The organism is Noviherbaspirillum pedocola, from assembly GCF_016632335.1.
Lineage (GTDB): Bacteria > Pseudomonadota > Gammaproteobacteria > Burkholderiales > Burkholderiaceae_D > Noviherbaspirillum_A > Noviherbaspirillum_A pedocola.
On record NZ_JAEPBG010000016.1, the window covers coordinates 1 to 57,671 of the forward strand.

Genomic DNA, 57,671 nt, shown 5'->3' on the forward strand with positions numbered 1-57,671 from the left:
AAAGCCCGCACGCGCACCGCCCTCGACGAGGCGCTCAAACAAGCTATTGACCACATTACCGAGTCCGATGCCAAAAGCTGGTTCCAGCTCTGCGGTTATACCCTACATTAATTCGACAACCGCGCTAATGTTCCACAGGCAGCTTCTGGCCGAACCTAGCCTGCTTACTAGCCCGTCTGTCTGGCAAACTGTGCAATTTGAGTTGACTCTTTCTGGAGGCTGTACCTCATTTTTTCCTGGCCTGTCTGGTGTAGCATTCACGCTTTCCTCGCACCCAACACTGAATCACCCAAGGACATGCCGACATCGCGCTTAGGTATTCCCTACTTTTCCTTTCTCGACATTACCAGTTCAGTGCTGGAGACGTCTGCCCTGCCTGCTCTCGATCCACTTGAGCAGCGAATGCTTCGCATCGTGGCCCGCGCTGGTTATGAGAAAAAGCGCTTGTCGGTAAGCGCAACCCACACGGTTCATCCCTAATCCCACCTCGCATTGAGAAGACGAGGCTATCGTTGATTCACAATCGTGGTTGACGCTTGTGCTTTTGCAACGACACATGGCAACGTCTGAGTTACATGTTTAGGACAGCGCAAGAACACACTAGTATCAAACTCTAAGATTTTTTTTAGGTTCGGCTATGCAAGTCCTTGATTTTTCTAGAACGGATTTTCAAACTTAATTTTTTGTTTTCAGACTTAATTTTTCGCCACAACCACCGTCGCTTTGACACCGTTGCCGCACCGGCGTATTATCGTTGACATGTCAACGATTGAGAAGTCAAACAAATTGTCGACCTTTCGCAAGCCTGCGGCTGCCGCCGCCTCCCGCCCCGCTGGTTCGGTCACCTCCCCCGGTGCGCCAGGTTCGGGCACTACAAGCCCTTCCCCGCTTTCCGACGCGCCGCCCGCGCGCAGTTTTCGCGAATCGCTGCTGGCGATGATGGGGCTGTTCTTCGTAGTGATGATGGTGGCGCTCGACCAGACCGTGGTGGGCACTGCACTGCCCACCATCGTCGCCGACCTGAAGGGCTTCGATCTGTATGCCTGGGTCGGCACTTCGTATCTGCTGGCCTCGGTGATCACCGTGCCCATCTTCGGCCGGCTCGGCGACCACTTCGGCCGCAAGTACTTCGTTGTCGCGTCCATCGTGATCTTCACCTTGGCTTCGGCGTTGTGCGGCATGGCCAACAGCATGCTTTTCCTGGTGCTGGCGCGCGGCCTGCAGGGCATAGGTGGCGGCATGCTGGTGGGCACCGCGTTTGCCTCGGTGCCGGACCTGTTCCCGGAAGCGCATGTGCGCCTGCGCTGGCAGGTGCTGATCAGTTCCTCCTTCGGCATTGCCAACGCGGTCGGACCGTCGCTGGGCGGCTTCATGACCGAGTACACCGGCTGGCGCTCGGTGTTCTACATCAACCTGCCGATCGGCCTGGCCGGCGTGTATTTCGTCTGGCGCCACATGCCGCTGATCCGCAATCGCAGGCATGAAGGACCGGTGCGGCTGGACTGGGCTGGCGCGGCACTGATCGCGGCCGCGCTCGGCAGCCTGCAGCTGCTGGTCGAGCTCTTGCCCGGCCATGGCTTCACGCCCGCCATGGCGGCGCTGGCCGTCTTCAGCATCGGCGCATTCGTCGCGCTGGTGCTTTGCGAAAAGCGCGCGTCGAATCCGATCCTGCCGTTCGAGATGTTCGCCAACTCGGCGCTGGCAACGATGTTCATGCTGTCGGTGCTGATGGGCTTCATGATGTTTGCGCTGCTGTTCTACATGCCGCTGCTGCTGCAGGGCGGCTTCGGGCTGTCGCCGAATGCCGCCGGCATGCTGATCACGCCGCTGGTGGTATGCATCACCATCGGCTCGATTTCCAACAGCCGGCTGCTCACGCGCGTGTCGAATCCGGCGCACATCCTGTATGCCGGCTTTGCGCTGCTCGGGTTTTCAGCCGCCGCGATCACGACCCTCACGCATGACACGCCGCATGCGCTGATGGCGGTCTACATGCTGTGCGCCGGCCTCGGCCTTGGCCTGGTGCTGCCGAACCTGACCATCTTCGCGCAGGAAACCGCGGGCCGCGCGCATCTGGGCATTGCCACGGCGATGATCCAGTCGCTGCGCATGGTCGGCGGCATGCTCGGCACGGCGCTGGTCGGTACCCTGGTCAATCATCTGTATGTGAACCGGGTACACGAAGCGCTCGATGCGGCACAGGCCAGCGGCTGGCTGTCGCGCCTGAACGATCCGCAGATCCTGATCAACAAGGCCGAGCAGGCGCGCCTGCTCACGGAAATCGGCGGCGCCGGCGGCAATGGCGCGGCCCTGATCGAGGCGGCGCGGCTGTCGCTGGTGTCGTCCATCCATGCAGGCCAGATGCTGTCCGTCGCGGTGGCGGTGCTGGCCGTGCTGCAGATGCGGCGCCTGCCGCGTTTGAAGCTCAAGCGCTCGGGCGCATGAATCACGGGAAAAGGAACATGCCTCAAACTCTGGAAAAGATACGGGTGCTGCAGCAGCTGGGCCGCACCTATCGCGCATTCATGAGCGGCTTCGAGAAGGAAGTCGGCCATTTCATGCCGCGCTGGCGCATCCTTCTGCATCTGTACAACGAAGCCCGCGCCTGCCCGCAGAAGGAATTGTGCGACGCGGCCCATATTGATCCGGGCGCGTTGTCGCGCCAGCTGGCCACGCTCGAAGAACTCGGCTGGATCGCGCGCGCCACCGATGCGCAGGACAAGCGCATCACCAATGTGTCGCTGACCGAGGAAGGCCGGCGCCAGGTCGAGGCCAGCATGCCGCGCCGCGCCGCCTTCATCGAGCGCACGCTGGGCGACATTGACGATACGCGGCTGCATCAGCTGATGGACGATCTGGTGCTGCTGGAAACCCGCTTCTCGGCGCGGGCGGCCGAGGAAACCGTGTAGCGAGCGCATCGCCACGCATCACAACATGAAGAACAGATGAAACACGAAAAAGCACTCCACGACGCCGCGACCATGGACGGCCTGCCGCCGCGCGAACGCGCCTGGGCAATGCTGTCGATCGGCATCGGCGTGGGCATGTCCTCGCTCGACACCGCGATTGCCAACACCGCCTTGCCCGCGATCGCGCAGCAATTGCATGCCACGCCAGCCGCATCGGTATGGATCGTCAATGTCTATCAGCTGGCGATGGTGGCCACGCTGTTGCCCTTTGCCGCATTGAGCGAGCTCGTCGGATACCGCCGCATGTGCCTGATCGGCGTGGCGCTTTTCACCATCGCTTCGCTCGGCTGCGCGCTGTCCGTGTCGCTGCCGATGCTGGTGACGGCGCGGCTGTTGCAGGGCCTCGGCGCAAGCGCGCTGATGAGCGTGAACGGCGCGCTGTTGCGGCTGATCTATCCGGCTAAGATACGGGGCCGCGGCTTTGGCACCAATGCGCTGGTGGTCGCGGTCGGCTTTGCGCTCGGACCGTCGCTGGCGTCCACCATCCTGGCGTTCTGGTCCTGGCCGTGGCTGTTCGCGGTGAATGTGCCGTTTGGTATCGTCGCGGTTCTGCTTGGCCGGCGGGTGCTGCCGCAAACCGTTGCCCGCAGTGGCCGCTACGACTACCTTGCCGCGCTGTTCAACATGGGCGCCTTTGGCCTGCTGATCCTGGCGCTGGGCGATGCGACGCATCTCGCGCGCGCTTCCACCACGCTGCTTGAATTCGCCGCCGCTGCGCTGCTGTTCCTGCTGCTCTTGAAGCGCGAGGCCGGCCAGCAGGCGCCGATGCTCCCGACCGATCTGTTCCGCAATCCGCTGTTCGCGTTGTCTTCACTGACGGCGGTGTGCACCTTCGCCACGCAAAGCCTGGCCTTTGTGTCCCTGCCTTTCTATTTCGAAACCTCGCTTGGCCGCTCGCCGGTGGAAACCGGCTTTCTGATGACGCCGTGGCCGGTGCTGGTCGGCGTGATGGCGCCGATCGCGGGCCGGCTTTCCGACCGCTATTCACCGGGCCTGCTGGGCGGCATCGGCCTGCTTGCACTGGCCGGCGGCATGCTGTCGCTGTTCCTGATGCCGCTTGACCCGAGCATCTTTGCCATTGGCTGGCGCATGGCCTTGTGCGGCGTGGGGTTTGGCTTTTTCCAGGCGCCGAACTTGAAAGCCATCATGGGCAGCGCGCCTGCGCATCGCAGCGGCGGCGCTTCCGGCATCGTGGCCACCTCGCGTCTGACTGGCCAGGCGCTGGGCGCGGCGCTGGTTGCGCTGTGCCTGTCGATATCGACGCATGGCGCAAGCTGGGCGCTGGTGCTGGGCAGCGTGTTCGCGGCGCTGGCCAGCGCGGCAAGCTTTTCGCGGCTGCTGGTGAGCCGGCGCGCGGTCTAAACCATTCCTGCCCCACTGCAAAACGCGGGTTTGTATGTGGCAACGCATAAGGCCTTGGCTAGAAAAGAGGTGTAATGGAAAGGTGCCGCCGCCACATTAGGCAGCGCTCTTTCCATCATCAACGTAGTCAGGAGAACTCATGAGCAAGCACACTCTCGCGGCTGCCGCCGCGCTCGCCCTCGCCTCGATGCTCAGCATGCCGGCGTACAGCCAGGACCATGGCCACGATCACGATGATCGCGGCCCGATGCGCGGCGATCATATGCGCGGCGATCATATGCGCGACGAACACATGCGCGGCCCGGACCGTCACGAAGGACGCGACGAATGGCAGCACCATGAATGGCATCGTGGCGAGCGCGTGCCGCCGGAATACCGCAACCGTCAGTTCGTGGTCGAGGACTGGCGCGGCCACCGCCTGAACCGGCCGCCGCGCGGTTACCAATGGGTGCAGGTGCCCGGCGGCGACTATGCGCTGATCTCGATCCGTTCCGGCATCATCACCAATATCGTCATCGGTCATTGACGTTCCCCGCCGCGTTGTCCTGCGCCACCGGCAACGCGGCGTTTCCTCGTCCTCGCCGGAACTTACCAGGCAGAAGAAGGCACCAGAGCCCATGCACTATGCGCTGACGCCCCGCACCTTTTTTCACAGCCACTATTTCGCCACCGGCCTGCGCATCGCCACCGGCGTCGTCGGCCTGACTGTGCTGACGCTGCTGGCGTCCGACCTGAAGACCGCGATGGTGGTGTGCATCGGCGCGCTGTGCACCAGCCTGATGGACTTGCCCAGCCCGCTGCGGCACAAGTTCAATGAAATGCTGGCCAGCGTGCTGCTCGGCAGCGCAGTGACGCTGGTCATCTCGCTGTGCGCGCCCGTGCATCTGCTATTGGGCCTGATGGTTGCGCTGTTGAGCTTCTTTGCCAGCATGATGCTGGCCTTCGGGCGCAAGGGTTATCCGCTGCAATTCGCAGCGCTGTTCTCAATGACGCTGGCCATGCAGCAAAGCGTCACGCCGCTACAGGCCGTCGAACACGCGGCGCTGTTCTTCGTCGGCGGCTTCGCTTATCTCTGGTATGCGCTTGCCATAGCCTGGACGCTGCGTCAGCGCATCAAGGAACAGGTGCTGGCCGAAGCGCTGTACGAGTTGGCGCGCTATGTCGAGGTCAAGGCCGGGTTCTATGATTCGCACGCGGACATGAAGGAACAATGGGCCGCGCTGATACGCAGCCAGGCGGCGCTGGCCGAACGTCAACAGGCCGCGCGCGACATGATCCTGCGCGGCCGGCGCTCGCAGCATGACCAGGTGCTGGTGCAGGTGCATTACGCGATGCTGGATCTGTACGAGATGGTGCTTTCCACGCATACCGACTATGCGCGGCTGCGCGAGCACTTTGCCGACAGCGATGCGCTGGTGTGGATGCGTGACTTGATCGCCAAGACCGCGCGCGATATCGAAAGCATCGCCTTCGCTGTCACCAGCCGTCGGCCCTCGGTGCAGCGTGTGAGTTATGCGCCGGAATTGCGGGCGCTGACATCAGCGCTGAAGGACATGGCGACGCGACCCGACAAGGTCAACGCCGAGGCGAGATCCATGCTGCGCGGCGCCTACCATCGCATACATGCAATCAGCCGCATGCTCACGCAATTGCACCGGGCCACGCGGGCGCAGGCCGTTGATTTGCAGATTGCGCCGGCGGTGGATCTGACACCGTTTCGCACGCAGCAGAAATATGAATGGAGCGTGCTCCGCGCCAATCTGCGCTGGAATTCGCCGATCTTTCGTTATTCGCTGCGGGTGCTATTAGCCGTGTCCTGCGGCATGCTGCTGGCCGAACATCTGCCTTACGGCGGCCATGGCTACTGGATCGTGCTGACCATCGCGGTCATATTGAAACCGACCTACAGCATGACGCGCCAGCGCCGGCGCGACCGGGTGATTGGCACGCTGATCGGTTGCATGGCGACCGTGCTGGTGCTGCATTTCACGCGCGCGCCGGCGGTGCTGCTGGCCTTGCTGTTCATCGCTACGGCGGCCGCGCCCGCCTTCGTGCAGATCCGCTACCGCTACACCTCGATCGCAGCCAGCATGCAGGTGCTGCTGCAGATCAGCCTACTGGTTCCCGGCAGCAGCCATGTGGTTAGCGAAAGGCTAGTCGACACGCTCATCGGCGCCGGCATCGCTACCTTGTTTTCGCATGTGTTTCCGAGCTGGGAATACCGCGCGCTGCCGCAGCGGATCAGCGACGTGCTGAAGGCGGGCACCGGCTACGTCGGCGCGGCTCGCGAACTGCTGCAGGGACGCGCCGAGGATGATTTCGTCTATCGTCTGCGGCGCAAGCAGTTCACCGACAGTTTGTCGGCCTTGTCCTCGGCCTTGCTGCGCATGCAGGACGAGCCCGCAAGCAAGCGCCGCGCCGAGGACGCAATCATGCAGTTCATCCTGCAAAACTACCTGGTGGCGGCGCAGATGGCTGCCATACGCCTGCTGCTGCGCAATCATGCGGAGGATCTGCCGCGCGAAGCGGTGAATGCCTGGCTGCAGCGCGCCTGCGATGCCACGACGAACCAGCTGGAAGCGGCAATGCAGACCCGCGACGCGGCCACGCCATCAGCGCCGGAAACCACCGAGGCCATCGAGGCTGCCACGGCATGGTCCGGCTGGCGACCGCTGCAACGACGCACACGACTGCTGCTCGCCGATGCGCGCGCGGTGGCGCAGCAGGCTGCGGGGATTGCGCGGGAGATGGGACGGGCTGGGTGAGCGGCGCTCGCCAGATGCCATTCTCGTAGGTTGGGCTGCCAAGCCCAACATGCTTGCGAATCGCTGGCGTCCGACGTTGGGCTTGCAGCCCAACCTACGAAATGACGTTTGGATATTGAGGCGGAGGAGCAGGCGCAATGCAGACCAACAAAACTGAGTCCCGAGATCAATCCGGCATCCATCCTGCATCAACATCATCGTGTGCCGATGGATTGCTGCCCCAGTGAGTCGGCACCAGACCACGTTCGATATACCGATGCAGGGTGGAATACTGCCAATCCACCGCGCGTTGTACCCATCCATGCTTGACCGGGTTGTAATGGATGTAGTCGACATGCCGCCGCAGATCATTCTCATCTCGTATCCAGTGTTCCCAATACCGCCGTTGCCAGACACGACGCTCGTGCTTTTTCTTCCTGCTCGGATCGATCGATTCACCTTTCTCGACACGCCTTGAGAAGGCCGCCTTGATCAGCGACCACCGCATCGCATAATTCGCATCCCCTTCGGGAAGTCGCCATATCGCATGCAGATGGTCGGGTAGTACCACCATCGCCACTATCAGGAACGGATGGCGTGCTTTCACTTCGCGTATGGCAGTACGCAGATCATCGATATGCCGAACAAGCAATCCAGACCGGCGTTGCGCGAGGTTGACCGTGAAGAAATAGGTCCCTCCAGCGACATGGATCCTGCGATAGCGCATGTCATTTCCCCGGTTATTCCATGGAAGCCGAATCTCGCTTCGCATGAACGTGCAAGTTGGAACGCGGCGTATGCGCGAGCTTCGCTTGGTAACCTGGAAAAGGGTCGGGTTTCATCTGGTGGATGGCAGAAGTCCCATGATGGCTCGTAGGTTGGGCTGCCAAGCCCAACTTGCTCGAGGGTCGCGAAAGCCTGATGTTGGGCTTGTCAGCCCAACCTACGAAGGACACCCAACAGGTGCGCGGGATGCGAACGCTCGATGTTGGGCTTGTCAGCCCAACCTACGAAGGACACCCAACAGGTGCGCGGGATGCGAACGCTCGATGTTGGGCTTGCCAGCCCAACCTGCGACCTATCCCCGCCCGCCTGCAATCCTGCGTGCTTCCGGCAAGCCGCGCAGGCGCAGCATTGCCGCCGCGCCCAGCGCCGGGCCGGGCAATAACACGAGGAATACCCACTGCCATCCCCCCAGCCGCCCCGCCACCAGCGGCAGCACCCAGATCGTTACTACCGTCAGCAGGAATCCGAGGCCGAGTTGCAGCGTCAATGCAGTGCCGATGTACATCGGATCGCCAAGCTCGGTGACCATGGTCGAGAACTGCGCCGAATCGGCGACCACGGTAAAGCCCCATACCAGCGCAATCGCGATGAACAGCCATGGCGGCCCGTTGAACACGAAGCCGGCCAGCAGCGCGCAGCTGCCCGAGAGCGCCATCATCAGCGCGGTGGTGAAGGTGCGGCCCAAACGATCGCCCATTACGCCGCCGGCGGCGCAGCCAAGCGCGCCGATGCCAATCACCGCGAAGGTCAGGTACGAGGCCGCGGCAGCGCCGCCTGCGCCCTGCGTCTGCAAAGCCAGGCGCGCATAGGTCAGGAACCAGGCCCACATCGCATACAGCTCCCACATGTGGCCGAAGTAACCCAGGCTCACATACACGATGCCGCGATTCTTCAGCGCATCGGTGACACGGCGCGGATCGAAGGGCGCGCGCGGAAAGGGATAGGGACCTTCATGGACGAACAGCTGCACCATCGCGGCGCCAACGAGCGTGAGTATCGTGGTTGCCGAGATCACCACTTGCCAGCGCAGGCCGCCGACGGCATTGACCAGGTGCGGCATCGCGGAACCGAGCGTGAGCGCGCCGACCAGCACGCCGAGCGCAACGCCACGGCCGCGCGCGAACCAGGTGGCGATGAGCTTCAGTGACGGGGGATAGACCAGCGCCAGGAACATGCCGGTGGCGATACGCAGCCCGACGGTGGCAAGCGCATCGTTGAACATCAGTATCGCGGCATTGGCCAAGGCCGCGCCGACCGCGCCGGCGATGATCACGCGCTTCGGAGCAAATACGTCGGACAAGCCGAGAATGCTGGAGCCGACCGCGCCGATGACGAAGCCGACCTGCACGCCTATCGTCATCCAGGCCGCGATGCTGTCGGAGAGGCTCCAGGCTGCGCGCAGCTGTGGTATCACCGCGGTGGCGGAAAACCAGGTCGTCATCGACAGGATGACGCATGCGGCCAGCATGGCCAGCACGCGCCAGCGGCGCGCATCCGCCGGCATGGCGCCGGCGGGTTTTCCTTCCACGTTCAATGTGCGCTGGCTTCGGAGGCGCCGATGCCGGTTTCGGACCGGGTTTCCTGCGCCTCGTAGCCGGCACGATCGATCTTGGCCTGCTCGCTGTGATCCGTGATCGAGAACAGCCAGATGCCGACGAAGCCAGCGATCATCGAGAACAAAGCCGGCGAGGTGTACGGGAAGATCGCCTTCGGATAGTGGAAGACATCCACCCACACCGACTGCGACAGCACCGTCAGCAGCACCGCGGTGAAGAGGCCGAGAAAGCCGCCGATGGCCGCGCCGCGCGTGGTGCAGTTCTTCCACAGCACCGACATGAACAGCACCGGGAAGTTGGCCGATGCCGCGACCGCGAAGGCCAGCGACACCATGAACGCGATGTTCTGCTTCTCGAAGACGATGCCCAACACGACAGCGACGATGCCCAGCGCCACCGTGGTGATGCGCGAGACGCGCAGTTCTTCATGGCTGGTGGCCGTGCCCTTGCGGATCACGCTGGAATAGATGTCATGCGACACCGCCGAGGCGCCGGACAGGGTCAGGCCCGCGACCACCGCGAGGATGGTGGCGAAGGCCACGGCCGAGATGAAGCCGAGGAAGACGTTGCCGCCTACTGCCGCGGCCAGGTGCACCGCGGCCATGTTGGTGCCGCCCAGCAGCTTGCCAGGCGCTTCCATGAACCGCGGATTGGTGCCCACCAGCACGATCGCGCCGAAGCCGATGATGAAGGTCAGCAGATAGAAGTAGCCGATCCAGGTCGTGGCCCAGAACACCGACTTGCGCGCTTCCTTGGCGCTGGGCACGGTGAAGAAGCGCATCAGGATATGCGGCAGGCCGGCAGTGCCGAACATCAGCGCCATGCCGAAGGAGATGGCCGAGATCGGGTCCTTGATGAAGCCGCCCGGGCCCATGATCGCGTCCTTCTTGGAGTGCACTTCGACCGCCTTGGCGAACAGCGCTTCCGGGCTGAAATGGAATTGCGCCAGCACCGCGAAGGCCATGAAGCTCGCGCCCGCCAGCAAGAGACCGGCCTTGATGATCTGCACCCAGGTGGTGGCGGTCATGCCGCCGAACAGCACGTAGACCATCATCAGCGTGCCGACGATGATTACCGCCATCCAGTATTCCAGGCCGAACAGCAGCTTGATCAACTGGCCGGCGCCGACCATCTGCGCGATCAGGTAGAAAGCCACCACGACCAGCGTGCCGGAAGCAGCAAAGATGCGGATCGGCTTCTGCTTGAAGCGGTAGGCCGCGACGTCGGCGAAGGTGAAGCGGCCGAGGTTGCGCAGGCGCTCGGCCATCAGGAAGGTCAGCACCGGCCAGCCGACCAGAAAGCCGATCGAGTAGATCAGGCCGTCATAGCCGTTCAGATACACCGATGCGGAAATGCCGAGGAAAGATGCGGCCGACATGTAGTCGCCTGCGATCGCCAGGCCGTTCTGAAAGCCGGTGATGCCACCGCCGCCGGTGTAGAAGTCCGCGGCCGAGCGGGTGCGCTTGGCCGCCCACTTGGTGATGAACAGCGTGCCGATCACGAAGGCGGTGAACATGGTGATCGCGGTCCAGTTGGTCGCCTGCTTCTGGGTTTCGCCGATCACGTCGGCCGCATGCGCGCTGCCGGCAAGAAGTCCGAGCGCCAGCGCGCTCAGCAGGAAGGTACGGGCTCTCATTTCGACACCTTGCGTTTGATGGATTCGGTCAGGTCGTCGAATTCGCTGTTGGCGCGACGCACATAGATGCCGGTGATGATGACGGTGAACACGATGACGAAGATGCCGATGGGGATGCCCCATGTCATCACGCCCGCGCCGAGCTTCTTCGACATTAATTCCTTGTCGAAGGCGATCAGCAGGATGTAGCCGTAATAAACGATGAGCATGATGATCGCGAGCGTCCAGCCGTAGCGGCTGCGCGCGGATACCAGCCTGTGATAGTCGGGGTCGGACTTGATCCGACGAACGAGGTCGTCCTGCATGGCGTGTCTCCTTTATAGATATTCACGCGCATGGTAGGTGCGATCGCTTACAGCAGAATTACGGGGCGCTTGCGGCTGAGCCACATGCGCGCCCCGTGTTGACGGGCTTTATTTCAGAGCAGAACGTTTAGGCGACCGAGCGGATCGGATTGCGGATGATGCCCACGCCAACGATCTCGGTTTCCATCACATCGCCGTGCTTGAGGAACTCCTGCGGCTTGCGAGCGAAGCCTACGCCGGAAGGCGTGCCGGTGGCGATGATGTCGCCAGGCTCGAGCGTCAGGCCGCGCGAAAGCTCGGCAATGATGCGCGGGATCTTGAAGTACATCTGCTTGTAGCTGGCGTTCTGCTTTTCCACGCCATTCACGCGCGAGATCACGCGCACATCGTCCAGCTTCACGCCGGCGGCGGTGACGATCCATGGGCCCATGGGTCCATGTCCGTCCAGGCTCTTGCCGCGGAACCATTGGCCGCCGTGCACCTTTTGCTGGATGTCGCGCGCGGTGGTGTCGTTGTATGCGGCGTAGCCAAACACATAGTCCATCGCTTGCGCTTCAGGAATGTTCACGCCCTTGCGGCCGATGACCACAGCCAGCTCGGCTTCCCAGTCGGTCATCTTGGTGAGCGTCGGGTCGATGGGAATCGCATCGAAGGGACCATTCATCGTGTGCGTGCCCTTGGTGAAGAACACCGGATGATCCGGCAGCTTGTCGACGGTCTTGTCGGCGCGCACGTTCTTGCCCTCCTCGAAATGGTCGAGATAGTTCCAGCCGACGCAATAGATGTTGCGGTCCGGGCGCGGGATCGGCGAGGCGAGGCGCACGCTGTCCAGCGCGATCGTGCCGGCATTGTCGCGCGCGGCGCGCTCGGCAACCTGGCGCGCCTGATTCAGACCAGCGTCGCCGCTGGCAATCAGCGACAGCATCGATGCGGGATCAAAAGCCAGGCTGGCATTCTGCCGCCGCGCCTGTTCGCCGAGATCGACCGCGCGTCCGCCGTCGAGCACTACGATGATGCCGGGCTTGCCCGATGTGCCGATGCTGCCGGTTGCCAGGCGCATGCCGACGGTGGATGCGAGCGGCGGCACGCTGGGTGCGCCTTGCGCAAGCGCGCCGGTTTGCGCGCAGCCCTGTGTGCTGGCAAGCAATCCGCCGACTGCCGCGGTGGCGCCGGCCTTCAGGATATTGCGGCGATGTTGGTCCATGCTGGTCTCCTCTATTGTTCTGGATGTGATAACGATGTGATGCATGCGCCGCAGGGGTCAACGGATCGCTGCCTGGGCATTATGGTGATTCGGAAATATCTTCACAAGCAGCAGTGGGACGAAAGCTTGATCGGAAAGGAATGCTTTCACGTGCGTGACCTTTTTGCGCACTGCCTTGGACCGCTGTTCGTGGTAAAAGACAGCACAAATCACAATGCGAAGGATGGAACTGCTTGAGGTGGGTCGGAAGCTGAAGCAACTCGGCGAGCGGGTCGGCGATGCCTGGTATCAAATCGCACGAATTGCCGGCGCGGCACAATAGCCGAAGATGCGCCATTCTCAGGCTGCCGCGCCTTCCCCAACGCCTTCCCGCGCACCTTGCCGGACTGACTTCCCGCATCATCGCTATACTTTCCGCTTCGCTTTCAAAGGATAGTCATGAAAAAACGACTCGTGTCGATATTGCTGGCTCTCGTCACCGCTGCCACCACGGCCAGCGCGGCGCCGGCCACGCCATCGAATCCGGTGCTGCTGCCGCAGCCGCAACAGATGCAGGCAGCCGCGCTGTCGGCGCAGATTTTGAGCCGCTATCACTACCGCGCCATGCCGCTGGATGATGCGATGTCGGCAAAAATCTTCGACCGCTATCTCAAGTCGCTGGACCCGGAGAAACTGTTCTTCACCCAGCTTGATATCGATCAGATGGCGCCTGCGCGCACACAGCTCGACGACAGCATCAAGCGCGGCGACTTTCATCATCCGTACAGCATTTTCGGGCTGTACCAGCAGCGCCTTGCCGAGCGCATAGGCTACGCGCGCGAGCTGCTGAATCAGAAATTCGATTTCACGAAGAATGAATCGTATTCCTACCGGCGCGACAAGGACACGCCCTGGGCCGCTTCGGAAGACGAGATCCGCGATCTCTGGCGCAAGCGCATCAAGGGCGACTGGCTGCGCCTGAAACTGGCCGGCAAGGATGACAAGTTCATCCGCACGACGCTGGACAAGCGTTATGCGAACCTGCTGAGCCGCATGCAGCTGAGCAAGAGCGAAGACGTGTTCCAGATCTTCATGGATGCGTACGCGACCTCTTTCGATCCGCATACCAATTACATGGGGCCGCGTGAAACCGCGGACTTCGATATCGCGATGCGCCTGTCGCTGGTCGGCATCGGCGCGGTGCTGCAGGAACGCGAGGACTACATCACGATTCGCGAACTGGTACCGGGCGGACCGGCGGCGCTGTCTGGCAAGCTCAACGTGGGCGACCGCATCGTCGGCGTGGCCCAGGGCGCCACGGGCGACATGAAGGAGGTGGTCGGCTGGCGCGTGGATGATGCGGTGAAGCTGATCCGCGGCACGAAGGACACGATGGTGCGGCTCGATCTGCTGCCGGCCGGTGCGGGTCCCGAAGCCAAACCGCGCGAGGTGCGCCTGGTGCGCGACAACATCAAGCTGGAAGAAAGGGCCGCGAAGAAATCCGTCATCGAATCGAAAGATGGCGCGGTGACGCGGCGCGTAGGCGTGATTACGCTGCCGATGTTCTACCAGGACACCGAGGCTAGGCGGCGCGGCGACAAGAATTACCGCAGCGCCGCGCGCGATGTCGCACGCCTGCTTGATGAGATGAAGTCAGACAAGGTCGATGCGGTGGTCGTCGATCTGCGCAACAACGGCGGCGGCTCGCTCGATGAAGCAATCGGCGTCACCAGTCTGTTCACCGGCGCCGGTCCGGTGGTGCAGCAGCGCAATTCCAAGGGCGAGGTCGCGGTCAACAAGGGCAATGACGCGAAACCGGCCTGGGATGGCCCGCTCGGTGTACTCATCAACCGCGGCTCGGCGTCGGCATCGGAAATCTTCGCTGCCGCGATTCAGGATTACGGCCGCGGTGTGATCATCGGCGAACCCAGCTTCGGCAAGGGTACCGTGCAAACCGTGGTCAACCTCGACGAGATGACGCACAGCGACAAGCATGCGCTCGGTGAATTGAAGATGACGATTGCGCAGTTCTTCCGCATCAATGGCGGCACGACGCAGTTGCGTGGCGTCACTCCCGATATCGCGATGCCGCAGCTGTCGGATCCGAACGACTTCGGCGAATCGAGTTTCGACAATGCCTTGCCGTGGAGCGAAATCAAGCCGGCGGATTATGCGCCGATTTCAGATTTGGCCGCGTTGCTGCCCGAATTGCGCACCCGCCATGCCGCGCGCCTGGAAGCGAGCGCAGACTTCCGCTATCTCGACGAAGAGCTGGCCGAGCTCAAGGCGCTGCGCGACAAGCGCCAGGTGTCCTTGAACGAGGCACAGCGCCGCGCCGAGGAAAAGGCGATGACCGCCAAGCTGGCGCCGTTGCTGGCGCGGGCAAACAAGGGTGACAAGCCGGCCACGAGCAAGCAGGCCGCCGACGTTGCGCTCGCGCTTGTTCCTGGCGATGCGGCGCTGCGTGCGAGCGAACGCAAGCTGACAGATGAACTGGCCGAGGAAAAGGCACGCAAGAATGCTCGCGACCTGTGGCTGGAAGAAGCCGCGCGCGTGGTCTCCGATGAATCTGCGCTGCAGCAGGCGACGGCAAGGAAATCCGTCGCACGCAACTGAAGCCATCCAAGGCTTATCCGCCTTGTGTCGGCACAAGGCGGATGGCGGTTCCCCCTCTACATTGATAGGGCCGCGGCGCGCCGTGCGCTGCCTGCTTATCGGAGGAGCGCCCCATGTTGTCGCGCGAACAACAAACGATGCGGGAGCTTGTTGCCATTCCGGACGGCGTGGCAAGCGTTGAGGGTCTGCTTGAAATCCCGCCTCATGTGCGCGGCATGGTGCTTTTCGCGCATGGAAGCGGCAGCGGCCGCCACAGTCCGCGCAATCAATTCGTCGCGCAGCAGTTGCAGCTGGCCGATATGGGCACCTTGCTTGTCGATCTGCTCACACCCGAAGAGGACCATGACACGCAGTCGCGCTTTGACATCGAGCTCCTGGCGTCGCGCCTGGCGGTTGCGGCGGCCTGGCTACGAGCGCGGCAGGCTGGGGTGGCCTTGGGTCTGTTTGGCGCGAGCACTGGTGCGGCGGCAGCGCTGCGTTTGGCCGCGCAAGCCGGCATCGACGTCGTCGCACTGGTATCACGTGGGGGGCGGCCGGACCTTGCCGGAAACGAAGCACTGCATCGGGTTCGTGCGCCAACCCTGCTCATCGTCGGCGGCGATGACGACGAAGTCCTCGCTCTTAACCAGAAAGCCTATGCGCAGATGCACTGTGAAAAGCGTCTGGAAATCGTCGCTGGCGCCACGCACTTGTTTGAAGAACCGGGTCGCCTCGAAGAAGCGGCTATGCTGGCCGTAAACTGGTTCAGTTTCCATTTCCCGAGACCGCGTCCCAGGCACGCCTAGCGAAGGCGGAGTTTCCGTAGAGTGAACCGGGTATGCGGATGCTGCGGTGCATGATGACAATCGCTTCCAAAGCGGCCATCATTGCCCGACAAAATCCATCCCACAGAGGATATGGCAGGAGACAGAAGGAGCCCGCATCATGACGATGTCGGGCTCTTTCCTTTTGCGCCTGTGTACCGAGGACGCGTCGCTCGGGGCGTTCAGAAGTTCAGGCAAATCTTGCCGAAGTGGGCGCCTGACTCTTGATAACGGAAAGCATCAGCGATCTGGTCCAGGCCGAATTGACGGTCGATGCACGGCGCGAGACGAGTAGCCTCGATGGCTCGGACAAAATCCTGCTGGTCGGCTCGGCTGCCGACAATGAGGCCCTGTAACCTTGCCTGTTTCGCCATCAGCATTGCGGTGGGCACTTCGCCCGTGCGGCCCGTGAGTACACCGATTAGGGAAATATGCCCGCCGACTCTCACTGCCGCGATCGATTGCGGCAGCGTGCCGGGTCCTCCAACTTCGATGACATGGTCGACGCCCTTGCCTGCAAGCGCAAATGCGCGTGTACCCCAGTCTTCATGCTGGCGGTAATTGATCGTGGCATCGGCGCCCATGGCGCGTAGTCTTTCGAGCTTCTCTTCGGATGACGATGTGGCGATCACGCGCGCCCCCATCTTCTTCGCAATCTGCAACGCGAAAATGGAAACGCCTCCTGTGCCGAGCACGAGGATGGTATCCCCGGCTTTCAGCTTGCCGTCCGTGACCAGTGCGCGCCAGGCGGTCAGACCGGCTGTAGTGAGAGTGGAGGCTTGCACGTGGTCGTAGAAGTCGGGCGCGCGTGTAAAGGCGCTGGCGTTCGCCACGACGATTTCCCGGGCGTAGCCGTCTACGCCATCACCCGGTACGGTGCTGAAATCACCCACCGTCGGCGGGCCGCTTTGCCAGGTAGGAAAGAAGCAGGATACGACGCGGTCAGCCACGCGAAATTCGGCAACGCCCTCGCCCACTGCCTCGACGACTCCGGCGCCGTCGGACATGGGAATACGGCCATCGGGGATGCCATGCCCACCCTTTGCGACGCCGTAGTCGTGGTAGTTCAGCGAGGATGCGTGGATGCGAACACGGATTTGGCCCGGGCCTGGTGCGCCCGGATCCGGAAGGTCGACAATTTCCAGGCGATCAAGCCCGCCTGGTGCACGTAGCTGTATGGCTTTCATGGGAATCTTTTCTGTTGTCCGTGGTGGTTCAGACGCGCATGAGCATGTGGACGTTCCACTGTTCCCAATGGATACGCTCCGCCGTTCAGGATTGGTCAATGCATGGCGTCTTGGGCTGCTGAGTATTCGAACCGATCGCGTCTGGTGCGGTCTGAATTGATAACACGAACAACATTACCCACTATAGAGGCATTGATGACCGACCTTACCAACTCGAATCCAACGCCGCCTGATGACGTAAAAGCAGAGCTTGAGAAGAACGCAGAGGAGAGCAAGAAACTCGATTCGCCGTTGCGCACGAATGACTCAACGATTGATCCGGAGAAGCCTGCGAAGGATGTGCTCAAGGGTTTCCACGGCGGGTGAGTATGCCGTCGGCATGACTCGCCTGCCTTGCGTTGCCGACGGTCGTTCCTGTACATGATCCTTGAGGGGTTGCGGTGCGCTGCACTTTTATCAATATAGTGATTTCATTGCATTGCTCTTCTTTAGGTTTTCTCCATGGGTTTCCTGTGCAGGAGCTCTATCGGGCTTTTCGACCTGGACCACAAAAATATCTGGTTCCAGATCAATGGCTTAACGATGTCTGGTCATTACGAATACCTGGCGGTTTAACGGGGGAGTTGGTAAGCGCGGCACATCTCAGGCGCGTCTATACGCCGCAATCCGGTGTCGGATCAGCTTCTTGCGCTTGAGGCGCATCTCAGCATCAAGCGCCTGTTCTGTCTTCTGATCTTTTCGGTCGGATTCCGGTTTGGCCACGGAAGATTTCAGCTCTCTGCACTGCCTATCACAAGCTAAGTCATTGATTTTCTTGAGAGTGATATCATCACATACGCATTTATCGTAACGCTCAAGCGTTTTGCATGCGGTAACTGCTCAATATCTAAAAATAATGCCCGGTTTGTACCGGGCATTATTTTGTATAAGCATGTGCAAAAAACTAAAGCTACTCAAGCCTCTCTCATTTGCCAGCCTCACGTACGCGACGCTGCAGCAATTCTTCAATTGCATCCTGGACCGCAGCTGCTTCTTCGGCGCTTTGAAATTGCAAGCGCAATACGTTATTGGCACGCCGCAAATCACAATACGTGCTGCGGCCAAGACGAATTCTGATTGGCTCGACTTTCGTTGCTGGGACCTTGGTTACCGGATCGATCGCCGCTTCCTTCACGCCTTTTCCCTGGTCGATTTCGCCTGCGGCAATGCGCTGTACCGCCCTCAGGACCTGTTCGCCACGCCCTTTTTTCGCCAGCGCCGCGAAGTCCTGTGCCGCATTTGCACCAATCACATCGGGCCGTGTCGCAAGAATATGCAATACCTCGTCCGGCAAATCGGCGAATGCCATCAGCTGCGATACGAAGGATCGCGACACGCCGGCGCCCTCTGCAACCTGTGCATGCGTCTGATTCGGATGCCTTTCGAGGATCCGCTGAAACCCGAGAAATTTCTCGAAGTCGGTCAGATCCGATTGCAGAAGATTGGCATAAAAGGCATTGATCTCTGCCTGGTTATCATCGCTGTTCAGGACCACCGCCAAAATATGGGTTCGCCCGAGTTCGCGATACGCGGCCACCCTGTTGTTTCCCGATACGATCTCAAATCCACCGGCCGCACGCTTGCGTAGCGTCACCGGTGTTACGAGAGGATTGTTGCGCAGATTTTCCTTGAGCTCGGAATACTGTCGGTCGGTCAGCTTGCGACGCCGTCCCGGGGCCTCATGAATCTCTTCCAGCGCAATTTCCCGGCCGCCCATGCCTTCGGCTTCGCGCAATTTCGCTTCGAGTTCTTCCACCCTGGCTTCGGCCTCATCGATACGCTGTGTCGCATTGAGGAACATGCCGGGCGCAGTGCGTGGCAATTTGTCTGCGCTCTTTTCGATGGTTCTTGCCTTGATCCCGGCCGTCTTCGCGCCGAGTTTGTCGTAAATGCTCATGCTTTGCTCCATGCGATCGCGAGTTGGTCGAGAACATAGTCGGCTAGACGGTCTAGCGGGTCCTTGTAACGGCGATAAGCTTCCGCACTGCCGTCCGGCTTGCTCAGGTCATAGATGGTTTTCAGTTGTGCAGACGCAGTGCGGGCAGCAGTGCTGTCGGGAATTTCAATGCCATTGATATGTGCACCGTAGGCTTGCTTCATCCATGTCTTCACCAGGCGGGAAATTTCATTTGCCTGCACCTTGGTGTAAATGATCGAGATGAAGTCATACCGCTTGCTTTTTGCATCGGGCAGACCTTCAACGAGCTCGGAAAAGATTCCCCAAAATTGCACGCTCGAAGCAAAATCCAGTGCATCCGGCGGACAGGGCATTAACAAGCCATCTGCCGCGATCATGGCATTGACCGTCAGATGGGAAAGACTTGGCGAGGTATCGATTAGGATCAGATCGAAATCCTGACGCAATGGCTGCAGTCCTGCCTTGAGCATTTCCCAGAATCGAAACCCGCGCTGCGACATGGCCTTGGCCGGAATTGCGAATTCGGCAGCAAGCAGGCCACTGGATGCAGGAATGATCGACAGGTTTTGCCAGTACGTCGCCTGGACTGCGTAATGCAAGTCCGGCATATCGCCATGGATGTACGGCATGATTGTCTGCTCAATTTCGACATCCTGTTCCGGACTGATGCCGAGAAGCTGAGTCGCCGTGCCTTGGCCATCGCAATCGACCACAAGCACGTTGAGTCCACGCAGCGTCAATGCCTGTGCCAAAGCCACTGTCGTACTTGTTTTAGCAACGCCACCCTTGTAATTGCATACGCTGAGGACCTTTCCGTCCGTACCATTCGGACGAGACGGCCGCTTTGCAATGGCATTAACCCAGGTGATCGCATCCTGCAGGCTGTATTCCTTTGCCTTGGATCCTTCCTGTTTTTGTCCGGCTGGCAAGTCATGTTTCTGGGTCAGATATTTGATTTGAGTCTTATTGACGTTACAGAGGTCTGCGATCGCAGCGCTGCTGAATGTCGGCGCGACTTTGCGTGGATGTGGTTCGATCATTGCATCACGCACCTGAGCAAGAACATCAGCCGCGGTATTGGCCAATGTGTCCAGATCCTGCATGCTGACTTGTTGAATTGCTCCTTGCTGTGTTTCCATAATTTCTCCCTTTTTTCAGAAATTTCCGTATTTGCGGCATGATACTGAAAAACTCGGAAATGGAAGCAATTATCTAAACTAAAAGCGAATACCAGAAGCCCGTCTTCCGGAGGAATGAATGAGAGGCGCAATTTATGTACGTCAGAATGATTCCGGTGGGCTGGACGGTTGCAATTCAAACGTCCATTGAAACTCCGCAAAGGTGAGACGCTACGGGGACCGTTCTGCCCACCTCATGTGATTTTTACCCTGCCACAGGCTTCAGATGGAGACAAGAGACCGAAACACCGATGCAGGGAGCAGCCAACATCAACCTAATAAAAAAACGCCGTGAAGACGCCAGGGTCCGAGTTAAAGGTGAGACTTTACGGGCATGCCGGTGCGCTGCCGAACTGTGGGCTTGATCCACGGTACGGGGCGCCAGGGCCGCAAGGGGCGCGGCTCGCGATCGAAAAATCTAAAGAACACTCGTTAGTCGACCTTGACGGGTAAAGCGGCAAACCCGGTCGGTATGCCGCCATCCGGGGTAATTCCAAACGGTCTGTGGATAAACGCTAGCAGCGCGGCCTAACTCAGGGACGCGCAACAGCTGCTAGAACACAGCATTGCGCATGCGATTGAAGCCTGAGACAGGTTGTTGCAACGGCGGATCTGACTCTCTTCCTCTGATCGAAGCGCAGCCATGAGAGCCGGCTTCATACACAGCTAGGCATAGAAGCTCACATGGACTACGCAAGTAACCTGACAAGGCGATTGAAGAACTGCACCACATCTATGGATGAGCAAAAGGTGAGGGTCTACAGGGACTTCTGTACAGGTATCCCTGTAGACCCTCACCTTTGTACTAGCTGCAGCATGTTCAGCGCGGAAAACAGCCCCAAATGCCATGCGAGACGCTAAAGGTGAGAGTCTACAGGGATCGGAATAGCAAAAATCCCTTGAAATCGTTGATGGCACCAGGAACTGGCACAAGCTGAACGCTTTCAACGCGCCCGCATTGGACAAACCATTGCCATAACGCCACTTCAGCTGTGAAAGGTGAGACTGCACAGGGACCGATTGCGACGCAGAGGTGAGCTTTTACAGGAAAGTTTGGGAGACTTCCTGTAAAAGCTCACCTTTAAGCCGATGCTTGCCACCATGCATCGGATACAGGAGTATGAAAAGAACGCCGATACCGCGCTTTCGAGCGCGAGTACCTAGTCAGGAGCACAAAGGTGAGACTAAACAGGGACCAAAACCGTGGCTCAGTCCCTGTACAAGCTCACCGACAGTTCGGATAAGCCCCAAGGCAGTCGAAAGGTGAGCTTCTACGGGGATGACTCTCTCTACGGCTAGACCGAGATGAGCGCTGATGCGACGTTCAGATGGGTGTACAAGCGCATTCTCGCCGTTTCCGAATTATGGTGAGCCTTTACAGGTAGTCGTTCACTCAATTCATACCGGGATGGCCCCGCTGTTCCTGGCTTTGTCGTTCGTTGTGCTTGTGTTTGCACGTTTATCGTCTCGGTCGATTGATATTCCGGCACCGCCTTTCCCCGGTATTGAGAAGTTAAGAAGTAAACACCTGAAAAGCTTGTAAACCTTAAACACGCCAAGAACGAGAGCTGGCGCGGGTTTCGGCCGGATAAGGTGAGCCTTTCCGTGAACCGAGGTGAGGCTCTACAGGATTCATGGTGAGTGAATACAGGAAGCGTATTCCTTAGCGGTGAGACCTTCCGGGAAACTCGGTGAGTGGATACAGGCACCAATGCCGTCAAAGGTGAGACTCCACGGGGACCGCGCCGTTGAGAGGATGATCGGAGTACCGCGTGTCGTGGTTTCCGGGAAACGGTGATTGATTTCGAATCACTTTTCATGCAACATTCGAACGGTGAGCCCGCATGCTCCCGAACCTCTCACCTGAACATTCATGACCGTAAAGAAGAAAACCGGGAAGTCGGCCACGGCTACGGGCGCAGACCTCAAGGAATTCCGCAAGACCAACGAAGCGATCGGCTTGCGCGTCTCCGAAGGGCGCTTGTCCCTACTGTCGCGGAAAATCTTCAACGTCATGGTCTACCATGCGCAGCGTATCCGTAATAAGGGAGAGAACGCCCCGATCGATTCGGAAGTCGCGAAAAATTATTATTGGATACCGTTGTCCGAGCTTGCTCGGGACGCCGCTTACGATAGCCGCGACACCGAATTATTCAAGGAACAGGTGCAGGAGCTGCAGAACATACGCATCTTTTCCGAGGATGCGATTCAATGGACCAGCGAACGCCTGGTGTCTTCGGTAAAGCTGGTCAATCCGCGCGGGTTGAAAAAGCAGGGCGGCATGCTGTGGTTCGGCTTTGCGTTCCCGCCCGAAGTGGAAAGCATGGTCATGGCGCCCGGTTCCTATACGAAGCTGTCTGTGTACTACCAAGCGCTACTGCGTTCAGGCGCAAGCTTGGCGCTGTATGAGATTTGCCGCCGTTACGCGACCAATCCATCGCGAGTCACCAACCGTGCCGAATGGGAATGGTGGTATGGCGCGCTCACCGGGAACCCGGTCGGCGAGAGCATACCGGAATACAAGTACTTCAAGCGCGACGTGCTGAAATATGCGATCACCGAAATCAACATGGTCACGGACATCAATGTCGAGCTGATTGAGCACAAGCAGGGCAGGAGAGTCGCAAGCCTGCAGTTCAAGGTAACACCGGCCCAGCAGGAATCGCTTGCGCTTTCCGCCCCACCCGTCATCGATGGCGAGCTCGTCAAACGCATGATGGCCCTCGGACTGTCGCAGGAAGACGCCTGCAACCTCCTGGCTACCACGGAAGACGGCAAGCTCAGAGCAACGCTGGACCTCACAGAGGCTCGCCTGCGCAATCCGAAAGCGGCCAAGGTGACATCGCCCGCTGGCTATTTCAAACAAGCGCTACGCGATGGATACGCTTCCAATACGGACATCGCGCGCAAGAACGTCCAGAAAATCGAAAACAAGCCGAGCGTGGAAGCCTCGATCAACGCCATTCGCGAGCGCTACATCGTGGAACGCGCCAAGGATGCGATGAATCTCTACGAGGAACTGGAAGCGCAGGAGAAGGCGGAATGGATGGAGCGCTTCAAGGAGAGCGAATCCGCCAAAGGCATGAATCTGGCCCGCGGATTGGCCAGTGCCACCGCGAGAAGCGCATTCAGTCATTGGTTCGCGACCCAGCAGTGGCCCGAGCCGACTGATTCGGATTTGCTCGCGTTTGCCGCGGTCAGCTCAATGCAGGGGAAGTGAGCGCTGCGCAGCAGGGCTGGCGCGACGCATGAGGTGCAGGAAGCGGGGAGGGGATGCGGCGCGCTGGAGCTTGCAACGCGCCGCGGACTAGCCGCTCAGCGTTTGCCGAGCGCGCGGTTGAGGATCAGTGCCGCAAGCGTGCCGACACCGCCAGACAGCAGGTAGAGACTGACCGCATGCAAACCAAAGTGCGCTGACAAGCCAAGCGCGACCAGCGGCGCAAAAGCAGCGCCGGCAAGCCAGGACAGATCCGAGGTCAGCGCCGCGCCGGTGTAGCGATACCGGGTTTCGAAATTGTCCGTCACGATGCCTGCAGCCTGCCCATACGACAAGCCCAGCAGTATGCAGCCGACCAGCACGAAGATGTCCTGCCCGGTCTCACTGCCTCCCATCAGCATTGGCACGAACAGGCTGAAGATGCCGATCAGCACCGCAAGCGTACCAAGAGTATTGCGGCGTCCGAAGCGGTCCGCAATGAAGCCCGAAGCGATCACGCCAACCAGGATCAGCGCCGCACCACCAACTTCAACGATAAGGAAATCCCCGACCGAGCGGCTAGAGTAAAGTTCGATCCACGACAGCGGAAAGACGGTCACCATGTGGAACAGCGCATAGCTAGCCAGCGCTGCCAGCGCGCCGATGATCACGTTGCGGCCCTGGGTATGGCCGAGATCGGCAACGCCGGTCGGCTCGAGTTCGCGCTCGTCCAGCAGGCGCGCATATTCAGCGGTCGACACGAGCCGCAACCGGGCGAAGAGAGCCACCACGTTGATTGCGAAAGCGACATAGAACGGATAGCGCCAGCCCCATTCGAGAAAATCCTGGTCGGCCAGAGAGTAGAGCAGGAAGGCAAACAGGCTGGTGGCCAGCATCAGGCCCACTGGCGCGCCGAGTTGGCCGAGCATTGCGTAGAAGCCGCGCCGGTTGCGTGGCGCGTTCAGCGCAAGCAGCGACGGCAATCCGTCCCAGGACCCGCCGAGCGCGATGCCTTGTCCAATACGCAAGGCAGCCAGCACCAGGATGGCAGTCACGCCAAGCCGCTCGTAAGTCGGCACGAATGCAATGCCTGCGGTGGAGAAGCCCATCAGGAACAAGGCCAGCAGCAATTTCACTTCGCGACTGTAGCGACGCTGGATCGCCATGAACACGACCGTACCGATGGGCCGGGCTATGAAAGCGAAGGAGAAGATCAGGAAAGAGTGCAGGGTGCCGGTGAGCCTATCTTCGAAAGGAAAGAAGACCGCCGGGAAAACCACCGCGGATGCGATGGCGTAGACGAAAAAGTCAAAGTACTCCGACGCACGTCCGATGATCACGCCAACGGCGATCTCGCCCGGGGCAATGTGACCATCGCGTGCATTGATGTTGCGGGCGCCACTACCGATGGATTCTGGCGAGTAATCGGAAGGAGTACGTCCTTCATAAGTCGTTGTTCCAGCCATAACCACGTTCCTCCAATCACTTTGTTTGGGATGACGCAAAAGGGCATGAAGCTAGCTTCTTTGATGCTGGTTAAGGTGACGCATAATTTCGGACCTGACCTGGTGAGACAAAATGTCCAGTCGGCATGTCAGGGTTTTAAAGGTACAGTAAATCGGTTCTCCCTTCACCTCCATTTCACGAACGTCGCATGAATTCCCAGAAAGCTCGTCGCGGCCTGTTGCTGTTGCCGGCATTACTTGCTCTTGCCGGGTGCAACACGGTGTTATTGAATCCCGCCGGTGACATTGCCAAGCAGCAGGGACAGCTTATCGTTGTCTCGACCTTGCTGATGTTGTTAATCATCGTCCCTGTGATCGTGCTCACATTGATATTTGCATGGCGGTATAGGAAAAGCAATACTGCCGCAAAATACGAGCCGAACTGGGATCACTCGACTCGCCTGGAGCTCATCATCTGGGGCGCGCCGCTGCTGATCATCATCGTGCTGGGCCTGATCACCTGGATCAGTACCCATATCCTCGATCCTTATCGGCCGCTGGAACGCATCAGCGCCAACCAGAAGGTGCCGGAAGGCATGAAGCCGCTGGACGTCGAAGTCGTCGCGCTGGATTGGAAGTGGCTGTTCATCTATCCGGAACAGGGCATCGCCAGTGTCAATGAACTCGTCACGCCGGTCGATGTGCCCATCCATTTCAAGATCACCGCTTCGACCGTGATGAACGCTTTCTTCATCCCGTCGCTGGCTGGCCAGATCTATGCGATGCCAAGCATGCAGACCGAGTTGCACGCTGTGATGAACAAGCCGGGCGTGTATAACGGCCTGTCCTCGAACTATAGCGGCGCCGGCTACTCCTACATGAACTTCAAGTACCACGCCGTTTCGCAGGAGGAGTTCAACAGCTTCGTGCAAAAGACCAAATCGTCAGCCGCCGACAAGCTCGACCGCGCCGGTTACCTGTCTCTTGAAAAACCGAGCGAGCGCGAGCCTGTCCATTATTACGGCGCCGTCGAGCCCAAGCTGTTCTCCGCAGTGGTCAACCGTTGCGTCGAACCGGGCACCGTTTGCATGGACAAGATGATGGCTGCCGACGCCGACCGCGTGCGCGCCGTCGTCTCGGGCGAAGTTCCCAAACATGAAGGCGCTGGCGAAGCGGAAAGCCACACCGGCCATCCTGGCAATGAAAAGCCCGCTGAACATCATTCTCACTAAGACTTGCCATGTTAGCTAATCTCGACCTGAAGCAACTCATCTTCGGCCGACTCAGCTGGGACGCGATCCCGTATCACGAACCCATCCTGATCGGCACCTTCATCATGGTCGCCCTCGGCGGCCTGGTGGTACTCGGCGCAATTACCAAGTTCCGGCTGTGGGGCCCGCTGTGGCGTGACTGGATTACCAGCATCGACCACAAGAAAATCGGCATCATGTACATGATTCTCGGCCTCATCATGTTCCTGCGCGGCTTCGCCGACGCGATGATGATGCGCGCGCAGCAGGCAGTGTCCTTCGGCGACAACCCGGGCTTCCTACCGCCGCATCACTACGACCAGGTCTTCACCGCCCATGGCGTGATCATGATCTTCTTTGTGGCGATGCCGCTGGTGACCGGCCTGATGAACTATGTCGTGCCGCTGCAGATCGGCGCGCGCGACGTGGCGTTCCCGTTCCTGAACAATTTCAGCTTCTGGATGACCACCTTTGGCGCCCTGCTGACGATGGCTTCGCTGTTCGTCGGCGAATTCGCGCGCACCGGCTGGCTGGCGTTTCCGCCGCTGTCCGGCATCCTGGCCAGTCCCGATGTCGGCGTGGACTATTACATATGGTCATTGCAGGTGGCCGGCGTTGGCACGCTGTTGTCCGGCGTGAACCTGATTGCGACCATCGTCAAGATGCGCGCGCCGGGCATGACGCTGATGAAGATGCCGGTGTTCTGCTGGACTTCGCTGTGCACCAACGTGCTGATCGTGGTGAGCTTCCCGATCCTGACCGCCGTTCTGGCGATGCTGGGCCTGGACCGCACCATCGGCACGCACTTCTTCACGAGCGACCTCGGCGGCAACGCGATGCTGTACGTAAACCTGATCTGGATCTGGGGCCACCCCGAGGTCTACATCCTGGTGCTGCCGGCCTTCGGCATCTTCTCGGAAGTGGTGTCCACCTTCTCCGGCAAGCGCCTGTTCGGCTACACCTCGATGGTGTATGCGACGATCGTCATCACGCTCTTGTCCTACCTGGTGTGGCTGCACCACTTCTTCACCATGGGCTCCGGCGCCAGCGTCAACTCGTTCTTTGGCATCACCACGATGATCATCTCGATCCCGACCGGCGCGAAGATCTTCAACTGGCTGTTCACGATGTATCGCGGCCGCATCCGCTATGAGCTGCCGATGATGTGGGCGGTGGCCTTCATGGTGACCTTCGTCATCGGCGGCATGACCGGCGTGATGCTGGCGGTGCCTCCGGCCGACTTCATGCTGCACAACAGCCTGTTCCTGGTCGCGCACTTCCACAACGTGATCATCGGCGGCGTGCTGTTCGGCCTGTTCGCCGGCATCAATTACTGGTTCCCGAAAGCCTTCGGCTTCAAGCTCGACACCTACTGGGGCAAGTGGTCGTTCTGGCTGTGGGTGGTCGGCTTCTACCTGGCCTGGATGCCGATCTATGTGCTCGGCTTCATGGGCGTGACCCGCCGCCTGTCGCACTTCGACGATCCGGCCGTTCGTCCTTACCTGATGGTGGCCGCTGTCGGCGTGCTGCTGATCGCGGGCGGCATTGCCGCGATGCTGATCCAGTTCGGCGTGAGCTTCCTGCGCCGCAAGCAGCTGCGCGACCTGACCGGCGACCCATGGGATGGCCGCACGCTGGAATGGCTGACCTCGTCGCCGCCGCCGGACTACAACTTCGCGTTCACGCCGGTGGTGCACGACAACGACACCTTCACCTTCATGAAGGAGCAGAAGTACCAGCGTCCGCGCGATGGCTTCCTGCCGATCCACATGCCCAAGAACACCGCGGCCGGCTTCATCATCGCGCTGCTTGCCGCCGCACTCGGCTTCACGCTGATCTGGCACATGTGGCTGCCGGCCGTGTTGTCCTTCGTGGCAATGATTGTTGCGACCATCGTCCATACGTTCAACTACAACCGCGACTACTACATTCCGGCCGAAGAAGTGCTCCAGACCGAGAATGCGCGTACCCGTTTGATCGAAAGCCATGTCTGAGATGTCTACCACCATGACCGGCGCCAGCGGCGCCGATAACAAACTGCAGTTCCATGTGACCGAGCACCATCCGGAGAACGGCACCCTGCTCGGGTTCTGGCTCTACCTGATGAGCGACGTGCTGCTGTTCGCCAGCCTCTTTGTTGCTTACGCGGTGCTCGGCCGCTCCTATGCCGGCGGCCCGTCCGGCGCCGACCTGTTCGATTTGCCGCTGGTGGCGCTGAACACCAGCTTCCTGCTGCTGTCCTCGATCACCTACGGCTTCGCGATGCTGGCCGCGCAACGCAAGGCGCTGTCGACCGCCATCGTCTGGCTGGGCATCACCGGCTTGTTCGGCGCGGCCTTCATCGGGCTGGAACTGTACGAGTTCATCAATCTGATCCATGAAGGCGCCGGCCCGCAGCGCAGCGCCTTCCTGACCGCGTTCTTCTCGCTGGTGTCGACCCACGGTCTGCACGTGACCTTTGGCATCATCTGGCTGATCACGCTGATGTTCCAGCTCGGCCGCCATGGCATCACTCCGGAAAACATGCGCCGCATGACCTGCCTGTCAATGTTCTGGCACTTCCTCGACGTGGTCTGGATCGGCGTCTTTACCTTTGTCTATCTAATGGGAGTCCTGCCGTGAGCCAGCAACATACGCATTCCGCCCACGACCACGGCCACCATGGCCATCATGGGCATGACGACCATGGCAACCACGGCAGCCTGAAGGATTACACCATCGGTTTCGTGCTGTCGGTGATCCTGACCGCGATCCCGTTCTGGCTGGTGATGAACCGGGTCATTTCGAACTCGAATGTCGCCATCTTCGTGCTGCTCGGCCTGGCTGCGGTGCAGATCATCGTGCACATGATCTATTTCCTGCACATGAATACCAGTGCCGAAGGTGGCTGGTCGCTGATGGCCCTGGTCTTCACCGGCATCCTTCTGGTCATCGTTCTGTCCGGATCGATCTGGGTCATGTTCCACATGAACGCCAACATGATGCCTTCGATGGGCAACATGCAGCACCAGATGTGACGACGATGAAAGAGATGCGCAGCGGCGCGAAGGCGGATGACGCAGCCTTTGTACCGCCGCGATCCTTCGCGGCGCGGCTCACGCTCATGGCGTGCGCCGCGTTTTTCTTTGCGATCTTCATTGCGCTCGGCACCTGGCAGGTGCAGCGCCTGCAATGGAAGCGCGATCTGATCGAGCATGTGCAGCAGCGCGTGCACGCCGCGCCGATGCCGGCGCCGCCGCCCGCGCGATGGTCGCGCCTGAGCGCGCAGGCCGATGAATACCGGCATGTGCAAATCGCCGGCCGCTATCTCGGCGGTCAGGACACGCTGGTCATCGCCAGCACCGAGCGCGGCCTCGGCTACTGGCTGATGGCGCCGCTGCGCGCCGACGATGGCGGCATCGTGCTGATCAATCGCGGCTTCGTGAGCGAAGAGGAGGGCAGGCGGCTGCGGCAGACCGGCGCAAACCTCGGCACCGAAAATCCGCACGAGCACATTGTCGTCACCGGTCTACTGCGCATGGCCGAGCCGCATGGTTTCTGGCCGCGCCGCAACGAGCCTTCGACAGACCGCTGGTACTCGCGCGAGCTCGGCGCCATTGCGGCCAGGCGCGGCTTGCCCGAAGTCGCGCCGTATTTCATCGACGCCGATGCGCAGTCCGCGCAGTTCGGTGGCGCCGGCGATGCGCGCCCGGTCGGCGGCCTGACCGTGATCGACTTTCCGAACAACCACCTGGTGTATCTGCTGACTTGGTATGCTCTGGCGCTGATGACGGCGGTCGCCCTGTGGTGGCTGCTGCGCGATGAGATCCGGCTGCGCCGCGCAATGCGGCAATGACGCCGAGCGGGGAACAGGGCATGGAAAAACAAAGCGAAGCAGCCGTCGCCGTCGAGGCGAGCGTGCAGTGGAGCGGCGAGGGCATGGAAAGCAGCGCCGGCCACGACAACATGATGCAATTGATCCAGCTGCGCTGGATCGCCATCGTCGGTCAGATCACCACCATCGCGGTGGCTGTCTATGGCTACGGCATGCAGTTGCCGCTGCGGCAGATGATCACGGTGCTGGCTTGCCTGATCGCCTTCAACATTGCCAGCCATCTGCGCTGGCATGAGCGTCGGGTCACAACGAACAATGAAGTGTTCTTCGCGCTGCTGGTCGATGTCGCCAGCTTCACCGCGATGCTGCATTTCTCGGGCGGCCTATCCAATCCCTTCGCCTTCCTTTACCTGCTGCAAGTCATTCTTTCCGCGGTGCTGCTCGAACCATGGTCGACCTGGATCATCGTGCTCATTGCCAGCGCCTGCCTGGCAGGGCTGGCCACTTTTTCCAGCACGCTGCTGCCGCTGGATGGGGACCGGCGCTTTTCCGCGCTGTATGTGCAGGGACTGCTGGTGTGCTTCGCGCTGAACGCGTCGTTGCTGGTGATCTTCGTCACCCGCATCAATCGCAATCTGCGCGCCGGCGACGCGCAGCTCGCCGATCTGCGCCAGCGCGCCGCCGAAGAAGAGCACATCGTGCGCATGGGTTTGCTGGCCTCGGGCGCGGCGCATGAGCTTGGCACGCCGCTGGCAACGCTGTCAGTCATCCTGGGCGACTGGCGCCGCATGCCGGAATTCGCGAAGAACCCGGAGCTGCAGGAGGAGATCGCGGAAATGGAAACCCAGCTGCGTCGCTGCAAGTCCATCGTCAGCGGCATTCTGCTGTCGGCCGGCGAAACCCGTGGCGAATCGGCGGTGAAGACAACGCTGCGCGATTTTCTTGACGACCTGGTCGCCGAATGGCGCGCGAGCCGGCCGATCGTCTCCTTCGCCTATGACAACCGCATCCACGACGATATCGCCGTGGTTTCTGACTCGGCGCTGAAACAGGCGATCCAGAATGTGCTGGACAATGCGCTGGAGGCTTCACCGCAGTGGCTCAGCCTGGAAGCCGGCGTGGCAGACAACAGCCTGCTGCTGGTTGTCACCGACGCGGGAAGCGGCTTCGCGCCGGCGATGCTGTCCCAGTTCGGCAAGCCCTACCAGTCGAGCAAGGGCAAGCCCGGCGGCGGCCTCGGGCTGTTCCTGGTGGTGAATGTGTTGCGCACGCTGGGCGGCACCGTTGCCGCTCGCAACCGCGCGGGCAATGGGGCAGTGGTGGAAATGTACCTGCCGTTGTCAGCAATATCGCTGGAAGGAAAAGGAGGCAATGCGGATGAATCAAGCCACTGGACCGGATGAAGCACAAACAGCGGATACGGGCAATGAGGTGGATGAGCACGACGACGAACGGCTGCTGCTGATCATCGAGGATGACGCTGCGTTCGCGCGTACTCTCGCGCGTTCCTTCGAGCGGCGCGGCTACCGCGTGCTGGTTGCCCCCGGCCATGATGAAGCGGCCGCGCTGCTGGAACGTGAGTCGCCCGGCTACGCAGTGGTCGACCTGAAACTCAACGGCGCCAGCTCGGGACTGGCCTGCGTGAAGCTGTTGCATGAACACGATCCGGACATGCTGATCGTGGTGCTGACCGGCTTCGCCAGCATCAATACCGCAGTCGAGGCCATCAAGCTCGGCGCTTGCCAGTACCTGGCCAAGCCATCGAACACCGACGATATTGAAGCCGCCTTCGGCCATGTCGCCGGTACCGAGGTCGAATTGACCAACCGCGCCACCTCGATCAAGACGCTTGAATGGGAACGCATCCACGAGGTGCTGGCCGAGACCGGCTTCAATATTTCCGAAGCGGCGCGGCGCCTGGGTATGCACCGGCGCACGCTCGCGCGCAAGCTGGAAAAGCAGAGGGTGAAGTAGCGAGCCGCGACGATGGCTTGGCAAGGCGACACGGCCTCACGCCACCACCGATGCGCTTCAGATCAGCGCCGGCGTCTCGGCCTGGTGCGCGGGTTGCGCCTGCTGCCAGGATTGCGTACGGTTGCGTCCGCCGGACTTGGCGGCATACAGCGCGCGGTCGGCTCCGTCGAGCATGTCGGCGGCGGACACGTTTGCATCGGCCGGCGCAACCCGGTAGCCAATGCTTGCCGTAACCCTTCCTAGCGGGCTGCCCACATGCGGCAGCGCCAGGTCAGCCAGTTCGGCGCGAATGCGCTCTGCGACCGCGGCAGCGCCGTCAAGATCGGTGTCAGGCAACAGCACCGCGAATTCCTCGCCGCCATAGCGCGCCGCCAGGTCACCTGTGCGCATGAGCTGCCGCAGCAATACCTGCGCAAGCTGACGCAGGCATTCATCGCCGGCCGGATGACCGTACTGGTCGTTGTAGGCCTTGAAGAAATCGACGTCGATCATCAGTAAAGCCAGCGGATGCCGGCCGCGCGTGGCCGGATCACATTGCGTGGCCAGCGCCGCGTCGAATTCGCGCCGGTTCGCCAGCCCGGTCAGGCCATCGAGGCGGCTCAGCGCCGAGAGCTCGCGATTGCTCTGTTCAAGCAGCGACTTCGCCTGCAGCAGCTTGCGCTCCGCTTCCTTCTGCGCGCTGATGTCGTTGCCGATGGCAACGTACTGGTAGACAGTTCCGCCTTCGTCGAAGAAGGGCACGATGGTGGTGTTGAGCCAGAACTTCGTCCCGTTTTTGCTGCGATTGCAGGTCTCGCCGCGCCAGACCCGACCGGATTCGATCGTGCTGCGGATCGCGGCGAGGTCCTCGGGCGTCTGGCATTCGAGGCTCGTGAAGCTGGCATCCTGGCCGAGCAATTCCTCACGCTTGTAGCCGGAAATGCGGCAATAGCGGTCGTTGGCATGAACGATGCGATGTCGTATGTCGGAAATGTCGAGGATGGCATGCTTGTCCAGCGCCTGTTCCAGGTTCTGCACTTTGGCGAAGGATTCATTCAGCCGTCTCCTCGCCACTGCCTGCAGCCGAATCTGCCGGGTCATGAAATAGCCGCCGCAGACCAGAAGCGCAATCATTGCAAGCAGAGCGCCAGCCTGCAGCTTCATGCGCGCGCGCCAGCCGGCAAGAATTTCCTCGGTCGGAACTGCCGCCAGCACCATCAGGCCGTACGCATCGACCCGGCGCACCGCATACTGCCGCTCGATGCCATCGAAGGGCGACACATGCAGGATCGCACCGTCGGCCTTGCCTTCGCTGAAAAGGCGAAACACCGTGGTCTGGGCAATGCTTGCGCCGATCAGCTGGGCCTGGAACGGCCGACGTGTAAGCAGAACGCCCGAACCTGTGGACATCGCGAACAGCCCATGCTGACCGACATCGAACTTGCGGTAATAGTCGTCGAATGTGGAAAGCCGCACGGTGGCGAGCGCGACGCCGGCGAAACTGCCGTCGGCATGTTCCAAGCGGCGCGACAGCGGCAATATCCATTCCCCGTTCGCCTTGCTGCGTACCGGCAGGCCAATGTGCAGCTCGCGGTCGGCATGGGTACGGTGATAAATGAAGTATTCGCGGTCGGCGTTGCTGACATTGGGCGACGGCGGTACTCGCGTGTACGCGATCCAGCGTCCGCCTTCGTCATACACGAAAAGCCCGTGCAACTGCGACTGTTGCGCTACCCGCGCGTGCAAGACCGCTTCGAGGCGCCGCAGGCGGTCGCCGGCGAGGCCGTCGCTGTCGATGCGATCCGTGACTTCGCGCAGCACCGTATCGCTTTGCTTGATGGTCGCTTCCGCATGTTCGGCCAGCGAAGAGGCGAGATTGACAGTTGCGCCGGCGGCGTTGGCCAGCCACTGCTGGCGCGCATTCCAGCCCAGCGCTGCCACCATTAGCGTCAGAGCGAGACAAACCGCAACGAGAAACCATGTCACCGCCCGGGCCAGCGGCGGATGAGCGGTGCGGCGGCGGAAAAGTGACGGGAAAGCGGGCATGGCGGCGCAAAACCGAAGAGGTGGCGCAAGCATACCGCAAATTTCCTTTAGGAAAATATGCGACGTGTACGACTTAACATTTATTCGGTTGAAATTTCACGAATGCCGTGGGAAAACGCATAAACCTTTCGCAGTTCGAACTGCGGAAACGGACGACCATGCCGCCGCGGATGCAGCGAATGCTGATGCGGCACGGCAGTAACCGCCATGCTGCACGGCCCGGCGCACCCGTCCGGAGACGCGTATCCCAACCGGACCAGCAAGGGGTTCATGGTAGATTGCTCATTCCGCTACGCTTTCGCGTTCTTCGCCGAATACCCATGTGCGTCAACTATTTGCCGGTATCCCGTAACACCCTGGAAGAGATGTTCGAAGCTCCGGTGCAAACGGGTGCTTCCTGGCCAGACGAAACCTATCAGGACTATCTCGCGCCCATCATCCTGCCCGACGAAGCCGGCCGCCGCATCGCGGTCGCAGCTTCCTATGGCATGGTGCCCAAGTCGCAGATGCCGCCCGGCGCGAAACATTTCGCGACCATGAACGCCCGCTCCGAAACCGTGGGTCAGCTGCGCAGTTATGCCTCGGCATGGCGTGCGCAGCAATTGTGCCTGGTGCCGATGACGGCGTTTTACGAGCCGAACTGGGAAACCGGTCGTCATGTGCGCTGGCGGATCGGCATGGCCGACGACGCGCCATTCGCCGTGGCTGGCCTGTACCGGCGCTGGCGCGAAGGCGAGGGCAGCGGCTATTCCTTCACGCAGCTCACAGTCAACGCCGACGCGCATCCACTGATGCGGCGCTTTCACAAGCCCGGCGATGAAAAGCGGTCCCTGGTGATCGTGCCGTGGCGCGACTACGATGCGTGGCTGTCCTGCCGCAATCCCGAGGAAGCGCGCAGCTTCCTGTCGCTGTATCCGGCTGACGCGATGGCGGCGCGTCCGGAGCCGCGGCTGGCGACAAAGCCAATGCTGCGCGCGGCGGCTTCATCCGTGCCAGTCAACGGTGATCTGTTCTGAATCGGCTTTCTCGGGAAGCGCCGCGCGCGGCGGATCCTGTGTAAAACCCATGCTGTCGTCGTGCAAGCCGGGCGGCAATCTCAGGCATGCCGCCATCTCGCCGGCTCGGCTTTATGCATGCGCAAGAATCAGGTACCGGCCTGGAACTAGCATGGCGGCGTGAAGCCGGGAAAACGCCGGGATGACGCAGCGTCGGTAAGCACGCGCCATTGCATACGACAGGCCATGCCATGAACGAAGACAGGAACGATTCGATCCATCCCGACATTCTGGAACGGCTGCATCGCGATCTTGCCGACAGCTACGACGAGGAGTTCGAGCTGGAGCTCGACGACCGCATCGAAGACCAGCTCGGTCGCGACCTACTACCCGCCCAAGGCGAATCGAAGGAGGAGCGCAGCCTCTACTTTCGCGAGCTGTTTCGGCTACAGGGCGAGCTGGTCAAGCTGCAGGACTGGGTGATGGCGACCGGACACAAGCTGGTGATCGTCTTCGAGGGACGCGATGCGGCAGGCAAGGGCGGCATCATCAAGCGCATCACGCAGCGGCTCAACCCGCGCGTCTGTCGTGTCGCTGCGCTGCCGGCGCCGAACGACAGGGAGCGCACGCAGTGGTATTTCCAGCGCTATGTCGCGCATCTGCCGGCGGCCGGTGAAATCGTGCTGTTCGATCGCAGCTGGTATAACCGTGCCGGCGTCGAGCGTGTCATGGGCTTTTGCAGCGATGCACAGTACGAGGAATTCTTCCGCTCCGCGCCCGAATTCGAGCGCATGCTGATGCGCTCCGGCATACAGCTGATCAAGTACTGGTTTTCGATCTCGGACGAGGAACAGCGATCGCGCTTTCTGGCGCGCATCCATGATCCGCTGAAGCAGTGGAAGCTTTCGCCGATGGATCTGGAATCGCGGCGGCGCTGGGAGGATTACACCCGTGCAAAGGAAATCATGTTCGAGCGCACCAACATCGCGGAGGCACCGTGGTGGGTGGTGCCGGCCGACAACAAGAAGAAGGCCAGGCTCAATTGCATCCATCACCTGCTGTCGCAGGTACCGTACGCGGACATTCCGCATCAGCCGATAGCCTTGCCGGAACGGCTGCGCAGCGAGGATTACGCGCGGCGTCCGGTGCCGGCCGAGCTGTGCGTGCCGGAAGTCTATTGATGCCGAAATAAAAAACGCGCATCCCGTGAAGGATGCGCGTTCCGTGTTGTCACGCACGCCGGCAGTTGCCGGCGACGGGATTAGAACACGTGGTTGATACCGACGGAAACGCCGGTCTGGTTGCCCTGGCCAGCAGGCGAGGCGATCGGCATCTGAGCGGAGCCGCCGTACACGAAGGCGCTGTTCAGGTTGCCGGTCGACGGCTGGGTGCCGCGCAGGCCGTCCTGGTAACGGGCATAGTCGATGTCCGCGTAGAAGTTGGTGCGCTTGGACAGCTGGTAAGTCGCGCCGACCATCAGCAGCTGACGCTTGCCGCTTGCGCCGCCCAGGCCGTTGATCTGGCCGCTGGCACGAGTGTCGTAGTAAGCAGCGGTCAGGCCCATTGCCGGGGTGATGTCATAGCTGCCGCCAACCCACCAGTTCTTCTGGGTCACGTCGCCAGCGCCCAGCAGGGACTGGTTTTCCTTGGCATAGCCCAGAGCGATGCGGGCCGGGCCGAAGGTGTAGGCGCCGCCAACGGTCCAGTCACGGTTGTTGTCGTATTGCGCAGCACTGGTTTGGGTTGCCGGGGCGATCAGAGGCTTGCGCAGGGTGTACGCGCCGCCAACGGAGATCGGGCCGTTTGCATAGGTCACGCCCAGGGCTTGCTGGGAACCGCTGCGGGCCGAACCAGCCTGCTCGCCCAGCGCCCACTCGGCACGTGCCGTGACCGGACCGAAGGTGCCGGTGTACTGGATGTCGTTGTTGACGCGGGTGCCGGCAGCGATGCTGGCTTGCGAGGTCGGAGCGATTCCGGCGTACTTGAAGTTGAACGGATCGTAGGCGCCGACGGTTTTGTAAGCCACGGTGAACTGACGGCCCAGATCCAGGGCGCCCCACTGGCCGCCGAGGCCAACGAATGCCGAACGCTCGAACAGCTGGTTAGCGCTGTTGTTCAGCGCGCCGGTGCCGGAATTGAAGCCGCTTTCCAGGGTGAAGTGGGCGTTCAGACCGCCACCCAGATCTTCGATGCCCTTGAAGCCGAGACGGTTGGAGTTGTAGGTGCCGTTCGAGCCCATGCTCAGCTTGCTGTGGCCAGACTGATCGGCATTGCTTTGATAGCGCACGCCGCCATCAAAGGAGCCGTACATGGTCACGCTGGTTTGTGCTTGTGCAGCACCAGCGAAAGTGCCGATGACCGCCAGGGCGAGTAGCGATTTTTTCATTCAATTCTCCAGAAGTAATTTGCTGACGACTGCGGACACGCTGCGTCAGTGTATTGCTGTCAAGCTTCCATCGCGGAATCGCAGTTTGCGCCGCCCGCATTGCAATGCAGAGGGCAAAAACTGCTCTTCCAGAGTCCGGCGATGGAGATTAACTGTCCTATATGACAATGCCGTGAAGCTTGGGCACTGGTCTCCTTGAACTACCTGGATGGATTCCCGGATGCGCCGGGTTATCTGCACCGCACAAGGCGGTGTGTTGTTATGCTGTGGAAACTGTGTTCGATTATAAATGATAATGGTTAAAACTCGAACCAAGCGTTGCAATTCGGCGACACTTTAGCGCAAGTTACTAGCGGGGCGACTGAGAAAGCATTCACCCGAGACAAGCTCAGCCGAACCATCACAAACGCCCCGCAATCCACTACCGACCGTTCGAGATGCCAATAGTCAACGCATTTTCAACTTGCTGAATATCTGAAAAGCAAGCTCCTTGGTAATGAACGCCGCACTTCGGTTCCCTTCCAATAAGATTTTTAAGAAATTTTGTGAAAACTTTCGAGGACTGCGTTCTCTCGCAGGCAGCACCGGCAGTTTTTCCCATTGTCTTGCCAAACCACTTTCTGTTGAGAATGAAAAATTCCGCCTAAAATAGCGTGCGATAAAAGTTCATGTTAGACGTCAAACGAACATAAGCTTGTGTATTTCCATAATCCGCTGGAAGGTCATGCGCGCTTCTTGAAATTTGTGCACGACCCCGACAAGGATGTGTTGCGAGCATCGTAAAAACGCTGCAATTGAAAACCGGGGGATTTTCCCAGGTCCAGCTTCCAGATGAAACATGCGCCGACACGAGCGCATGCAGCCGCCGATAAACCGATGTATTCCCGACCTTACTCGCCCCCCAGTCTGCAAACCCGACTTTGTTGTCTCGTTCTGCTCGCCTTCCTGCCGGTGCTGGTCGGGTTGTCGCTCGACGCCTGGCAAAGCCGTCGGCATGCACTCGAGCTTGCTTATAACGGCGTAGCCGACGACGCAGTGCTTGCCGCGAACGCGCAGACGATGCAGCTCAATGCCGTATCGGAAATGCTCACGATGGTAGCGATCAGTTATGACAGCATTGCCCGCAGCCCGGGGGACTGCAGCGTGTATCTGCGACGTCTGCTCAGCGGACAAGTGGGTTTTGCCAATGCCGGCGTTCTAGACAGTAACGGCCGCGCAGTCTGCACGGCAATCAGCGGGCCGGACGGGGGGGATTTCAGTACGCGCGCCTACTTCCGTGAAGCCCGCGAAACCGGCCGCTTTACGGTCAGCGGTCTGCTCATCGGGAACATATCGGGCTCGCGTTCGCTGGTATTTGCCTATCCGCGCCGTGGCGCCGATGGCAGTTTCGCCGGCGTGATATTCGTGTCATTGCGGGATGTCGAATTCGCCAAATTGCGCCTGGCGGGCACGAAGTCGGATTCGAGCTTTACCTATTTCGACCGCGACGGCGCACTGATCGTGACCGACCCGCTCGACAGCGATCGCCCCGAGGCGCAGCTCGACAAGGCCAGCATGCGGCAGGCATCGCAGCATCCTGGCGAGGCTGTGCCGAGCTTTGTCCGATCCGCGGATGGCACTGTCTACATCGGCGCGCTCGTCGCCGTGGCGGGACCAGCCGGCGCGGTCGCCTACGTACGCAGCACGATTGCCGATGCCATTCCACTGTATGCCTGGCGCATGGGCGTGCTGCGCCGTGCCGGCGCCGCTTCCCTGATGTTGATGTCGGGCCTGGTGTTGTGCGGGATTTTCCTGCGCCGCTGGCTGGTGCACGACCTGCTGCAAACCGTCGCCTTTACCCGCATGGCTGTTGCGCACCCCGTGGGTGATGTGCCAATCATCGCTAGAACGGCCGAAATGCATGCCGCCATGGGCTCTGTGATCGAGATGGCGCAGCGCCTGCAGGATCAGCGCGCGCAGCTGGCCTTGCTGCATGACGAAGCCTATGACGCCAGCGTCCGTCTCGAAAACAAGCGCTTGCGGCTGTCGGCCGCGCTCGAGCGGCTCGAACGCATGTCGGCGCAACTGGTCAATGCACAGGAACAGGAGCGCAAGCATCTGGCGCGCGAATTGCACGACGAACTCGGGCAGCGCCTGACCGCGCTGAAGCTGATGCTGCATTCGACGCTGCCGCATGAGGCGCCAGGCTCGCCCGGCTGGCACACCGCCGAGCGCGAAGTCTCCGAATTGATCGCCCAGGTGCGCGCGATCTCGGTATCGCTGCGCCCGCCCGCGCTGGATTTGTTCCCGCTCGAAGTGGCGGTTCGCCAGATGCTTGAGCGTCACTTCTCCGGCAGCGCCATCGATGTCGACTTCGAAGCGGCAGGCGTGCCCGAAACGCTGGACGAGACCAGGAAGATCACCGCCTACCGCCTCGTACAGGAAAGTCTGACCAACATCACGCGCCATGCCGCGGCCACGCGGGTGGTGGTGGAAATGAATGGTGGCGAGCACGGCGACGAACTGGAGATCATCGTGCGCGACAACGGCCGCGGTTTCGATGTCGATACCGCCGAGGACGCTTCGCGCGCGCTTGCCTCCAGCGGCCTGTGCGGCATGCGCGAACGTGTGGAACTGCTCGGCGGCTCGCTGCAAATCATCAGCCGCATTGGGCAGGGCACGCGCGTGCTGGCCTGCCTTCCGATCAAACAAACAAGCAAGCAAGAAGAGCATGAAAAGGAACATATTGCTGGTTGACGACCACGGGCTGGTACGTGCCGGCATCAAGACACTGATACACCAGATCGCTGACTTTGCCGTGGTGGGCGAAGCATCCGGGGTACAGGAAGCCGCTGCGCTGCTGGAGACGCTGCGGCCCGATATTCTGGTCACCGATATCTCGATGGGCGATGGCAGCGGCCTGAACCTCGCGCGCGCGACAAGGGAACGCCATCCCGCCGTCCGCATCATCATCCTCAGCATGCTGGCGTCGGAAGAGGTGGTTGGCGAAGCGCTCAAAATGGGCGTCTCCGGCTATCTGCTCAAGGAAGCCGCGCCGGCCGAGCTCGAGATCGCGCTGCGCGCCGTGGCCCGCGACGAGGTGTATCTGAGTCCCGGCGTTTCCACGCGCATGGTGCAGCGGATGATGCAGCCTGCTCCAGCGCCGGATCCGGGCCTGGGCGCCCTGACCGCGCGCCAGATCCAGATACTGACCATGATCGCCAGCCGCAAGGGAACCAAGGAAATCGCTTTCGAACTCGATCTGTCGGAAAAAACCATTGCCGCGCACCGGGCGCAGATCATGGAGCGCATCGGCGTGCGCGATGTCGTCGGGCTGGCGCTGTTCGCCATGAAGCATGGGCTGATCAAGCCGCAGGAATGAGCCCGCCGCGCCGCGTGGATGTTCGGCGCGGCGCATCAGGGCGTCAAGGCGGCCTCAGGCGCCCGATGGCATTTGCGGTGCCTGGAATGCTTCCATCCATCCGGGAAAGTCCTGTGCCGCCATCGGTTTCGCAATGAAGAAGCCTTGCGCGATATCGCAGCCAAAGCTTGCCAGCCGATCCCAGTGCTCGCGGGATTCCACGCCTTCGGCCACTACCTTGCAACCGAGATCATGTGCCAGGTCGATGGTGGAGCGCACGATGCGCGCCGCGTTTTCGTTGTGCAGCATGTCGTTCACGAAGGATCTGTCGATCTTGATGCAGTCCACTGGCAGCCGCGACAGATAGCTGAGTGATGAATAGCCGGTGCCGAAGTCGTCGATGTGCAGCGGCACGCCATCGTCGCGCAAGCCGGCCAGCACCTGCAGCGCATGCTCGGCGTCTTCCATGAGCATGCTCTCGGTCAGCTCGATTTCGAGCATGCCGCGCGCGCTGCCGCGCTCGGTGCGCAGCGCGCGCAGGGCTTCCGGCAGGCCGGCATCACGCAGGTTCACGGCCGACAGGTTGATAGCGATCGGCACTGCGCAACGCGTGTGCAGCCATTCCTGCTGCAGACGCAGGGCGGCATCGATCACCCATTCCGTCAGCGGCTTGATCAGCATGGTCTGCTCGGCCAGAGCGATGAATTCATTCGGCCCGACAATGCCGCGCTTCTCATGCATCCAGCGCACCAGACCTTCGGCGCCGCAGACCGCGCCGCTGCGCATGTCGATTTTCGGCTGCAGATACAGCCGCAATCCATTGTTTTCAATTGCATGCCTCAGCTCACCGATCATCACCAGTCGGGCCGCCTGCGCATGGCTGTAGGAAGGATCGAATACCGCGTAACCCAGGTGATGCATGCGCGCATGGTTGAGCGCGATATCCATGTGCTGAAACAGCGCATGGCTGCTGGCGCCGTGTTCCGGATAGCGGGCGATACCGATCTTGGCCGCGACCTCGATGGACAGGTCGGCGATCGGGAAGGCCTGCAGCAGCAGGCGCTCCAGATTCCGCGCGAAGATCTGTGCTTCGTCGCCAGCGCCGTCGGGCAAAAGGATGCCGAACTCATCGCCGCGCAGACGCGCCACAGTGGCTTCGGCCGGCGCCGCATTGCTGAGCCGCGCACCAAACTGCCGGAGCAGATCGTCACCATAAACGAAGCCCAGCGCCTCGTTGATGTCGCGCAGGCGCTCGACATTGATCTGCAGCAGCGCGAAGCTCTCTCCGCGTTCGATGTTTTCATGGATGAGCCGCGTGAAGCGATTGCCATTGGGCAGCCCGGTCAGTTCGTCGTACCAGGTCAGGCGGTGCATCAGCTGACGCGTTCTTTCCTGCTCGGCGCGCTCACGGAAGGTGACGATGCCGAAAGCCATGTCGTCGGCGGATTCAGCCAGAAGCGCGGATTCGCTGTCGCTGAAATCGTCGACGTTGCTGGAATAGATCGCCAGTGCGCCGATGGTCTCGCCGCCCAAGCGTAGCGGATTGGCGATGCAGCAGCCGTACAGTGTCACTTCCTTGCGCCATGGCGCATAGGCCGCGTCCTCGTGCAGCCGGCGCGCGATGCGCGGCACGCCTTCGCGTATGGCCTGCGCGACCGCATGGCCGGCCGCCGGATCGCCGCCGCCGCCGTCGCGTATGCGCAAAAGCGCCTCCATGCCGCCCGGATGGCCATACTGCGCCATCGGTTGCAGCATGGCCCCGGCCTCGGCGCCGCGATACCACACGCAAGCCATGCGATAGCCGCCGGCGCTGACGATGGCTTGGCACATGTTGTCGAGCAGATCAGCTTCATCGCGTGCATGCAACAGGCTGCGGTTGCCAGCCGAAAGCGTGCGCAGCGCCCGGCTTACGTGCTGCAGCTCGTCCAGGCGCTGGGTCAGCGCTTCGTTCAGGCTGCGGATCTGCTCTTCGGCGCGCTTGCGCTCGGTGATCTCGGTGCCGAGCACATAGTAGCCAAGCGTCCGCCCGGCGCTGTCCTGCTGCGGCACCACGTGAATCAGCTCCCAGCTATCCGGGGTGGGCTGCCAGTCGTAGATTACGGTATCCCCGGATAGCGCCCTTGCGATTACCGGCGCCAGGCGCGCATACAGCTCGGGATCCAGCACCTCACGCACGGTGAGCCCGATGATGTCGGCCCTGCCTGACGCAAAGCGCTCCACGTAGTTGCGATTCGTGAAGACATAGCGCTGCTGCGCATCGATGTAGGCAAGCAAGCCCGGCACGCTGTTGATCACACCTTCCAGGTATGCCTGGCTGAGGCGTAGCTGCGCGCTGTGCTCTTCGACCTGGCGCTCCAGCAGCTGCTGCACTTGCCGCGTCGCGCTGTCGGCCTTGCGCTGTTGCCGGCGGATCGTGAGGTAGTTTGCCGCCAGCAGCAGCGCCAGAAGAATCGCGGCGCCGACGTCCGCTGCCACCGTACGGCGATTCGCCGCTTCCTGCTCGGCATTGCGCACCGACAGCAGCCGGTATTCCTCGGTTTCCAGCTCCCGGATGATGCGGTACATGCGCTCACGGGTCTCCTGCAGCGCCGTGCTCTGCATATAGCGCGCCGCGGCTTCCGCGCCTTCGCCGTTGCGCACGACCTCGATGCGACGGTTGATCGCAATGCGCTCGTCGACCACCGCATTCAGGTCCCGCAGGCGCTGCAGTTGCGTTGGATTGTCCTGCATCAGCTTGCTGATGTGAGCAAGCAGCCGCGCGCGCTCGGCAAACATCGCATCGCGTTGCGCCAGCAACGCCGGATCGGGACTCAGACGGAAGTATTGCGAGGTGAGTTCAATATCCAGCGCGCTCGCGCGTACCCGTGCCAGGCCATCCAGCAGCGCATAGGTGTGGACCACCAAGCGCGAGGCGTTTGCGGCATTGTCAGCCAGCCGCGCTGTCGTGGCCGCAAGGCCAATGACAACGAGCAGCGAAGCGGCGAAACTCATCAGTACCTTGTCATTGAGCCAAGCTGCCGCCTTCAATTGTGAACGCTCCGGTATGTTGCAAACTGCATAATCTTACCGGAAATATTCGTTAATCGAACGAATCGTTAACTATTATGTGGACTTTAGACGCCATTGCTTAACAAGTGCAGGACTCTCCATCACCCATCAGAAATTTTCCTAGGAAGTCATAGGAAATCGCCGATATCCCCGGGTTTTTCCATGGTCTAAGATCTTTGCGTTTGTCAACAAAATTGCCTGCGGTCGTTGTCGCGCTTTGCGATACGAGCGGTATCGGCCAGCTAAGACCAAAAGCAGCCGGCACTGACCACCGTCGATGCGCCCCGACTATGGCGATTACGCTTACCGACTTCGACTTTCACGGAGAAGCCCTGATGGCCATCATTGAAGAAATGGCCTGGATAGAAGTTAATGCCGGGCATCCCTGCCTGCAGCGCTGCTGCCGCGCAGCTGTCATCCGGTGTCAATGAAGCTTTGGTCGCCGCCAGGCAACTGTGCCGCTCCTCCGCCCGGAAGCCTTGGCAGCCTTCAGCCGGGTCGAAGACGCTTGAGCCCCAATTGCGCGACACCGACATCAGTCAAGCCAGCAAGAAAGCCACGCGATCGCTCACAAGCAGGACCAGCGTGGAAATCGCCACACGGGTGTGAAATAAGGGCATCGACGCCGAGCGCCACGCTGCTTCCGTGACCATGGTGGCCGGGTTGCGAGCGGGACGGGTAATCCCGCCGCTTTCATGGCTGGAGATTCGAAACAAGTGCTGGACGGCAGCATCGCCGCGGAAAGCAATCATGTACACTCCGCGCGGCTGGACAACACTGCAGACAATGAAGGCGCGCTACGCATCGGACTGTCCTGATGCACTCGCCGATCCGCTCCCATCCGGTGGCGGCATGCAGCTTACAAGGAAACACAATGGCCCGCATTCTTGTGGTCGAAGATGATGAGTGGTACCGCGCCCTGATGGTCGAAATGCTGCGCCAGGATGGGCATGAAGCCGTCGAGGCCGGCGATGGCGTGCAGGCATTGGCATATCTGAAGTCAAATCCGATGGACCTGATGATCATCGACATGCTGATGCCGAACAAGGATGGCGTAGACACCATCATGGAGCTGCAGCAGCTCGGCATGGCAATACCGATCGTGGCAATCTCCGGCGGCCGGCGTGCGGTGTCGGCCGAGTTCAATCTCGAATCGGCGCGCCTGCTCGGCGTGCGCGCCGGACTGGTCAAGCCCTTCTCGCGCGCCGATCTGCGCGGCGCCTTGGCCGAGGTTATGGAGTGAATGACAGGCCCGGCATGCCGGTGCGCACCGCGTGCCGGCCGGCATCCGCAGCGACATCCGCCTGGCCGAAACCTTCGCCACCGGCAAGCCGATACGCGAGTACGCTGCGAAAAGCCGCGACGCGCGAGCCTATGCCGCCTTGGCCGGGACGCCTGTGCCGGCATGGATGCCCGCCGGGCAGGCCCTGCAGGCCATGGCGGCGGCGCTTGACTGAATTCGATACAACGTATTCTTCGACACCATGTCTCCTCTCATCCGAAACAATGTGCGAGTGACCGGCCGCGGCGACAAGACCATCGTCTTTGCGCATGGCTATGGCTGCGACCAGGCCATGTGGCGCCATGTCGCGCCCGAGTTCGAGCCGGATTACCGCGTGGTGCTGTTCGACCATGTCGGCTGCGGCGCCTCGGACCTGGCGGCCTACGATACGGCGCGGCACGGCAGCCTGGCTGGCTATGCCGCCGATGTGCTCGAACTGTGCGCGGCGCTGGACCTGCGCGACGCCATCTTCGTCGGCCACTCGGTGTCGGCAATGATCGGCGTGCTTGCCGCCATCGCCGAGCCCGAGCGATTTTCGCGCCTGGTGCTGGTGGCGCCTTCACCGTGCTACATCAACGAAGGCGCCTACGTCGGCGGCTTCGAGCGCGGCGATATCGACAGCCTGCTCGACTTCCTCGATGACAATTACCTCGGCTGGGCCAAGGCGATCGCGCCGACGGTCATGGGCAATGCCGACCGGCCCGAACTCGCCGGCGAACTGGCCAACAGCTTCTGCCGCACCGATCCCGATATCGCAAAGCGCTTCGCGCGCGTGACCTTCCTGTCGGACAACCGTGCCGACCTGCCGAACCTGCGCATTCCGTCGCTGATCCTGCAATGCGCGAACGATGCGCTCGCGCCGGACAGCGTTGGTGTCTATTTGAATGAGCGTCTTGAAGGCAGCACGCTCACGCGCCTGGCCGCGACGGGGCATTGCCCGAACCTGAGCGCGCCGCAGGAAACCATGGCGGCGATCCGTTCCTGGCTCGCCGCCGCCTGATACGGAGGCCGACAATGGCCGATACCGACCGCCATGCGCTGCCCGGCGATGGCGCAGCACGCATCGACTTCAGCGGAGAAAGCGCCGAAGAGTTGTACGAGAACGCGCCCTGCGGCTATCTGTCGATGGCGCTGGACGGTCGCATCCTGCGGGTCAACCGCACCCTGGCCGGCTGGCTCGGCCAGGACCGCGATACGCTGCTCGCGCATCGTTTCCAGGACCTCGTCACAGTCGGCGCCCGCATCTTCTTCGATACCCATTACGCGCCGCTGCTGTTGATCCAGGACTTCGTGCATGAGATCGCGATGGACATGCGCGATGCCAACGGACAGACGATTCCGGTGCTGATCAATTCGGCGCTGCAGCGGGACGCTGCCGGCAAGCCGGCGCTGATTCGACTGTCGATTTTCAATGCCAACGAACGCCGGCGCTATGAGCGCGAGCTGTTGCATGCAAAACGGCAGGCCGAGGAAGCCTCGCGCCTGCTGGAGCAGCGCGTGGCCGAGCGCACCCGCGAGCTGGTCGATGCGCTGGCGCGGGCGCAGGCCGGCGCGCAGGCAAAGAATGCGCTGCTGGCCGCGGTCAGCCACGAGATGCGCACGCCGCTGCATGCCATTCTGGGCCTGGCGCAACTGGCGCTGGAGCGGGACGCAAGCCCGGCGGTGCAGGGCTATCTCGAGCGCATTGCCGCGTCGGGCCAGCAGATGATGCGCATCGTCAGCGACATCCTCGATGTGGCCAAGATGGAGTCGGGCAAGCTGGAATTGGTGGAAGCGCCTTTTGGCATCGCCGACGCGGTGCGCGAGGCGGTCGCAACGGCGCTGCCGCTGGCGCAGCGCAAAGGCCTGGCGCTGCGCATGGACATCGATCCGGCATTGCCGCGACTGTCCCAGGGCGACCGCGGACGTCTGCTGCAGATTCTCGGCAACTATCTCGACAACGCCATCAAGTTCACTGCAAGCGGCGCCATCGAAGTGCACGCGCATGCCGTATCGGGTGACGCGTCCGGCCTGCTGCTGCGCATGGAAGTGCGGGACAGCGGCATCGGCCTGTCGGCTGCGCAATGCGCGCGGCTGTTTCAGCCCTTCTCGCAGGCCGATGCCTCGACCACGCGCGAATACGGCGGCACCGGCCTGGGCCTGGCAATCTGCCGACAATTAGCCGAGCTCATGGGCGGCCGGGTCGGCCTTGATAGCGAGCCAGGCCGCGGGAGTCTGTTCTGGGCCGAGCTGCGGCTGCGCCACGCAAATGATGTCCAGCCTGCGCCTGAAACGCTTGCGCCGGTTGGCCAAATCGAAGCGGCGCGCGCGCTGCTCGCTGGCGCCCGGGTCCTGGTCGTCGAGGACAACGTGTTGAATCAGGACCTGGCGCGCGAATTTCTGAGCAGTGGCGGCGCCATCGTCAGCGTGGCCGGCAACGGTCGCGACGCACTGGCTTTGCTGGAACAGGAAAACGTCGACTGCGTGCTGATGGATTTGCAGATGCCGTTAATGGATGGCTGTGAAGCCACGCGCAGGATGCGCGCCGATGCGCGCTGGGCGAAGCTGCCGGTCATCGCGATGACCGCCAATGCGATGGCTTCGGATCGCGACCGCTGCTTTGCCTGCGGCATGGACGATTTCCTGGCCAAGCCGGTCGATCGCCTTGCGCTCATCGATGCGGTCGCGCGTCAGCTGGCGCGGGGTGTAGCGCTCGCGCAGCCCGAGCCGGGCGCAGCTGCCGCATCATCCGGCGCGCCTGGCGACCAAGCGCCTCTCCTCGATCTGCGCATGCTCGCCGACTCGCTCGGCCAGGATGCGCAAAAGATTCGGCGCTTCGTCGGACTGTTCATGAGCAATGCGGAAAAGACGGTGGAAGAGATCGGTGCTGCGCTGTCGGCGCGGGATACGCAGGCTGCGGCGGCCCTCGGGCATCGCCTCAAATCCTCTGCGCGCGCTCTCGGTGCCCAGGCTTTTGCCGGGCTGTGCCAGCAACTGGAACAGGGCGGTGACGATGTCGAAGGCATGGAACAGACGCTGGCTGCGATGCGGCGGATGCTGCCGGACATGGCGAGGGAGACGGAGCGAAGCTGAGGTGTGGGTTGGTGAGTTGGGCTGCCGTAGGGAGCCCGACGAGATGCCCGCGGTCATGTGGCGTTCCGTCGGACTTGTCAGTCAGCCCTTTCAAGGTGACGTCGAATTGTCATTCAGTCCGGCGGTAGTCTGAAATAAGGTTGGCTGGGTGAGACAAGGGTATGGTGCAGTTGCAGTTGCAGTTGCAGTTGCAGTTGCAGTTGCAGTTGCAGTGCCGTTGCCGTTGCCGTTGCCGTTGCCGTTGCTTTTAACCCCCGTTGATTGCGCCGTGACGGCGATGCCCGGAGCGGGAAAAGGTGCGGCGTCTGTTTGAGCGAAGCGCAGCGTAGCGAGTTTAGCCGCGCCCCGCTCCGGGCATCGACGGCACGGGAACCCCGCGCAGCGGGGCGCAATCTCCGGGGCGCCTTTTCTTGCCTACTTCTTTTGGCGCGCAAAAGAAGTAGGCCGGCTGCCGGGCCGGGACCCGGCTAGGTCGAGGGGGCGCTAAACGTTTTGCGTCATCGGAGTGAGGTGCTTGAGGGGGTAGGCTCTTGCCTTGGTCGTCGTCGCGTAATCGAAGCTTGGATTGAAAGGCCCGCCCGGTCGAAGGCCGAGGCCCGATGCCACAAAACGGCTATCTCACTTGGCGAGCAAGCCGGGTCCCGGCCCGGCAGCCGGGTCACTTCTTTTGCATTCGCCAAAAGAAGTAACCAAGAAAAGGCGACCCGGAGATCGCGCCCCCTTCGGGGGTCCCCGTGTCGCCGGGCCCTGAAGCGGGGCGCGGCTAAACTCGCTACGCTGCGCTTCGCTCAGACAGACGCCGCACCTTATCCGCTTCAGGGCCCGGCGCCACGGCGCGATCAACGGGATTAAAGGCAACGACAACTACAAAGGCAACGACAACTACAAAGGCAACTGAAACCGCGAAGGCCAACTGCAAAGGCCAACTGCAAAGGCCAACTGCAAAGGCCAACTGCAAAGGCCAACTGCAAAGGCACTACACTCCCTTCCTCATCCCGACTCGCAACCGCGGGATCCCACTCGCCAACCCTATCGCCATTGCAGCCTGAAGCCCTCCATGAACTCCACCAGCTTCGCCGCCGCCTCGATCTCCAGCCCGTTGTACAGCGAGGCGCGGACGCCGCCGACGCTGCGGTGCCCGGCCAGCCCGGAGAAGCCCGCCGCTTCGGCCTGTTGCAGGAAAGCGCGCTCGGTTGCCGCGTCGGGCAGATTGAAGGCCACGTTCATGCGCGAGCGGTCCGCGCGCGCCGCGCGGCCGCGGTAGAACCCATCGCTGTCGTCCAGCGCGCGGTATAGCAGCGCGGCCTTCTTGCGGTTGATCGCATCCATCGCCGCCAGTCCGCCAATGTCGTCGCGCAGCCAGCGCGTGACCAGCATCACCACGTAGATCGCGAACACCGGCGGCGTGTTGTAGATCGAATGCGCATCGGCCTGCGCACGGTAATCGAGAAAACCCGGCAAATCGCGCTGCATGCCGGCCATCAATGCCTCCTTCACCGCAACCACGGTCACGCCGGCCGGGCCCAGGTTCTTCTGCGCATGCGCATAGATCAGCGCGAAGCGCTCGTAGTCGCCGGGCGCGGACAGGAAGTCCGAAGACATGTCGCAGATGCGCGGCACATCGTCGCGGCCGAGCACGCGGTCGAACTGCAGGCCTTCCACGGTTTCATTCGACACATAGTGCAGATACGGCGCATCGGCAGCGAAGTCGAGTTCGGCATCCGTCGGCAGCCGCGCAAAGCCGCAATCCGCGCCGCTCCACACGGTGCGCACCGGGCCTTCGCGCCGCGCCTCGGGCAAGGCCTTGCCGCTCCAGTAGCCGGTATGCAGATAGTCCGCCGCAAGCGTGCTGCCTGACAGCAGCGACATCGGCACCATCGAGAATTGCTGCGTTGCGCCGCCCTGCAGGAACAGGATGCGGTAATCCGCCGGCAGGCCAAGCAGCATGCGTACATTCGCCTCGGCCTCGGCCACCACTGCCGCAAACCAGTCCGAGCGGTGGCTCACGCCAAGGATGGACAGGCCCGCGCCGGGCGCTTCCTGTATCGCTTCCTGCACCTGTTGCAACACGCTCTGCGCCAGCGCGCCGGGACCGCCGGAAAAATTCAATGCATTCCTGGGATTGATCATCATGTCCACCTCTTATGCCGCGCGCGCCTGCACGCCATGCGCATGCCGCGTATGCAGGTAACGCAGGAAGGCTTCCTTGACCTTCTGCATCTGCGGCTGCTTGTACGGGAACAGCTCGGCCGGGTCCATCGCATGCGCCACCATCGCATGGTCGATCTCGAAGATCAGCAATTCACCGTCGGGCGTCTCGGCGCAATCGATGCAAACGTAATCGAGCATGGACCGGCGGTGTATCGCTTCCAGCGCGTCGCGGTGACGCGCGGCGAAGGCATCGAAGTCCGCCATGAAAGCGGCTTCCTCCGTACGCTTGGCAGCGTCCTCATACATCCCAGCGTTGACGTAGTGGATCATCCAGTGCGACGAAATCGCCATGTGGCATACATGCGCTTGCCCGTCGATCAGCGCGATGCGGGCCTTGCGGAACAGGCCGTCGGTGCCGCTGTAATCGATGAATCGCGAAACGTAGAAGCACGCATCGGACACGCGATCGAGATAGGCCGACAGCTCGCCGGCATCGGCAATGCGCGCCAGGTCACGGCCCGCATGCGAACCAACCGGCCGCACGATCAGCGGAAATGCGCAGTCGTCGAACAGGCTTGCCACCCCTTCCGGCTGCTGCGCCACGTCCTGCAGCGCGGCGCGTGCGACTTCGCGCGTCGGTGGCATCGCGATGCCCGGCGCATCGGCCAGCAAGGCGCTGGCGGCGCTGCGCTCGGTGTTCGGGATGTGCTGCGGCGCATTGATCACGGGCTTGGGCCATGCTGCCAGCAGGGGCGTCAGCGCCGCAAGAAGAGGGCGGTTCGCCACGGTATCCGAGATGCCGACCATCAGCAGATCATGCTCAGGCAGATCGCTTGGCAACGGCGCATCGGCCTTGGCGTAGTAAAGCGTGATCTCGACGTCGCTGCCTTCCAGCAGGCAGTCCAGCGGCGTGTTTTCGGCGAGATCGCCTTCGGCCATCAGCAGCAACAGCCGCAGGCCGGCCGGCTGCCGCGCCGCCGGCAGCGGATACAGCCGTTGCGCCTCCAGTGCTTGAGCCTGCATGGCAAGGCCGAGATCGGATTGGCCCATCGCGAAGAAGGCGGTGGACAGATTCATCCACAGGCCCGGGTTATCTGCTTCCTGCCCGGCCAGTTCCAGCAATGCCTGCGCCACCGCGCGCATGTCGCCGCTCGCGGCGGAAAGCCGCGCGAACGGCGCCAAACCGAGAAAGGGCGCGCCGGGCTGCATCACGAGATCCAGACAGGTCTGCGTAGCGGCCGAGCGCCGCGCGCGGCGCGGGAAGGGCGCGGCGTCGCCTGCCAGCCAGCTGTCCTGCGCCCGCTCCATTACAGCGTAGAGCGCTGCGCGCCATGCGCCGTCGGCCTTCACCGCTGCGGCGTCGACCAGCAGCACCGCGCCGACCGGCTCATCCTGCGCATCGGCAAGCAGCTCAGCGCGTATCGGCGTCACGAGACCGTCAACGAAGAACACACCCAGCAGGCGCAAGCTCAGCGCTTGCCGCCATGCCGGCGCCATGTCGGCAAGCACAGCCTGCACTTCGGCGCTGGCGCCGGGGTCGGGCATGGCCGGAGCAGCGGCGTGCAACTGCAGCGTCTGCGTGAGGAAATCGATCAGCACATCGGGCGCGGGGCCGAGCCGCTCATGCAGCGGCGCTTGATACATCTGCTCCCAAAGGTAGGGAGTCGCGGTAAGAATCATGTGAAATCCGGATGAAGGCGAGGCGTCCGATGTCGGGTCGCGGACGCAGGCCATGCGCGTTGCCTGCGCAGGGGACGCCATGGTGACGCCAGCGATGATGCGTGATGACCGCGGTGTGACATGCGTTGAAAAGAGGCGAAAAGACATTGCTGCTTGCGGCTTGGCTTGCGCTGTTGCGGTTTCATCATTGACCACCTGTAAATCACTTCAGACAACCAGCAAGGAACCGTCATGTCCCATACAGCCCAGCATTCGAGCCGCAGTCCCCTACCGCGCGGGCTGCCGGACGCGCTGCTGCACGACATGCGTTCCCTGCAGGAAGAGGCGCTGCGCTCGCGCGACGAGATGGTGTCAGCCAGGCAGCAGGCGCTGGCTGCACAGGCGCGCATCCGCGAACTGGAACAGCAGCTGGAGACGATGCGCGAACTCGTGCGTGCGGACCAGCTTACCGGCAGCCTGAACCGGCGTGGTATGGAGGAAGCCTTTGCGCGCGAATCCGCGCGGGCTGCGCGGCGCGGCGCACCACTGTGCCTGGCCTTGCTCGACCTTGATGACTTCAAGCGTCTCAACGATAACTACGGCCACGCCGCCGGCGATGCCGCGCTGGCGCACCTGGTGCGCGTGGCGCGCGGCACACTGCGTCCGATGGATGTGATCTGTCGCTTTGGCGGCGAGGAATTCGCGATCCTGCTGCCGGATACGCCGCTGGAACATGGCCTGCGCGCCATCGACCGGCTGCGGCAGGAACTGGCGCGCTGCGCGCTGGCGCATGGCGCAGACATGCTGACACTGCGCTTTTCCGGCGGCGTGGCGCAATGCGGCGCCGGCGAAGCGCTGGTCGCAGCGCTTGAGCGCGCCGACGCCGCGCTGTACCGCGCCAAGCGCGCGGGCAAGGATCAGGTTGCCATTGCGGCGTGAATGAAGGTCGCAGCAATTGTGTATGGCCTGTTGCGCCCTCGCGTTGAGTCGATAGCGGAGAACGCGTGGGCGCAGCAGGCGCTACACGAGCCTGCCTGCTTGCGCATGACTCATCCGTCAAAGACCATCCCAAAAAACGCCCGCAGCCTTTATCATGCGCGGGCGACAACGCAAATCACGCTGCAAACAACCACAAGAGGAGACAACCATGAAAAAATTCGCCGCCTGCGCTCTTGCGCTCGCCAGCCTGTTTTCCATCGCCGCGCATGCTTCGGACCGCCTGCCCACGATCCCGCCGGATCAATACAACGAAGAGCAGAAGAAGGCTGCCGAGGAATTCATGGCGGCGCGCAAGACGCCCGTGTTCGGACCCTTCGAGCCGCTGATGTACAGCCCGCAGGTGATGTCCCAGGCCCGCGCCACCGGCGACTATCTGCGCTATCACTCCTCGATCGGCAACACCCTGAGCGAACTGGTGATCCTGATCACCGCGCGCGAATGGTCGCAGGACTATGAGTGGTATGTGCACTATCCGATCGCGCTGAAGGCCGGCATCAAGAAAGACGTCGCCGACGCCATCTCCGACGGCCGCCGGCCGACCGGGATGAGCGAAGACGAGGAAATCATCTACGACTTTTCCACCGAGCTGCACAAGAACAAGCGCGTGTCGGATCGCACCTTCGAGCGCGCCGAAAAGCGCTTCGGCAAGCACGGCGTGGTCGACCTCACCGGCATCAACGCCTATTACACGCTGCTGGCCATGCAGATGAATGTGGCGCAGTACCAGTCGCCGAAAGATGCGAAGCGGCTGGTGCGCTTCCCGGAGTAACCGGAACTCTCCGGTGAATCCGTAGGGTGGGCGCAGCCCACGCGGTACGTCACGCCGCTACCGCGTGGGCTGCGCCCACCCTACAAAACGCCGCGCCTTGAGCTCACGAGCCGTGGCTGCCATCGCAGGCGACATGCGAATCAGCTGTCGAGTTTCCCTTTCAGGCCGCCGCACGCAGCCACCGCGAAGCCGGTATCATCACGCCTCGCCCATGATTCATCGATCCCCTTTTCCCTGACCCCGCCCGACCCATGCTCCAATCCGACTGGCTGCAAGAGCCCAGCCGCGCAGCAAAACGCCTGATCTTTGCCCGCCACGGCGAATATGAATGCAATCTTCTCGGCACCTGCAACTGCAACCCGCGCACGCCCTATCCGCTGACGGCGAAGGGCAGGCTGCAGGCCGAGCTGCTCGGCGAGCGCCTGCGCGGCGCCGGCATCGAAGCCATCGTCAGCTCGGAATTCCTGCGCGCGCGCCAGACCGCGCAATTGGTCAATGCCGCGCTTGGACTGCCGGTTCTGGTCAACAGCCTGGCCAACGAGAATCGCGTCGGCGCAGTTTTCGAAGGCAAGCTGAACGAGGAGTTTCTCGCGTCGATCCGCCACGATCCGGCGCATGCAGCCCAGCCGGACGGTGAAAGCTTCACGGCCATGCTCGCGCGCATAGGCAAGCTGCTCGAGGATCTGTCGCGCAGCAGCCCGGCTACCATCCTCGTCGTCACGCATGGCTGGGTGCTGCAGGGCGTGCGCACGCTGCTTGGCGAAATCGATGCGGCCGACGGCGCAATGTGCGTGGACATGCCCGGCAATTGCCGCACTGAAAGCGTGAGTTGCCGCGACGGACGGATCTCGCGCGAAGGCGCGATCGCACTGCCCGACATCATTCCCCGATGATTTTGATCAGCACGCGCCTTCGGCGCATGCCATCGAACGCGCCGTAGAAGATCGGTTGCCGGGTTCCGAAGTCGAGCTTGCCATTGGTGATGGCGACCACGATTTCGCAGGCCATGATCTGGCGCTCCCCATGCGCGTCGGCTTGCTGCGCACGCCACTCGGTCGCGGGTTTGCGGAAAGCACCGCCGGCGACCTATCGCTCGTGCAAGCTCTCGCTCGCATGCTCGATCAAGGGGCTCAGGAAATATTCAATCACCCGCCGCCGCCCGGTCTTGATTTCCGCCGCCACCGCCATGCCCGGCGTCAATGACACTTCGGCGCCATCGACCATCATCGTCGCCCTGTCCATGCGTATGCGCGCCAGGTACACCAGCCCGCGCTTGTCGTCATTGATCGCGTCATGCGATACCGACATCACTCTTCCGGGCAAGGTGCCGTAGCGGCTGTACTGGAAGGTCTGCACCTTGATCTCGGCTTCCTGGCCGGCGCGCACGAAGCCGATGTCCTTGTTTTCGACATAGGCCTGCACTTCGAGCGGATGGTCGCGCGGCACGATCATCATCAGCGCCTGCGCCGGCGTGACCACGCCGCCGACCGTATGCACGGCCAGTTGCTGCACGGCGCCATCGACCGGCGCAGTCAGGCGCATCAGCCGGCTGCGGTTGTCGGCCTTGCGCACTTCCTGCTCCAGCGCCGCCACCTTTTCCGAGGCGTCGTTGACGACATCGAGCGCGCCACGCCGGGTTTCAGCAGCGAGCGCTTCGCGCTGCCGGCGCGATTCGTTCAGCGCGGCGGCGATCTCGCTTTCGCGGCTGCGCTGCGTCGCCAGATCGGCCTGCAGCTCGATGCGCGCCTGCTCGCGCTCCAGATAGCCGTGCTGCGACACATAGCTTTGCTCGACCAGCGTGCGATAGTCCTCGGCGCGCCGGCTGGCAATCGGCAGCGTCTGTTCCAGCTTGCGCACCATCTCGCGCACCGAGCGCAGCTCGGCTTCGTGGCGCGCGGCCTCGGCATCGATGCGCGCCGCCTTCGCGCGGTATTCCCGTACCTGGCCGATCGCGTGCTGCCGCGCATCCTGGTAGCGCGCGTCATCGACATCCGGCGGACGTCGCAGCGATGCATCGATCGCCGGCGCATCGATGGCGCCAAGCAGCGCTTCGCCGCGCGCTACCACCAGCCGCGCCGCGGCCAGCTCGCCGCGCAGGCGTTCGTGATCGGCCCGCGCCATCGTCGCATCGAGCTCGATCAGCACATCGCCGGCCCGCACCTCCTGGCCGTCGGTCACATGAATTGCCGCCACGCTCGCCGTTTCGATCGGCTGTATGGTCTTGGTGCGGTCGTCCGGCACGATGCGGCCGTCGGCGCTGGCGACCACGTCGATGCGGCCGAACACGGACCACAGCAGCGCGATCACGGCGAAAGCGATCAGCAGCCACATCGTCACCCGTGGCGCCGGCGACACCGGCGTTTCCTGCAGCGCCAGCGCGGCCGGCAGGAACTGCGCTTCATGCGCGCGGCGCGGTGGTGTATCGAGCTCGGCGCGATGGCGCCAGGCATGCGCGAAGACGATGCAATACCGGCGCAGCAGATCCGCCAGCGCGGCAAGATGCAATGACAGCGGAGCGCGCATGCTCACGCTCCCTGCAGGCTATGCAGCCGCGCGTAATGGCCGTTTTCGCGCGTGAGCAATTCCCGGTGACTGCCGACTTCGACGATGCGGCCGCGCTCCATCACTACGATGCGGCTGGCATCGCGCACCGCCGACAGCCTGTGCGCAATGATCAACACCGTGCGACCCGCACAGATGGTCTTCATATTGGCCTGGATGATGCGTTCGCTTTCATAATCGAGCGCGCTGGTGGCTTCATCGAAGATCAGAATGCGCGGATCAGTGATGAGCGCGCGTGCGATCGCGATGCGCTGGCGCTGGCCGCCGGACAGCGTGCAGCCATGCTCGCCGACCGGCGTGTCATACGCTTCAGGCAGCTCGAGAATGAAGTCATGCGCGCCGGCCAGCCGGGCTGCCGCGATCACCTCGTCGAGCGTCGCGCCCGGGCAGGCCAGCGCGATGTTGTCGCGAATGCTGCGGTTGAACAGCACGTTTTCCTGCAGCACCACGCCGATCTGCCGCCGCAGCGACGCGCAATCGGCCAGCGCCAGGTCCATGCCATCGATCAGCACCCGGCCGCGTTCCGGCAGCAGCATGCGTTGCACCAGGCGCGTCAGCGTGCTCTTGCCCGAACCCGAGCGGCCGACGATGCCGATCACCTCGCCCGGCGCCACCATCAGCCTGATGTCGGCCAGCACTTCAGGGCCGTCGCTGCGATAGCGAAAGCTCACATGCTCGAAACTGATGCGGCCCGCGAGCGGCGGCAGCGCATGCCGGTTGCCGCCGACTTCGGCGCGGGCATTGAGGATGTCGCCCAGGCGTTGCACCGAAATGCCGGTCTGCTGGAAGTCGGTCCACAACTGTGCCAGGCGCATCACCGGCTGCGCGACCTGGCCGGCCAGCATGTTGAAGGCAATGAGCTGGCCGACCGTCAGCTCACCACCGATGACCAGGCGCGCGCCGACATACATCGTCGCCACCGTGACCAGCTTGCCGACCAGCGACACGCCGCCATGGGCGAGGGTGCCCACCGTCACCGAGCGGAAACTCGCCGCGATATAGGCCGCGAGCTGACTCTCCCATTTGCGCAGCCATTGCGGCTCGGCCGCCATGGCCTTCACGGTGTCGATGCCATTGATGGTTTCCACCAGAAAGGCCTGGTTCTCGGCGCCGCGCTGGAATTTCTCGTTGAGCCGCGCGCGCAGCGCCGGCGTGGCAATGAAGGACAGCAGCGCGTAACAGGGCAGCGACAGCAGCACGATGCCGGTCAGCCAGCCGCTGTAGACGAACATCACCGCGATGAACACCACCGAGAACAGCAGATCGAGCACCACGGTGATGGCATTGCCGGTCAGGAAGGCGCGGATGTTTTCCAGCTCGCGCACCCGCGCCACCGAATCGCCGACGCGGCGCGCGTGGAAGTAGGACAGCGGCAGGCTCAGCAGATGGCGCAGCAGCCGCGCGCCGAGCTCCACGTCGATG

46 protein-coding genes and 1 pseudogene (1 of these 47 running past the window's edge) are annotated in these 57,671 nt (G+C 61.9%); 27 read left to right on the forward strand and 20 right to left on the reverse strand.

What is annotated here, in order from left to right; genetic code table 11:
• The first annotated feature begins 936 nt into the window (after nt 1-936).
• From JJB74_RS25340 to JJB74_RS25360, 5 genes are all read left to right on the forward strand, one after another.
• Nucleotides 937-2,445, forward strand: coding sequence for an MFS transporter (locus tag JJB74_RS25340; RefSeq protein ID WP_234484859.1), 1,509 nt, complete (start codon nt 937-939; stop codon nt 2,443-2,445).
• A gap of 17 nt (nt 2,446-2,462) precedes the next feature.
• Nucleotides 2,463-2,909 (forward strand): MarR family winged helix-turn-helix transcriptional regulator, encoded by a 447-nt coding sequence (locus tag JJB74_RS25345; protein WP_200596776.1) that lies wholly within the window; start codon nt 2,463-2,465, stop codon nt 2,907-2,909.
• Between the two features lie 36 nt (nt 2,910-2,945).
• On the forward strand, nt 2,946-4,331 hold the full coding sequence (locus tag JJB74_RS25350) for an MFS transporter (protein WP_200596778.1): 1,386 nt from the start codon (nt 2,946-2,948) through the stop codon (nt 4,329-4,331).
• 139 nt (nt 4,332-4,470) lie between these two features.
• Nucleotides 4,471-4,857 (forward strand): RcnB family protein, encoded by a 387-nt coding sequence (locus tag JJB74_RS25355; protein WP_200596781.1) that lies wholly within the window; start codon nt 4,471-4,473, stop codon nt 4,855-4,857.
• A 91-nt stretch (nt 4,858-4,948) separates the two neighbouring features.
• Nucleotides 4,949-7,096: an FUSC family membrane protein gene (locus JJB74_RS25360; protein WP_200596784.1), complete on the forward strand. Its 2,148-nt coding sequence runs from the start codon at nt 4,949-4,951 to the stop codon at nt 7,094-7,096.
• 166 nt (nt 7,097-7,262) lie between these two features.
• Here the strand turns inward: JJB74_RS25360 and JJB74_RS25365 are convergent, their stop codons facing one another.
• The 5 genes from JJB74_RS25365 to JJB74_RS25385 all read right to left on the reverse strand — a co-directional run bounded on the left by JJB74_RS25365 (nt 7,263) and on the right by JJB74_RS25385 (nt 12,562).
• Nucleotides 7,263-7,802 (reverse strand): REP-associated tyrosine transposase, encoded by a 540-nt coding sequence (locus tag JJB74_RS25365; protein ID WP_200596788.1) that lies wholly within the window; start codon nt 7,800-7,802, stop codon nt 7,263-7,265.
• 351 nt (nt 7,803-8,153) lie between these two features.
• Nucleotides 8,154-9,389 (reverse strand): MFS transporter, encoded by a 1,236-nt coding sequence (locus JJB74_RS25370; RefSeq protein ID WP_325170174.1) that lies wholly within the window; start codon nt 9,387-9,389, stop codon nt 8,154-8,156.
• Between the two features lie 2 nt (nt 9,390-9,391).
• The gene (locus tag JJB74_RS25375; protein ID WP_200596790.1) at nt 9,392-11,053 is read right to left on the reverse strand and encodes a cation acetate symporter; all 1,662 of its coding nucleotides are present in this window, start codon (nt 11,051-11,053) and stop codon (nt 9,392-9,394) included.
• Nucleotides 11,050-11,358, reverse strand: a complete 309-nt coding sequence (locus tag JJB74_RS25380) for a DUF485 domain-containing protein (RefSeq protein ID WP_200596793.1) — start codon at nt 11,356-11,358, stop codon at nt 11,050-11,052. Before JJB74_RS25380 ends, JJB74_RS25375 begins: the two co-directional genes overlap by 4 nt.
• A 127-nt stretch (nt 11,359-11,485) precedes the next feature.
• Nucleotides 11,486-12,562, reverse strand: coding sequence for a fumarylacetoacetate hydrolase family protein (locus tag JJB74_RS25385; protein ID WP_200596796.1), 1,077 nt, complete (start codon nt 12,560-12,562; stop codon nt 11,486-11,488).
• Between the two features lie 438 nt (nt 12,563-13,000).
• Between JJB74_RS25385 and JJB74_RS25390 the strand changes: the two genes are divergently transcribed.
• On the forward strand, nt 13,001-15,157 hold the full coding sequence (locus tag JJB74_RS25390) for a carboxy terminal-processing peptidase (RefSeq protein WP_200596797.1): 2,157 nt from the start codon (nt 13,001-13,003) through the stop codon (nt 15,155-15,157).
• 113 nt (nt 15,158-15,270) lie between these two features.
• Nucleotides 15,271-15,942 carry a dienelactone hydrolase family protein gene (locus JJB74_RS25395; RefSeq protein WP_234484848.1) on the forward strand — a complete coding sequence of 224 codons (672 nt, stop codon included), beginning with the start codon at nt 15,271-15,273 and terminating at the stop codon, nt 15,940-15,942.
• 200 nt (nt 15,943-16,142) lie between these two features.
• Here JJB74_RS25395 and JJB74_RS25400 read toward each other — a convergent pair whose 3' ends face one another.
• Complete coding sequence (locus JJB74_RS25400; RefSeq protein ID WP_200596798.1) at nt 16,143-17,147, reverse strand: zinc-dependent alcohol dehydrogenase family protein; 1,005 nt, start codon at nt 17,145-17,147, stop codon at nt 16,143-16,145.
• A 195-nt stretch (nt 17,148-17,342) separates the two neighbouring features.
• On the opposite strand from JJB74_RS25400, the gene JJB74_RS25405 reads away from it, so the two are divergent.
• Complete coding sequence (locus JJB74_RS25405; RefSeq protein WP_200596799.1) at nt 17,343-17,513, forward strand: hypothetical protein; 171 nt, start codon at nt 17,343-17,345, stop codon at nt 17,511-17,513.
• Nucleotides 17,514-18,111: 598 nt separating this feature from the next.
• Here JJB74_RS25405 and JJB74_RS25410 read toward each other — a convergent pair.
• Both JJB74_RS25410 and JJB74_RS25415 read right to left on the reverse strand, forming a co-directional pair.
• Nucleotides 18,112-19,083, reverse strand: a complete 972-nt coding sequence (locus JJB74_RS25410) for a ParB/RepB/Spo0J family partition protein (RefSeq protein ID WP_200596800.1) — start codon at nt 19,081-19,083, stop codon at nt 18,112-18,114.
• The gene (locus tag JJB74_RS25415; protein WP_200596802.1) at nt 19,080-20,243 is read right to left on the reverse strand and encodes a ParA family protein; all 1,164 of its coding nucleotides are present in this window, start codon (nt 20,241-20,243) and stop codon (nt 19,080-19,082) included. Before JJB74_RS25415 ends, JJB74_RS25410 begins: the two co-directional genes overlap by 4 nt.
• Nucleotides 20,244-22,155: 1,912 nt before the next feature.
• Between JJB74_RS25415 and JJB74_RS25420 the strand changes: the two genes are divergently transcribed.
• Nucleotides 22,156-23,502, forward strand: coding sequence for a replication initiation protein (locus JJB74_RS25420; RefSeq protein ID WP_200596804.1), 1,347 nt, complete (start codon nt 22,156-22,158; stop codon nt 23,500-23,502).
• A 95-nt stretch (nt 23,503-23,597) separates the two neighbouring features.
• Here the strand turns inward: JJB74_RS25420 and JJB74_RS25425 are convergent, their stop codons facing one another.
• Nucleotides 23,598-24,944: an MFS transporter gene (locus JJB74_RS25425; RefSeq protein ID WP_200596806.1), complete on the reverse strand. Its 1,347-nt coding sequence runs from the start codon at nt 24,942-24,944 to the stop codon at nt 23,598-23,600.
• Between the two features lie 188 nt (nt 24,945-25,132).
• Here JJB74_RS25425 and cyoA point away from each other — a divergent pair, with 188 nt between their 5' ends.
• Genes cyoA through JJB74_RS25460 form a run of 7 tightly spaced genes read left to right on the forward strand, consistent with a single transcriptional unit; the run spans nt 25,133 to nt 31,961 of the window.
• Nucleotides 25,133-26,155, forward strand: coding sequence for a ubiquinol oxidase subunit II (gene cyoA, locus JJB74_RS25430; RefSeq protein ID WP_200596808.1), 1,023 nt, complete (start codon nt 25,133-25,135; stop codon nt 26,153-26,155).
• Between the two features lie 8 nt (nt 26,156-26,163).
• Nucleotides 26,164-28,167, forward strand: a complete 2,004-nt coding sequence (gene cyoB / locus JJB74_RS25435; RefSeq protein ID WP_200596810.1) for a cytochrome o ubiquinol oxidase subunit I — start codon at nt 26,164-26,166, stop codon at nt 28,165-28,167.
• A gap of 1 nt (nt 28,168) precedes the next feature.
• Entirely contained in the window at nt 28,169-28,795 is a 627-nt protein-coding gene (gene cyoC, locus JJB74_RS25440) for a cytochrome o ubiquinol oxidase subunit III (RefSeq protein ID WP_407672425.1), read from the forward strand.
• A complete protein-coding gene (gene cyoD / locus JJB74_RS25445) occupies nt 28,792-29,190 on the forward strand; it encodes a cytochrome o ubiquinol oxidase subunit IV (RefSeq protein ID WP_200596814.1) in 399 nt (132 codons plus the stop codon). Before cyoC ends, cyoD begins: the two co-directional genes overlap by 4 nt.
• Before the next feature lie 5 nt (nt 29,191-29,195).
• On the forward strand, nt 29,196-30,008 hold the full coding sequence (locus JJB74_RS25450) for an SURF1 family protein (protein ID WP_234484849.1): 813 nt from the start codon (nt 29,196-29,198) through the stop codon (nt 30,006-30,008).
• Between the two features lie 20 nt (nt 30,009-30,028).
• Nucleotides 30,029-31,390, forward strand: a complete 1,362-nt coding sequence (locus JJB74_RS25455; protein WP_200596816.1) for an ATP-binding protein — start codon at nt 30,029-30,031, stop codon at nt 31,388-31,390.
• Nucleotides 31,365-31,961: a response regulator transcription factor gene (locus JJB74_RS25460; RefSeq protein WP_200596818.1), complete on the forward strand. Its 597-nt coding sequence runs from the start codon at nt 31,365-31,367 to the stop codon at nt 31,959-31,961. Before JJB74_RS25455 ends, JJB74_RS25460 begins: the two co-directional genes overlap by 26 nt.
• A 57-nt stretch (nt 31,962-32,018) precedes the next feature.
• On the opposite strand, the gene JJB74_RS25465 is transcribed toward JJB74_RS25460, so the two are convergent.
• On the reverse strand, nt 32,019-33,986 hold the full coding sequence (locus JJB74_RS25465; RefSeq protein WP_200596820.1) for a diguanylate cyclase domain-containing protein: 1,968 nt from the start codon (nt 33,984-33,986) through the stop codon (nt 32,019-32,021).
• 80 nt (nt 33,987-34,066) lie between these two features.
• Complete coding sequence (locus tag JJB74_RS25470; protein ID WP_200596822.1) at nt 34,067-34,258, reverse strand: hypothetical protein; 192 nt, start codon at nt 34,256-34,258, stop codon at nt 34,067-34,069.
• Between the two features lie 48 nt (nt 34,259-34,306).
• Between JJB74_RS25470 and JJB74_RS25475 the strand changes: the two genes are divergently transcribed.
• Both JJB74_RS25475 and ppk2 read left to right on the forward strand, forming a co-directional pair.
• A complete protein-coding gene (locus JJB74_RS25475; RefSeq protein ID WP_200596824.1) occupies nt 34,307-35,002 on the forward strand; it encodes an SOS response-associated peptidase in 696 nt (231 codons plus the stop codon).
• A gap of 230 nt (nt 35,003-35,232) precedes the next feature.
• Nucleotides 35,233-36,162, forward strand: a complete 930-nt coding sequence (ppk2, locus tag JJB74_RS25480) for a polyphosphate kinase 2 (RefSeq protein ID WP_200596826.1) — start codon at nt 35,233-35,235, stop codon at nt 36,160-36,162.
• Nucleotides 36,163-36,242: 80 nt separating this feature from the next.
• Here ppk2 and JJB74_RS25485 read toward each other — a convergent pair whose 3' ends face one another.
• Entirely contained in the window at nt 36,243-37,367 is a 1,125-nt protein-coding gene (locus JJB74_RS25485; RefSeq protein ID WP_200596828.1) for a porin, read from the reverse strand.
• Nucleotides 37,368-38,243: 876 nt separating this feature from the next.
• Here JJB74_RS25485 and JJB74_RS25490 point away from each other — a divergent pair.
• The gene (locus tag JJB74_RS25490; RefSeq protein WP_200596830.1) at nt 38,244-40,103 is read left to right on the forward strand and encodes an ATP-binding protein; all 1,860 of its coding nucleotides are present in this window, start codon (nt 38,244-38,246) and stop codon (nt 40,101-40,103) included.
• A complete protein-coding gene (locus JJB74_RS25495) occupies nt 40,078-40,728 on the forward strand; it encodes a response regulator (RefSeq protein ID WP_200596832.1) in 651 nt (216 codons plus the stop codon). The genes JJB74_RS25490 and JJB74_RS25495 overlap by 26 nt, the downstream gene beginning before the upstream one ends.
• 54 nt (nt 40,729-40,782) lie before the next feature.
• Here the strand turns inward: JJB74_RS25495 and JJB74_RS25500 are convergent, their stop codons facing one another.
• The 3 genes from JJB74_RS25500 to JJB74_RS25510 form a co-directional block, all read right to left on the reverse strand.
• On the reverse strand, nt 40,783-43,734 hold the full coding sequence (locus JJB74_RS25500; RefSeq protein ID WP_234484850.1) for an EAL domain-containing protein: 2,952 nt from the start codon (nt 43,732-43,734) through the stop codon (nt 40,783-40,785).
• Nucleotides 43,735-43,997: 263 nt separating this feature from the next.
• On the reverse strand, nt 43,998-44,291 hold the full coding sequence (locus JJB74_RS25505) for a hypothetical protein (RefSeq protein WP_200596834.1): 294 nt from the start codon (nt 44,289-44,291) through the stop codon (nt 43,998-44,000).
• A gap of 3 nt (nt 44,292-44,294) precedes the next feature.
• Nucleotides 44,295-44,507, reverse strand: a complete 213-nt coding sequence (locus JJB74_RS25510) for a hypothetical protein (protein WP_200596835.1) — start codon at nt 44,505-44,507, stop codon at nt 44,295-44,297.
• A 122-nt stretch (nt 44,508-44,629) separates the two neighbouring features.
• Here JJB74_RS25510 and JJB74_RS25515 point away from each other — a divergent pair, with 122 nt between their 5' ends.
• Genes JJB74_RS25515 through JJB74_RS25530 form a run of 4 tightly spaced genes read left to right on the forward strand, consistent with a single transcriptional unit; the run spans nt 44,630 to nt 48,109 of the window.
• Nucleotides 44,630-44,998 (forward strand): response regulator, encoded by a 369-nt coding sequence (locus tag JJB74_RS25515; RefSeq protein WP_200596837.1) that lies wholly within the window; start codon nt 44,630-44,632, stop codon nt 44,996-44,998.
• Nucleotides 44,999-45,029: 31 nt separating this feature from the next.
• A complete protein-coding gene (locus tag JJB74_RS25520; RefSeq protein ID WP_200596840.1) occupies nt 45,030-45,212 on the forward strand; it encodes a hypothetical protein in 183 nt (60 codons plus the stop codon).
• A 27-nt stretch (nt 45,213-45,239) separates the two neighbouring features.
• Nucleotides 45,240-46,037, forward strand: coding sequence for an alpha/beta fold hydrolase (locus JJB74_RS25525; protein WP_200596842.1), 798 nt, complete (start codon nt 45,240-45,242; stop codon nt 46,035-46,037).
• A 14-nt stretch (nt 46,038-46,051) separates the two neighbouring features.
• Nucleotides 46,052-48,109 carry a PAS domain-containing hybrid sensor histidine kinase/response regulator gene (locus JJB74_RS25530; protein ID WP_200596844.1) on the forward strand — a complete coding sequence of 686 codons (2,058 nt, stop codon included), beginning with the start codon at nt 46,052-46,054 and terminating at the stop codon, nt 48,107-48,109.
• Nucleotides 48,110-49,138: 1,029 nt separating this feature from the next.
• On the opposite strand, the gene JJB74_RS25535 is transcribed toward JJB74_RS25530, so the two are convergent.
• Nucleotides 49,139-50,242: a phosphoserine transaminase gene (locus JJB74_RS25535; RefSeq protein ID WP_200596846.1), complete on the reverse strand. Its 1,104-nt coding sequence runs from the start codon at nt 50,240-50,242 to the stop codon at nt 49,139-49,141.
• 9 nt (nt 50,243-50,251) lie between these two features.
• A complete protein-coding gene (locus JJB74_RS25540) occupies nt 50,252-51,940 on the reverse strand; it encodes an ATP-grasp domain-containing protein (protein WP_234484851.1) in 1,689 nt (562 codons plus the stop codon).
• A 231-nt stretch (nt 51,941-52,171) separates the two neighbouring features.
• On the opposite strand from JJB74_RS25540, the gene JJB74_RS25545 reads away from it, so the two are divergent.
• From JJB74_RS25545 to JJB74_RS25555, 3 genes are all read left to right on the forward strand, one after another.
• Entirely contained in the window at nt 52,172-52,858 is a 687-nt protein-coding gene (locus JJB74_RS25545; RefSeq protein ID WP_200596848.1) for a GGDEF domain-containing protein, read from the forward strand.
• Nucleotides 52,859-53,066: 208 nt separating this feature from the next.
• Entirely contained in the window at nt 53,067-53,687 is a 621-nt protein-coding gene (locus JJB74_RS25550) for a carboxymuconolactone decarboxylase family protein (RefSeq protein WP_200596850.1), read from the forward strand.
• Between the two features lie 251 nt (nt 53,688-53,938).
• Entirely contained in the window at nt 53,939-54,580 is a 642-nt protein-coding gene (locus JJB74_RS25555) for a histidine phosphatase family protein (RefSeq protein ID WP_200596852.1), read from the forward strand.
• On the opposite strand, the pseudogene JJB74_RS25560 reads toward JJB74_RS25555, so the two are convergent.
• The 3 genes and pseudogenes from JJB74_RS25560 to JJB74_RS25570 form a co-directional block, all read right to left on the reverse strand.
• A pseudogene (locus JJB74_RS25560) lies at nt 54,567-54,719 on the reverse strand (YjbQ family protein); the annotation flags it as partial. The gene JJB74_RS25555 and the pseudogene JJB74_RS25560 sit on opposite strands and share 14 nt — an antisense overlap.
• Before the next feature lie 54 nt (nt 54,720-54,773).
• Nucleotides 54,774-56,210: an HlyD family type I secretion periplasmic adaptor subunit gene (locus JJB74_RS25565; protein WP_200596856.1), complete on the reverse strand. Its 1,437-nt coding sequence runs from the start codon at nt 56,208-56,210 to the stop codon at nt 54,774-54,776.
• A 2-nt stretch (nt 56,211-56,212) separates the two neighbouring features.
• Nucleotides 56,213-57,671, reverse strand: the 3' portion of a protein-coding gene (locus JJB74_RS25570; RefSeq protein ID WP_200596858.1) for a type I secretion system permease/ATPase. It continues 725 nt past the right edge of the window; only the last 1,459 of its 2,184 coding nucleotides appear in the window; its start codon lies beyond the right edge, outside the window; it ends in the stop codon at nt 56,213-56,215.

Excerpts from the sequence above, each read along its gene's own strand:
- JJB74_RS25340 (WP_234484859.1), top strand. The coding sequence starts at position 937 with ATGATGGGGCTGTTCTTCGTAGTGATGATGGTGGCGCTCGACCAGACC.
- JJB74_RS25345 (WP_200596776.1), top strand. The coding sequence starts at position 2,463 with ATGCCTCAAACTCTGGAAAAGATACGGGTGCTGCAGCAGCTGGGCCGC.
- JJB74_RS25350 (WP_200596778.1), top strand. The coding sequence starts at position 2,946 with ATGAAACACGAAAAAGCACTCCACGACGCCGCGACCATGGACGGCCTG.
- JJB74_RS25355 (WP_200596781.1), top strand. The coding sequence starts at position 4,471 with ATGAGCAAGCACACTCTCGCGGCTGCCGCCGCGCTCGCCCTCGCCTCG.
- JJB74_RS25360 (WP_200596784.1), top strand. The coding sequence starts at position 4,949 with ATGCACTATGCGCTGACGCCCCGCACCTTTTTTCACAGCCACTATTTC.
- JJB74_RS25365 (WP_200596788.1), bottom strand. The coding sequence starts at position 7,802 with ATGCGCTATCGCAGGATCCATGTCGCTGGAGGGACCTATTTCTTCACG.
- JJB74_RS25375 (WP_200596790.1), bottom strand. The coding sequence starts at position 11,053 with ATGAGAGCCCGTACCTTCCTGCTGAGCGCGCTGGCGCTCGGACTTCTT.
- JJB74_RS25380 (WP_200596793.1), bottom strand. The coding sequence starts at position 11,358 with ATGCAGGACGACCTCGTTCGTCGGATCAAGTCCGACCCCGACTATCAC.
- JJB74_RS25385 (WP_200596796.1), bottom strand. The coding sequence starts at position 12,562 with ATGGACCAACATCGCCGCAATATCCTGAAGGCCGGCGCCACCGCGGCA.
- JJB74_RS25390 (WP_200596797.1), top strand. The coding sequence starts at position 13,001 with ATGAAAAAACGACTCGTGTCGATATTGCTGGCTCTCGTCACCGCTGCC.
- JJB74_RS25395 (WP_234484848.1), top strand. The coding sequence starts at position 15,271 with ATGTTGTCGCGCGAACAACAAACGATGCGGGAGCTTGTTGCCATTCCG.
- JJB74_RS25400 (WP_200596798.1), bottom strand. The coding sequence starts at position 17,147 with ATGAAAGCCATACAGCTACGTGCACCAGGCGGGCTTGATCGCCTGGAA.
- JJB74_RS25405 (WP_200596799.1), top strand. The coding sequence starts at position 17,343 with ATGACCGACCTTACCAACTCGAATCCAACGCCGCCTGATGACGTAAAA.
- JJB74_RS25410 (WP_200596800.1), bottom strand. The coding sequence starts at position 19,083 with ATGAGCATTTACGACAAACTCGGCGCGAAGACGGCCGGGATCAAGGCA.
- JJB74_RS25415 (WP_200596802.1), bottom strand. The coding sequence starts at position 20,243 with ATGGAAACACAGCAAGGAGCAATTCAACAAGTCAGCATGCAGGATCTG.
- JJB74_RS25420 (WP_200596804.1), top strand. The coding sequence starts at position 22,156 with ATGACCGTAAAGAAGAAAACCGGGAAGTCGGCCACGGCTACGGGCGCA.
- JJB74_RS25425 (WP_200596806.1), bottom strand. The coding sequence starts at position 24,944 with ATGGCTGGAACAACGACTTATGAAGGACGTACTCCTTCCGATTACTCG.
- cyoA (WP_200596808.1), top strand. The coding sequence starts at position 25,133 with ATGAATTCCCAGAAAGCTCGTCGCGGCCTGTTGCTGTTGCCGGCATTA.
- cyoB (WP_200596810.1), top strand. The coding sequence starts at position 26,164 with ATGTTAGCTAATCTCGACCTGAAGCAACTCATCTTCGGCCGACTCAGC.
- cyoC (WP_407672425.1), top strand. The coding sequence starts at position 28,169 with ATGTCTACCACCATGACCGGCGCCAGCGGCGCCGATAACAAACTGCAG.
- JJB74_RS25450 (WP_234484849.1), top strand. The coding sequence starts at position 29,196 with ATGAAAGAGATGCGCAGCGGCGCGAAGGCGGATGACGCAGCCTTTGTA.
- JJB74_RS25455 (WP_200596816.1), top strand. The coding sequence starts at position 30,029 with ATGGAAAAACAAAGCGAAGCAGCCGTCGCCGTCGAGGCGAGCGTGCAG.
- JJB74_RS25460 (WP_200596818.1), top strand. The coding sequence starts at position 31,365 with ATGAATCAAGCCACTGGACCGGATGAAGCACAAACAGCGGATACGGGC.
- JJB74_RS25465 (WP_200596820.1), bottom strand. The coding sequence starts at position 33,986 with ATGCCCGCTTTCCCGTCACTTTTCCGCCGCCGCACCGCTCATCCGCCG.
- JJB74_RS25470 (WP_200596822.1), bottom strand. The coding sequence starts at position 34,258 with ATGAACCCCTTGCTGGTCCGGTTGGGATACGCGTCTCCGGACGGGTGC.
- JJB74_RS25475 (WP_200596824.1), top strand. The coding sequence starts at position 34,307 with ATGTGCGTCAACTATTTGCCGGTATCCCGTAACACCCTGGAAGAGATG.
- ppk2 (WP_200596826.1), top strand. The coding sequence starts at position 35,233 with ATGAACGAAGACAGGAACGATTCGATCCATCCCGACATTCTGGAACGG.
- JJB74_RS25485 (WP_200596828.1), bottom strand. The coding sequence starts at position 37,367 with ATGAAAAAATCGCTACTCGCCCTGGCGGTCATCGGCACTTTCGCTGGT.
- JJB74_RS25490 (WP_200596830.1), top strand. The coding sequence starts at position 38,244 with ATGTATTCCCGACCTTACTCGCCCCCCAGTCTGCAAACCCGACTTTGT.
- JJB74_RS25495 (WP_200596832.1), top strand. The coding sequence starts at position 40,078 with ATGAAAAGGAACATATTGCTGGTTGACGACCACGGGCTGGTACGTGCC.
- JJB74_RS25505 (WP_200596834.1), bottom strand. The coding sequence starts at position 44,291 with ATGTCGGTGTCGCGCAATTGGGGCTCAAGCGTCTTCGACCCGGCTGAA.
- JJB74_RS25510 (WP_200596835.1), bottom strand. The coding sequence starts at position 44,507 with ATGATTGCTTTCCGCGGCGATGCTGCCGTCCAGCACTTGTTTCGAATC.
- JJB74_RS25515 (WP_200596837.1), top strand. The coding sequence starts at position 44,630 with ATGGCCCGCATTCTTGTGGTCGAAGATGATGAGTGGTACCGCGCCCTG.
- JJB74_RS25525 (WP_200596842.1), top strand. The coding sequence starts at position 45,240 with ATGTCTCCTCTCATCCGAAACAATGTGCGAGTGACCGGCCGCGGCGAC.
- JJB74_RS25530 (WP_200596844.1), top strand. The coding sequence starts at position 46,052 with ATGGCCGATACCGACCGCCATGCGCTGCCCGGCGATGGCGCAGCACGC.
- JJB74_RS25535 (WP_200596846.1), bottom strand. The coding sequence starts at position 50,242 with ATGATGATCAATCCCAGGAATGCATTGAATTTTTCCGGCGGTCCCGGC.
- JJB74_RS25540 (WP_234484851.1), bottom strand. The coding sequence starts at position 51,940 with ATGATTCTTACCGCGACTCCCTACCTTTGGGAGCAGATGTATCAAGCG.
- JJB74_RS25545 (WP_200596848.1), top strand. The coding sequence starts at position 52,172 with ATGTCCCATACAGCCCAGCATTCGAGCCGCAGTCCCCTACCGCGCGGG.
- JJB74_RS25550 (WP_200596850.1), top strand. The coding sequence starts at position 53,067 with ATGAAAAAATTCGCCGCCTGCGCTCTTGCGCTCGCCAGCCTGTTTTCC.
- JJB74_RS25555 (WP_200596852.1), top strand. The coding sequence starts at position 53,939 with ATGCTCCAATCCGACTGGCTGCAAGAGCCCAGCCGCGCAGCAAAACGC.
- JJB74_RS25565 (WP_200596856.1), bottom strand. The coding sequence starts at position 56,210 with ATGCGCGCTCCGCTGTCATTGCATCTTGCCGCGCTGGCGGATCTGCTG.